At 66.0% G+C, this 55681-nt stretch carries 56 protein-coding genes (2 of these 56 only partly in view); 26 read left to right on the top strand and 30 right to left on the bottom strand.

Features of this window, described 5'->3' with window-relative positions:
- The 4 genes from NWF24_RS17070 to NWF24_RS17085 all read right to left on the bottom strand — a co-directional run.
- A protein-coding gene (locus NWF24_RS17070) for a DegQ family serine endoprotease (protein ID WP_258355199.1) crosses the window boundary here: on the bottom strand, positions 1–972 show its 5' portion. 516 nt of this gene lie to the left of the window's left edge; only the first 972 of its 1488 coding nucleotides appear in the window; its start codon is at positions 970–972; the stop codon falls past the left edge of the window.
- A gap of 102 nt (positions 973–1074) precedes the next feature.
- A complete protein-coding gene (locus NWF24_RS17075) occupies positions 1075–2403 on the bottom strand; it encodes an ATP-binding protein (RefSeq protein ID WP_258355200.1) in 1329 nt (442 codons plus the stop codon).
- A complete protein-coding gene (locus NWF24_RS17080) occupies positions 2400–3059 on the bottom strand; it encodes a response regulator (RefSeq protein WP_093054459.1) in 660 nt (219 codons plus the stop codon). Before NWF24_RS17080 ends, NWF24_RS17075 begins: the two co-directional genes overlap by 4 nt.
- 51 nt (positions 3060–3110) lie before the next feature.
- Positions 3111–3881 (bottom strand): IclR family transcriptional regulator domain-containing protein, encoded by a 771-nt coding sequence (locus NWF24_RS17085; RefSeq protein WP_093054457.1) that lies wholly within the window; start codon positions 3879–3881, stop codon positions 3111–3113.
- 141 nt (positions 3882–4022) lie between these two features.
- Here NWF24_RS17085 and pobA point away from each other — a divergent pair, with 141 nt between their 5' ends.
- Positions 4023–5204, top strand: coding sequence for a 4-hydroxybenzoate 3-monooxygenase (gene pobA, locus NWF24_RS17090; protein ID WP_258355201.1), 1182 nt, complete (start codon positions 4023–4025; stop codon positions 5202–5204).
- Here pobA and NWF24_RS17095 read toward each other — a convergent pair.
- The 4 genes from NWF24_RS17095 to NWF24_RS17110 are packed head-to-tail and all read right to left on the bottom strand — an operon-like array spanning position 5201 to position 9248.
- Positions 5201–5617, bottom strand: coding sequence for an SRPBCC family protein (locus tag NWF24_RS17095; RefSeq protein WP_258355202.1), 417 nt, complete (start codon positions 5615–5617; stop codon positions 5201–5203). The two genes, pobA and NWF24_RS17095, sit on opposite strands and share 4 nt — an antisense overlap.
- A gap of 13 nt (positions 5618–5630) precedes the next feature.
- Positions 5631–5990, bottom strand: coding sequence for a VOC family protein (locus tag NWF24_RS17100; protein ID WP_258355203.1), 360 nt, complete (start codon positions 5988–5990; stop codon positions 5631–5633).
- Positions 5969–6883: an AraC family transcriptional regulator gene (locus NWF24_RS17105; RefSeq protein ID WP_258355204.1), complete on the bottom strand. Its 915-nt coding sequence runs from the start codon at positions 6881–6883 to the stop codon at positions 5969–5971. The genes NWF24_RS17100 and NWF24_RS17105 overlap by 22 nt, the downstream gene beginning before the upstream one ends.
- A 34-nt stretch (positions 6884–6917) precedes the next feature.
- A complete protein-coding gene (locus tag NWF24_RS17110) occupies positions 6918–9248 on the bottom strand; it encodes a xanthine dehydrogenase family protein molybdopterin-binding subunit (RefSeq protein WP_258355205.1) in 2331 nt (776 codons plus the stop codon).
- Between the two features lie 207 nt (positions 9249–9455).
- Here NWF24_RS17110 and aat point away from each other — a divergent pair, with 207 nt between their 5' ends.
- Genes aat through NWF24_RS17125 form a run of 3 tightly spaced genes read left to right on the top strand, consistent with a single transcriptional unit; the run spans position 9456 to position 11815 of the window.
- On the top strand, positions 9456–10211 hold the full coding sequence (gene aat / locus NWF24_RS17115) for a leucyl/phenylalanyl-tRNA--protein transferase (RefSeq protein WP_258355206.1): 756 nt from the start codon (positions 9456–9458) through the stop codon (positions 10209–10211).
- On the top strand, positions 10208–10957 hold the full coding sequence (locus NWF24_RS17120) for an arginyltransferase (protein ID WP_258355207.1): 750 nt from the start codon (positions 10208–10210) through the stop codon (positions 10955–10957). The genes aat and NWF24_RS17120 overlap by 4 nt, the downstream gene beginning before the upstream one ends.
- Positions 10958–10987: 30 nt before the next feature.
- Positions 10988–11815: an IclR family transcriptional regulator gene (locus NWF24_RS17125; protein ID WP_093054436.1), complete on the top strand. Its 828-nt coding sequence runs from the start codon at positions 10988–10990 to the stop codon at positions 11813–11815.
- 72 nt (positions 11816–11887) lie between these two features.
- Here NWF24_RS17125 and NWF24_RS17130 read toward each other — a convergent pair whose 3' ends face one another.
- The 8 genes from NWF24_RS17130 to NWF24_RS17165 all read right to left on the bottom strand — a co-directional run bounded on the left by NWF24_RS17130 (position 11888) and on the right by NWF24_RS17165 (position 21491).
- On the bottom strand, positions 11888–13117 hold the full coding sequence (locus NWF24_RS17130) for a serine hydrolase (RefSeq protein ID WP_093054434.1): 1230 nt from the start codon (positions 13115–13117) through the stop codon (positions 11888–11890).
- 117 nt (positions 13118–13234) lie between these two features.
- Positions 13235–14773, bottom strand: coding sequence for a 2-isopropylmalate synthase (locus NWF24_RS17135; protein WP_258355208.1), 1539 nt, complete (start codon positions 14771–14773; stop codon positions 13235–13237).
- A 57-nt stretch (positions 14774–14830) separates the two neighbouring features.
- Positions 14831–16534, bottom strand: coding sequence for a 2-isopropylmalate synthase (gene leuA, locus NWF24_RS17140; RefSeq protein ID WP_258355209.1), 1704 nt, complete (start codon positions 16532–16534; stop codon positions 14831–14833).
- Positions 16535–16721: 187 nt separating this feature from the next.
- Positions 16722–17546, bottom strand: coding sequence for a CDP-diacylglycerol--serine O-phosphatidyltransferase (gene pssA, locus NWF24_RS17145; RefSeq protein ID WP_093054430.1), 825 nt, complete (start codon positions 17544–17546; stop codon positions 16722–16724).
- 183 nt (positions 17547–17729) lie between these two features.
- On the bottom strand, positions 17730–18746 hold the full coding sequence (ilvC, locus tag NWF24_RS17150) for a ketol-acid reductoisomerase (RefSeq protein ID WP_093054428.1): 1017 nt from the start codon (positions 18744–18746) through the stop codon (positions 17730–17732).
- 50 nt (positions 18747–18796) lie between these two features.
- Positions 18797–19057, bottom strand: a complete 261-nt coding sequence (locus NWF24_RS17155; RefSeq protein ID WP_093054426.1) for a DUF4282 domain-containing protein — start codon at positions 19055–19057, stop codon at positions 18797–18799.
- A 53-nt stretch (positions 19058–19110) separates the two neighbouring features.
- On the bottom strand, positions 19111–19602 hold the full coding sequence (gene ilvN, locus NWF24_RS17160) for an acetolactate synthase small subunit (protein ID WP_007834236.1): 492 nt from the start codon (positions 19600–19602) through the stop codon (positions 19111–19113).
- A 104-nt stretch (positions 19603–19706) separates the two neighbouring features.
- On the bottom strand, positions 19707–21491 hold the full coding sequence (locus NWF24_RS17165; RefSeq protein ID WP_258355210.1) for an acetolactate synthase 3 catalytic subunit: 1785 nt from the start codon (positions 21489–21491) through the stop codon (positions 19707–19709).
- 282 nt (positions 21492–21773) lie between these two features.
- Between NWF24_RS17165 and NWF24_RS17170 the strand changes: the two genes are divergently transcribed.
- The 6 genes from NWF24_RS17170 to NWF24_RS17195 are packed head-to-tail and all read left to right on the top strand — an operon-like array spanning position 21774 to position 25232.
- Positions 21774–22340 (top strand): RNA polymerase sigma factor, encoded by a 567-nt coding sequence (locus tag NWF24_RS17170; protein ID WP_258355211.1) that lies wholly within the window; start codon positions 21774–21776, stop codon positions 22338–22340.
- Positions 22337–22762: a DUF3619 family protein gene (locus tag NWF24_RS17175; RefSeq protein WP_258355212.1), complete on the top strand. Its 426-nt coding sequence runs from the start codon at positions 22337–22339 to the stop codon at positions 22760–22762. The genes NWF24_RS17170 and NWF24_RS17175 overlap by 4 nt, the downstream gene beginning before the upstream one ends.
- A 57-nt stretch (positions 22763–22819) precedes the next feature.
- Positions 22820–23626: a DUF3106 domain-containing protein gene (locus NWF24_RS17180; protein WP_258355213.1), complete on the top strand. Its 807-nt coding sequence runs from the start codon at positions 22820–22822 to the stop codon at positions 23624–23626.
- A gap of 13 nt (positions 23627–23639) precedes the next feature.
- Complete coding sequence (locus NWF24_RS17185) at positions 23640–24206, top strand: RDD family protein (protein ID WP_258355214.1); 567 nt, start codon at positions 23640–23642, stop codon at positions 24204–24206.
- Entirely contained in the window at positions 24203–24610 is a 408-nt protein-coding gene (locus tag NWF24_RS17190) for a diacylglycerol kinase (RefSeq protein ID WP_093054413.1), read from the top strand. The genes NWF24_RS17185 and NWF24_RS17190 overlap by 4 nt, the downstream gene beginning before the upstream one ends.
- Positions 24611–24641: 31 nt before the next feature.
- Complete coding sequence (locus NWF24_RS17195) at positions 24642–25232, top strand: LOG family protein (RefSeq protein ID WP_258355215.1); 591 nt, start codon at positions 24642–24644, stop codon at positions 25230–25232.
- A 39-nt stretch (positions 25233–25271) separates the two neighbouring features.
- Here NWF24_RS17195 and NWF24_RS17200 read toward each other — a convergent pair whose 3' ends face one another.
- Positions 25272–25610 (bottom strand): P-II family nitrogen regulator, encoded by a 339-nt coding sequence (locus tag NWF24_RS17200; RefSeq protein WP_258355216.1) that lies wholly within the window; start codon positions 25608–25610, stop codon positions 25272–25274.
- A complete protein-coding gene (locus NWF24_RS17205; protein ID WP_258355217.1) occupies positions 25607–27304 on the bottom strand; it encodes an NAD+ synthase in 1698 nt (565 codons plus the stop codon). Before NWF24_RS17205 ends, NWF24_RS17200 begins: the two co-directional genes overlap by 4 nt.
- 19 nt (positions 27305–27323) lie before the next feature.
- Between NWF24_RS17205 and NWF24_RS17210 the strand changes: the two genes are divergently transcribed.
- From NWF24_RS17210 to NWF24_RS17220, 3 genes are all read left to right on the top strand, one after another.
- Positions 27324–28478, top strand: a complete 1155-nt coding sequence (locus NWF24_RS17210) for a GNAT family N-acetyltransferase (RefSeq protein ID WP_258355218.1) — start codon at positions 27324–27326, stop codon at positions 28476–28478.
- Between the two features lie 69 nt (positions 28479–28547).
- Positions 28548–29300: a hypothetical protein gene (locus tag NWF24_RS17215; protein WP_258355219.1), complete on the top strand. Its 753-nt coding sequence runs from the start codon at positions 28548–28550 to the stop codon at positions 29298–29300.
- 99 nt (positions 29301–29399) lie between these two features.
- Positions 29400–30041: a lysozyme inhibitor LprI family protein gene (locus tag NWF24_RS17220; RefSeq protein WP_258355220.1), complete on the top strand. Its 642-nt coding sequence runs from the start codon at positions 29400–29402 to the stop codon at positions 30039–30041.
- 1 nt (position 30042) lies between these two features.
- Here NWF24_RS17220 and ppa read toward each other — a convergent pair whose 3' ends face one another.
- Positions 30043–30570 carry an inorganic diphosphatase gene (gene ppa / locus NWF24_RS17225; protein WP_093054399.1) on the bottom strand — a complete coding sequence of 176 codons (528 nt, stop codon included), beginning with the start codon at positions 30568–30570 and terminating at the stop codon, positions 30043–30045.
- 254 nt (positions 30571–30824) lie between these two features.
- On the opposite strand from ppa, the gene NWF24_RS17230 reads away from it, so the two are divergent.
- From NWF24_RS17230 to NWF24_RS17260, 7 genes are read left to right on the top strand one after another with little or no spacing between them, the layout of a single operon-like run.
- Positions 30825–33341, top strand: coding sequence for a sodium-translocating pyrophosphatase (locus NWF24_RS17230; RefSeq protein WP_258349586.1), 2517 nt, complete (start codon positions 30825–30827; stop codon positions 33339–33341).
- Position 33342: 1 nt separating this feature from the next.
- The gene (locus tag NWF24_RS17235; protein WP_093054397.1) at positions 33343–33711 is read left to right on the top strand and encodes a nuclear transport factor 2 family protein; all 369 of its coding nucleotides are present in this window, start codon (positions 33343–33345) and stop codon (positions 33709–33711) included.
- Positions 33712–33765: 54 nt separating this feature from the next.
- Positions 33766–35667 carry a YhgE/Pip family protein gene (locus NWF24_RS17240; protein WP_258349587.1) on the top strand — a complete coding sequence of 634 codons (1902 nt, stop codon included), beginning with the start codon at positions 33766–33768 and terminating at the stop codon, positions 35665–35667.
- A 16-nt stretch (positions 35668–35683) separates the two neighbouring features.
- Positions 35684–37120, top strand: coding sequence for a TolC family protein (locus NWF24_RS17245; protein ID WP_258349588.1), 1437 nt, complete (start codon positions 35684–35686; stop codon positions 37118–37120).
- Positions 37120–38106 (top strand): HlyD family secretion protein, encoded by a 987-nt coding sequence (locus NWF24_RS17250; protein ID WP_258349589.1) that lies wholly within the window; start codon positions 37120–37122, stop codon positions 38104–38106. The genes NWF24_RS17245 and NWF24_RS17250 overlap by 1 nt, the downstream gene beginning before the upstream one ends.
- Before the next feature lie 7 nt (positions 38107–38113).
- On the top strand, positions 38114–39298 hold the full coding sequence (locus NWF24_RS17255) for an ABC transporter permease (protein ID WP_258349590.1): 1185 nt from the start codon (positions 38114–38116) through the stop codon (positions 39296–39298).
- The gene (locus tag NWF24_RS17260; RefSeq protein ID WP_258349591.1) at positions 39298–40434 is read left to right on the top strand and encodes an ABC transporter permease; all 1137 of its coding nucleotides are present in this window, start codon (positions 39298–39300) and stop codon (positions 40432–40434) included. The genes NWF24_RS17255 and NWF24_RS17260 overlap by 1 nt, the downstream gene beginning before the upstream one ends.
- Here NWF24_RS17260 and NWF24_RS17265 read toward each other — a convergent pair.
- Positions 40431–41060, bottom strand: a complete 630-nt coding sequence (locus NWF24_RS17265) for a TetR/AcrR family transcriptional regulator (RefSeq protein ID WP_258349592.1) — start codon at positions 41058–41060, stop codon at positions 40431–40433. The genes NWF24_RS17260 and NWF24_RS17265 overlap by 4 nt on opposite strands.
- 127 nt (positions 41061–41187) lie before the next feature.
- On the opposite strand from NWF24_RS17265, the gene NWF24_RS17270 reads away from it, so the two are divergent.
- Positions 41188–42030, top strand: coding sequence for a metal-dependent hydrolase (locus NWF24_RS17270; RefSeq protein WP_258349593.1), 843 nt, complete (start codon positions 41188–41190; stop codon positions 42028–42030).
- 12 nt (positions 42031–42042) lie between these two features.
- Here the strand turns inward: NWF24_RS17270 and NWF24_RS17275 are convergent, their stop codons facing one another.
- The 8 genes from NWF24_RS17275 to NWF24_RS17310 all read right to left on the bottom strand — a co-directional run bounded on the left by NWF24_RS17275 (position 42043) and on the right by NWF24_RS17310 (position 49588).
- Positions 42043–42633 (bottom strand): hypothetical protein, encoded by a 591-nt coding sequence (locus tag NWF24_RS17275; protein WP_258349594.1) that lies wholly within the window; start codon positions 42631–42633, stop codon positions 42043–42045.
- Positions 42634–42884: 251 nt separating this feature from the next.
- Positions 42885–43115 (bottom strand): hypothetical protein, encoded by a 231-nt coding sequence (locus NWF24_RS17280; RefSeq protein WP_007836713.1) that lies wholly within the window; start codon positions 43113–43115, stop codon positions 42885–42887.
- 22 nt (positions 43116–43137) lie between these two features.
- Entirely contained in the window at positions 43138–43473 is a 336-nt protein-coding gene (locus NWF24_RS17285) for a hypothetical protein (RefSeq protein WP_258349595.1), read from the bottom strand.
- A 17-nt stretch (positions 43474–43490) separates the two neighbouring features.
- Positions 43491–44402: a DUF6999 family protein gene (locus NWF24_RS17290; protein WP_258349596.1), complete on the bottom strand. Its 912-nt coding sequence runs from the start codon at positions 44400–44402 to the stop codon at positions 43491–43493.
- Positions 44386–46302, bottom strand: coding sequence for an iron-containing redox enzyme family protein (locus tag NWF24_RS17295; RefSeq protein WP_258349597.1), 1917 nt, complete (start codon positions 46300–46302; stop codon positions 44386–44388). Before NWF24_RS17295 ends, NWF24_RS17290 begins: the two co-directional genes overlap by 17 nt.
- Before the next feature lie 3 nt (positions 46303–46305).
- Positions 46306–47250, bottom strand: coding sequence for a fatty acid desaturase (locus NWF24_RS17300; RefSeq protein ID WP_258349598.1), 945 nt, complete (start codon positions 47248–47250; stop codon positions 46306–46308).
- Complete coding sequence (locus NWF24_RS17305; RefSeq protein ID WP_258349599.1) at positions 47231–48004, bottom strand: sterol desaturase family protein; 774 nt, start codon at positions 48002–48004, stop codon at positions 47231–47233. Before NWF24_RS17305 ends, NWF24_RS17300 begins: the two co-directional genes overlap by 20 nt.
- Before the next feature lie 9 nt (positions 48005–48013).
- Positions 48014–49588, bottom strand: a complete 1575-nt coding sequence (locus NWF24_RS17310) for a phospholipase D family protein (RefSeq protein ID WP_258349600.1) — start codon at positions 49586–49588, stop codon at positions 48014–48016.
- Positions 49589–49731: 143 nt separating this feature from the next.
- Between NWF24_RS17310 and NWF24_RS17315 the strand changes: the two genes are divergently transcribed.
- Entirely contained in the window at positions 49732–50286 is a 555-nt protein-coding gene (locus tag NWF24_RS17315; protein WP_375338382.1) for a peroxiredoxin, read from the top strand.
- Positions 50287–50353: 67 nt separating this feature from the next.
- Positions 50354–51787 (top strand): aldehyde dehydrogenase family protein, encoded by a 1434-nt coding sequence (locus tag NWF24_RS17320; protein WP_258349601.1) that lies wholly within the window; start codon positions 50354–50356, stop codon positions 51785–51787.
- A 14-nt stretch (positions 51788–51801) separates the two neighbouring features.
- Here NWF24_RS17320 and NWF24_RS17325 read toward each other — a convergent pair whose 3' ends face one another.
- Positions 51802–52722, bottom strand: coding sequence for a ZIP family metal transporter (locus NWF24_RS17325; RefSeq protein ID WP_258349602.1), 921 nt, complete (start codon positions 52720–52722; stop codon positions 51802–51804).
- 11 nt (positions 52723–52733) lie between these two features.
- Complete coding sequence (locus NWF24_RS17330; RefSeq protein ID WP_258349603.1) at positions 52734–53369, bottom strand: superoxide dismutase; 636 nt, start codon at positions 53367–53369, stop codon at positions 52734–52736.
- 197 nt (positions 53370–53566) lie between these two features.
- On the opposite strand from NWF24_RS17330, the gene NWF24_RS17335 reads away from it, so the two are divergent.
- The 3 genes from NWF24_RS17335 to moaA all read left to right on the top strand — a co-directional run.
- Positions 53567–54256, top strand: a complete 690-nt coding sequence (locus NWF24_RS17335; protein WP_258349604.1) for a hypothetical protein — start codon at positions 53567–53569, stop codon at positions 54254–54256.
- A 62-nt stretch (positions 54257–54318) separates the two neighbouring features.
- Positions 54319–55596 carry a serine hydrolase domain-containing protein gene (locus tag NWF24_RS17340; RefSeq protein ID WP_258349605.1) on the top strand — a complete coding sequence of 426 codons (1278 nt, stop codon included), beginning with the start codon at positions 54319–54321 and terminating at the stop codon, positions 55594–55596.
- Between the two features lie 58 nt (positions 55597–55654).
- Positions 55655–55681: the 5' portion of a GTP 3',8-cyclase MoaA gene (gene moaA / locus NWF24_RS17345; RefSeq protein WP_309148834.1), read on the top strand. It continues 1125 nt past the right edge of the window; the window shows 27 of its 1152 coding nt (coding positions 1–27); the start codon lies at positions 55655–55657; its stop codon lies off the right edge, out of view.

Raw genomic sequence — 55681 nt, forward strand, 5'->3', positions numbered from 1 at the left:
GACCAGCGCGCCTTCGGGCTTGTCGAGCTTGAACGAATCGGCAAAGGCCTGGTTCACTTCCTGCACCGCCACGCCGAGCCGGCCGTGCGTGGCCTTGCCGGTCGCGACGATCTGGTCCTTCACCTGGATCGCCACGTCGATCGGAATGGCGAACGACACGCCCTGGTAGCCGCCGCTGCGGCTGTAGATCTGCGAGTTGATGCCGACCACCTCGCCGCGCGTGTTGAGCAGCGGGCCGCCGGAGTTGCCGGGGTTCACGGCCACGTCGGTCTGGATGAAAGGCACGTAGCTGTCGTCGGGCAGCGAGCGGCCCTTGGCGCTGACCACGCCGGCCGTCACGGTGTTCTCGAAGCCGAAGGGCGAGCCGATGGCCAGCACCCATTCGCCGACCTTCAGGTCCTTGGTGTTGCCGAGCGCGAGCACGGGCAGGTTCTTGGCGTCGATCTTGAGCACTGCGATGTCGGTCTTGGCGTCAGCGCCCAGCACCTTCGCTCGGAATTCGCGGCGGTCGGTCAGCTTGACGGTGACTTCCTTCGCATCCTTCACGACGTGGGCGTTGGTGATGATGATGCCGCTGGGGTCGACGATGAAGCCCGAGCCCTGCGCGCGCACCGGCACTTCGCGCTGCTGCTGTTGCTGGCCGCGCGGGTTGATCTGGCCCTGGAAGCGGCGGAAGAACTGGAACATCGGGTCATCGGGGTCGACGCCCTGGATCTCGGCGGCAGCCTCGTCGTCGGAAGCCTTCATGGTGCCGGTCACGCTGATGTTGACCACGGCCGGGCCATCGCGCGAGGTGATGGTCGAGAAGTCGGGCAGCGTGACCATGGCCGCGGGCGCCACGGCGGTGGCATTGGTGGTCGGCGTGCCCACGGCACGGGCGCTGGTGTAGGCACCGGCACCAACGGCACCGATCACACCCGCGCTCGCCAGGGCAATCACCAGGGCGCGGGGCGAAGTCAGACGGGAGTTCATTTGTCGGTTCCTTTCAGGGCGCTTGGGCGCCAAAACGATGAAAGGAATGTCGTCGGTCTGACTTAAGCGCCGCTTAAACGGCGCGGCCCCTGCAAAGGAAGCTCAGGCACGCGCCGGAAAGCGCACGAGCACGCGCAGGCCCCCGAGGCTGGGCGACTGGTCGAGCGCTACCGTCGCCCCGTGCAGGTCGGCAATCGACTTGACGATGGCCAGGCCCAGGCCGCTGCCGGGTGCCTGCGTTTCGCCCGAGCGATAGAAACGGTCGAGCACGCGCTCGCGTTCGTCGGGCGGCAGGCCCGGCCCGCTGTCGTCCACGGTGAGCTCGGCCGCGTCGCCCTGGCGGGCTATGCCGATGTCGACCCGGCCCTCGATGGGCGTGTACTTGATCGCGTTTTCGAGCAGGTTGCGCAGCAGCATGCGCAAGGCCTCTGACTGACCATCGACCACGGCCGCATCGGCATGCGCGATGCCGATGTCGATGCCACGCGCCTGCGCGGCCGCAACCGCATCGGACACCGCGAGCCGCGCAACCTCGGACAGGTCGACCGGCTCGGGCTTGGCGCCGGCCGCCATGCTGGCCTCGTGCCGGGCCAGCGCGAGCATCTGCTCGACCAGCCGGGTGGCGCGGTCGATGCCCGCCACCAGGCGGCTCACGGCGAGGTCGCGCGACGCATCGTCAGGCGCGCGCTGCAAGCCCTGCACCTGCAGCTTCAACGCGGCCAGCGGCGAGCGCAACTCGTGCGCGGCATCGGCGACGAAGTGCTTCTGCGCATCGAAGGCGTGGCGCACGCGGTCGAAGAGCAGGTTCAGCTCCTGCACCAGCGGGCGAACTTCCTCGGGCAGGTTTTCCTCGCTCACCGGCGACAGATCGTCGGCCTGGCGCGATGCCACCTGTTTGCGCACGCGCGCCACGGGGGCAAGCGACCGACTCACGACCCACCACACGACCAGCATCAGCAGCGGCGCCATCAGCGCCACCGGCGCAATGGTGCGCAAGGCCAGCGTGCCGGCCATGTGGCGCCGCGCCGCCATGTCTTGCGCTACCTGGATCACCAGCCCGCGCGTCTGCATCGAGAACACGCGGTAGGTGGTGCCGCGCGCGTGCACGTCGGCAAAGCCCAGCACCGCGAGTTGCGGCAGCGCGGCCTCTTCGGCGGATTCGAAGATGCGCACACCTTCAGCGGTCCACACCTGCACGACGAAATCGAAGTTCTGTTCCCCCGTGCCGATGCCGCCGACCGCCGCACTTGGCGGAAGGCCCGCACGCAACGAGAGCGCCATCTGCTGCATGTGGTAGTCGAAGATGTCGTCCGCCTCGGCGAGCACGGTGCGGTAGGCCACCAGCGCCTGCGCGCCCGCGGCGAGCACGATGGCCGCCAGCAGGAACCACAGCAGCCGCGCGCGCAGCGATCCGGTCAGCGCCCTCTTCATACCTTCGGCACCATGTAGCCGACGCCTCGCACATTGCGAATGAGTTCGGCGCCGAGCTTCTTGCGCAGGCCGTGCACATAGACCTCGACCGCATTGCTGCTGATCTCGTCCTTCCAGCTGTAGAGCTTTTCCTCGAGCTGGGCGCGCGACAGCACCATGCCGGGCCGCGCGAGCAAGGGCTCCAGCACGGCCCATTCGCGTGCCGACAGCACCACCGGCTGGCCGGCCACCGTGACCTCGCGCGTGGCCGGGTTGATGCTCACGCCCATGTGCTCGTACACCGGCTCGGCGCGCCCTGCCGCCCGGCGCAGCAAGGCGCGGATGCGGGCCAGCAGTTCGTCGAGGTCATAGGGCTTGAGCACGTAGTCGTCAGCGCCGGCATCGAGGCCTTCGATGCGTTGTTGCACCGAGTCGCGCGCGGTGGCAATCAGCACCGGCATGCGCTGCTTGCGTGCGCGCAGGTTGCGCAGCACTTCGAGGCCGTCGCGCCGCGGCACGCCAAGGTCGAGCATCACGAGGTCGTATTGCTGGGTGCGCAAGGCCGATTCGGCGGCTTCGCCGTCTTTTACCCAGTCCACTGCGTACTGCTCAGCGCGCAGCAGGTCGAGTACAGCCTCGCCGATCATCACGTCGTCTTCTAGAAGGAGGAGTCGCATGGTTGTGTCCGTTTCGGGGGTTCGAGGCGCGGGCCACGGCCAAAGTTCAGATCAGAGCAACGAACGCACTTCACGCGCGGCCTCGAAGAGCAGCGGCAGCATGTCCCGCTGCAGGGTCTCTTCCTGATAGCGCGTGCCCGACAGCACCACATTGAGCGCGGCCACCGTGTGGCCCTGCATGTCGCGCAGCGGCACCGCCAGCGCCTGCACGCCGAGCTCGTGTTCCTCGCTGGCAAAACAATAGTCGTCCTTGCGCGCGCGGGCAATCAGCTGCCGCAGGCCGCGTGCCTGCGTCACCGTGTTGGGCGTGAGCCGCGCGAGGTGACGGCCCTTGAGCCACTGCGTGAACTGGGTCGGCGCCAGCGCCGCCAGCAGAACACGGCCGGTGGAGGTGGCATGCGCAGGCAGCCGTGCACCGAGGTGCAGGCCATAGGCCAGCACGCGCGTCGGCGTGCCGTAACTGCCGCTGCGAGCGACGATGACCACCTCTTCTCCGTCGAGCACCACCGCCGAGAACGACTCGCCGGTCTGCGCCGCGAGCCGGTTCAGCGTAGGCTGCAGCGCGCGCGGCAGACGCGACGATGCGAGATAGCTACCCGAGAAGCGCAGCACCTTCGGCGCCATCCAGAAATAGCTGCCGTCGGTTTCCAGGTAGCCCAGGTGGGCCAGCGTCAGCAGATGCCGGCGAGCCGCGGCGCGCGTGAGGCCGGCGCGCTCGGCGGCCAGCGTGGCATTGAGGCGCTGGCGCTCGGTATCGAAGCTTTCGAGCACCGCCATTCCCTTGGCGATGCCCTCGATGAAGTCGGCTTTGGCGATGGTCATGCGTCGGTGGTTCGTCGTCCGGTCGAAGTGTTGCGCGATCATCGCGCACGCGTTCGCATGATCGCACAGAGCCTCGCGAGCGTCCGCCACAGACGCCCGCATGCGCCCTACGCTCCACGAAACCCTCTCGGAGACACGAACATGCGCACCCAGGTCGCGATCATCGGCGCCGGCCCCGCCGGCCTACTGCTCGGGCAGCTTCTGCACAAGGCTGGCATCGACAACGTCATCGTCGAACGCCAGAGCGGCGACTACGTGCTGGGCCGCATTCGCGCCGGCGTGCTGGAACAGGTCACGATGGACCTGCTGGCGCGCGCCGGCGTTGACGCCCGCGCCAAGGCCGAGGGGCTGCCGCACGAAGGCATCGAACTGCTGTTCAAAGGCGCACGCCATCGCATCGACATGCACGGCCTCACGGGCGGCAAGCAGGTGACGGTGTACGGCCAGACCGAGGTGACGCGCGACCTGATGGAAGCGCGCACGGCCGAGGGGCTCACCACCATCTACAGCGCGGCGAACGTCAGCCTGCACGACTTCGATTCGGGCAAGCCGCGCGTGCGCTACGAGAAGGACGGCCAGACGCACGAGATCGAATGCGACTTCATCGCCGGCTGCGACGGCTACCACGGCGTGAGTCGCGCGAGCGTGCCGGCCGATGCGATCCACACCTACGAGAAGGTCTACCCCTTCGGCTGGCTCGGTGTGCTGGCCGACGTGCCGCCGGTGTCGCACGAGCTGATCTACGCGAATACCGAACGCGGCTTCGCGCTGTGCAGCATGCGCAGTGCCACGCGCAGCCGCTACTACGTGCAAGTGCCAACTGAAGAGCGCGTGGAAAACTGGAGCGACGAGGCCTTCTGGAACGAACTGCGCGCGCGCCTCGACCCCGAAGCACGCGAACGGCTGGTGACGGGACCTTCGCTCGAAAAGAGCATTGCGCCACTGCGCAGCTTCGTCGCCGAGCCGATGCGCTTCGGCTCGCTGTTCCTGGCAGGTGACGCGGCGCACATCGTGCCGCCTACCGGTGCCAAGGGGCTGAATCTGGCGACTGCCGACGTAGGTTATCTCTCGCGCGCTTTCGAGATCTTCTACAGCGAGAAATCAGCCTCAGCGCTGGACCGCTACTCCGACCTGTGCCTGCGCCGCGTCTGGAAGGCCGAGCGCTTCTCGTGGTGGTTCACCTCGCTGATGCACCGCTTTCCGGAAACGGGCGCCTTCGGCCAGAAGATCCAGGAGGCCGAGCTCGACTACCTGGTGCATTCGACCGCTGCCTCCACCGCGCTGGCGGAGAACTACGTCGGCCTGCCGCTGGAAGACTTCTAGGCGGCCGCCGAAACGGTGCGCCCTTCGAGCGTGGCCTTCATGGCCGCCCCGCCCTGCTCCATCATCGGCCCGATATAGGCCGCCATGGCGTCGGGCAGCACGTCGGTGATCCAGACGAAGCGCGAACGGCCCGCGCCTTCCTCGAACACCTGCGCCGTTGCGTGGTGATGCGCGGCCTGCCCGCCGGTGACGGTATAGGCCAACCGGCGATGAGCATCGTCGATGCCTACCAGCACCTCGCGCGCGACAAGCCCGTTGGCGAAAGTGAGGTTGCGGGCACCCTCGGCATCGATCATGCAGCCGGTGAGAAAGCCCGGCGCCAGCCGCGTATGCACTGCGCTGAAGTCGCGCAACGCATCCCACACATGGGCTGCATCCGCCTCGACGATGAATTCCTTGTAAACCGTGGCCATGGCGAACCTCGCTTCAGGGGCAGACAGCTTCGACGTTGTTGCCGTCGGGGTCGATGAGAAAGGCCGCGTAGTAGGTCGGGCTGTAGTCGGGTCGCGGGCCTGCGCCGCCGTTGTCGGTGCCGCCCGCCTTCAGGCCGGCCTTGTGAAAGGCCGCCACGGCCTCGTGGTTCGACGCGCGGAAGGCGATATGGGTGCCGGGCCCTTTCGCTCCCTTGGCCGCATAGAGCCACAGCGCGGGCTCGTCGGCCGGGCCGATGCCGGCATAGCTGTCGTCGTGCGGGCCCGGCACGTGGCCGAGCGGTGCGAGCGCGGCTTCGTAGAAGCGGCGGCTCGCGGCGAGGTCTTTGACTTTCAGTCCGATGTGGTCGTACATGATGGCTTCCTGCTCGATGGATGGATCAGGCGGTCATCATGGAAGAGCGCGGCAATGCGGTCTTGGAAAATCTTGCGGTCGCCCTGGGCCGCCTTGCGGAAGCTGCCGGGCGACACGCCGGCTGCGCGGTGGAAGGTGCGCACGAAGTTGCTGAGGTCGGCAAAGCCCACGTCGAGCGCGACCTCGGTCACGGGCCGGCTGTCGTCGTCGGCCAGCAGGCGCGCGGCATGCCGAAGGCGCGAGCGCACGAGGTACTGGTGCGGCGTGACGCCCAGCACCTGCGAGAACAGCCGCAGGAAATGGAAGGAACTCAGGCCGGCCTCGGCAGCCGCGCCGTCGAGGCCGATGTCGTGCTGCGAGTGGGCGTCGATCCACATCGCGGCATCGACCGCGCGGCGGCGGTCGCGTGGCACAGCGACAGGTGCTGTCTTGGGCTTGGTCTGATCGGACACGACTTCAACGAAACGGCTCGCGAACCACATGCCCAGTTCGTCCAGGCCCACGTCGCTCTGCCCATCGGCCGCGGCCTGCGCGAGCTCGCCGATGACCACGAGCTCGGCCAGGGGCGGCAGGCCGCCGGTGCGCCAGGTCTTCCGGTCACCGCCGATCAGGTCGACGAAGCCCGGCGACAGGTGAAAAGCCAGGCACTCGTCGCCGCAGACATGGTGGTCGTGCGTGCAGACGTATTCGTCGCCCGGGCAACCGACCAACACCGAACCGGCGACCAACTCGTAGGCATGGCCCCGCGTGCGGTAGCCGAAGCTGCCCTTGCGCACGTACGAGACCGAATAGCCTTCGTGCAGCTCGGTGAAGGGCTGCGCGTCGGGACCCGCGTCGCAGCGGTAGCTGGAGACGCGGATCGGGTCGGTCTGCAGTTCGGTGGTGACGAGCATGGACGGCGCCTTTCTGTCCCACGGAAACGATTGCTCAATCGACCGTTTGCATGGCCTGCCACACGCGCGCAGGGCTCAGCGGCATGTGCAGGCGCGGTGCGCGCGTGGCGAGGCCGTTGCGCGCGAAGGCGTCGGCCACCGCATTCACGATGGCCGGCGTGGCGCCGATGGTGCCGAGCTCGCCCACGCCCTTCACGCCCAGCGGGTTGTTCTTGCAAGGCGTCGATTCGTCCATCTCCATGTTGAACATGGTGTCGACGATGTCGGCACGCGGGGCCGCGTAGTCCATCAGGCTGCCGGTGACGGGCTGGCCGGTTTCGTGGTCGTACACCACCTGCTCGTAAAGCGCCTGCCCGATGCCCTGCACCGCGCCGCCTTCGAGCTGGCCGCGCACGATCATCGGGTTGATGACGCGGCCCACGTCGTTGACCGAGCTGTAGGCCACCACACTGATTTCGCCGGTGGGCGGATCGATCTCGATCTCGCAGATGTGGCAGCCATTGGGCCAGGTCGGACCGGCCACGGTGCTGGTGGAGTCGACGAAGATTTCTCGCTCGGGCTGCTTGGCGGCGAGCGCGAAGAGGTCGAGTTCGAGGTCGGTGCCGGCCACGTTGAAGATGCCGCGGCTGTAGACGATGTCGTCGATGGAAGCTTCGAACTCCTGCGCGGCCAGTTCGCGCGCCTTGTCGATGGTGCGCTCGGCGCCGATGCGCACGGCCGAGCCGCCGGTGAACAGCGAGCGCGAACCGGCGCTGCCGAAGCCGTCGCCGCGGTCGGTGTCGCCGAGCACAACACGCACCTTCTCGATGGGCACGCCGAAGGCATCGACCGCCAACTGAGCCAGCGAGGTCGCAATGCCCTGCCCCATGGCATTGACGGCGGAGAACACCTCGATCACGCCATCTGCCTGCACCGAGACCGTGACGCGCTCTTCGAACACGTTGCCGCCGGTCCATTCGAGAAACGTGGCAATGCCCAGGCCGCGGTGCTTGCCCTTGCTGGCCGACTCGGCCGCGCGGGTCTCGAAGCCCTGCCAGTCGGCGAGCGTCAGCGCCTGGTCCATCACCGACTCGAAGTTGCCGGTGTCGTAGGTCTGCGCCATCGGGTTCTTGTACGGCATCTGCTCGGGGCGGATGAAGTTGCGGCGGCGCAGCACGATGCGGTCGATGCCGGTCTGGCGCGCGGCCTCGTCCATCAGCCGCTCGATGGTGAAGATGGCCTCGGGGCGGCCAGCGCCGCGGTAGGCGCCGGTGGGCGCGGTGTTGGTGAGCACCGCCTTGAAATGGAAGTCGATGGTCTGGATGTCGTAGACGCTGGTCTGCACCCAAGGGCCAATCAGCAGCTGGATCGCGACGCCGGTGCCGGTGGCGTACGCGCCGACGTTGGCGAGGGTCTTGATGCGCAGGGCCAGGATCTTGCCGCTGGCGTCGAGCGCCATTTCGGCGCGCGCCTCGATGTCGCGGCCGTGCGCACTCGAAAGAAATTCCTCGCTGCGGTCGGCCACCCACTTCACCGGTCGGCTGACTTGCAGCGCGGCGAAGGCGACGGCGATGTCTTCGGGATAGGCGCCGGTCTTCATGCCGAAGCCTCCACCGACGTCACCCACCACCACGCGCACCTTTTCCTTGGCAAGGCCGATGGCGGCGCAGACGGAATCGCGAACGCCGGAGGGCATCTGCGTGCTCATGCGGATCATGAGGCGGCCAGTTTCGCCGTCGCGCACCGCAAGCACGGAGCGCGGCTCGATCGTGAGAGCGACCACGCGCTGGTTGTTCACGTCGAGCGCAACGACGTGGCTGGCCTTGGCGAAGGCGGCGATCGCGGCCTCGCTGCTGCCGTGGCGCATTTCGGCGGCTACGTTGCCGGAGGCCTCTTCGCACAACTGCGGCGCGCCATCGGCGGTGGCGCTTGTGAGGTCGACGACCATGGGCAGATCTTCGTAGTCGACCACGATGGCTTCGGCCGCATCGCGTGCCTGCTGCACTGTGTCGGCCACCACGGCGGCCACCGCCTCGCCTACGAAGCGCGTGCGCTCGTGCGCGATGGCGTAGCGTGGCGGGCTGGCGCTGTCGCTGCCGTCCGCACGCTTGAAGCCCGCGGCGCCCGGCATGGGCTTGACGCCAGCCTCGGCCATTTCCGCGCCCGTGATCACACGCAGTACGCCGGGCATGGCGGCGGCGGCACTGGTGTCGATCGAGACGATGCGTGCGTGCGGGTAGGAGGATCGGAGGAAAACGAGATGCGCCTGATCGGGAAGCGTAACGTCGTCGGTGTAGCGGCCGGCGCCTGACAGCAGGCTTTCGTCTTCGAGGCGGCGTACCGCCTGGCCGCTGCCGAAGCGCGTGGGATTGGGTTCAGTGGTCAACGTACGTGGTCCTCTTGTGCTCATCCCCGGCGTATGTGCGGGCCTGCCTGATTTGCGTGGGTCTGCGAATGCAAGCTGCGCACTATAGGGTTTCCGGCGGGTTTTGTGGTGCCGTGGTGTGTGAGCCGAACCCTTGTGGCGGTGTCGGCAGTGTGCGATTTTCGCCCAACTGGATTGGAATTTGCGAAGCCGTGTATACCTACGCCCATGCGACAACTGCCCTGGCTCGAACCCGGAGATGCTCTGCCCGATCCTGCATCGGCCTGGGGCGTGACCGACCCCGTCCCCGGCTTGCTGGCGGCCGGCGGCGCACTCGATGTCGATACTTTGATGCAGGCCTACGGCAACTGCGTCTTCCCGTGGTTCAGTGAAGACCAGCCGATCCTCTGGTGGAGCCCGGACCCTCGCATGGTGCTGCAGGTGGCGCAGTTCAAGCTGCACCGCTCGCTTCGCAAGACCCTCACGCGCTTCGCGCAGACGCCGGGCTGCGAGGTGCGCATCGACCACGATTTCGCGGCCGTCATCAAGGCCTGTTCGGGCTCGCCGCGCGTGGGCCAGTCGGGCACGTGGATCGTGCCAGACATGGTGAAGGCCTATACGAATTTGCACCGCGCCGGCCACGCCCACAGCGTCGAAACCTGGATCGACGGCGAACTCGCGGGCGGGCTCTACTGCGTTTCGCTGGGCTGCGCGGTGTTCGGCGAGTCGATGTTCACCCGCCGGCCGGACGCTTCGAAGATTGCGCTGGCCGCGCTGGTGTCGCTGTGCCGGCATTCCGGCGTCCAGATGATCGACTGCCAGCAGAACACCGCCCACCTCGCGAGCCTCGGCGCCCACGAGATGGCGCGCAGGCGCTTCGTCGCGCACGTGGCCAGGGCGCGACAACAAGAGGGCCCACGGTGGCGATTCGACCCCGTATACTGGTCTGAACTCCTTTCCGCGCGACCTCTTTCCCCGACGTGACGCACCTCAAGGACCTCCCGCTTCACACGCTGCAGTTCTACGCGACGGCGCCCTACCCCTGCAGCTATCTGCCGGACCGGCAGGCCCGCTCGCAAGTGGCCACGCCCAGCCACCTGATCCACAACGACGCTTATTCCGACCTGGTGCTCAGCGGCTTCCGGCGCAGCGGCATGTTCACCTACCGGCCCTATTGCGACGGTTGCCGCGCATGCATCCCGCTGCGCGTGCTGGCCAACGACTTCCGTCCCACGCGAAGCCAGCGGCGTGCGGTGAAGCAGCATGCCGACCTGCAAGCCCGCGTGCTCAAGCTGTGCTTCATGCCCGAGCACTACCAGCTCTACCTGCGCTACCAGAACGGTCGCCATGCGGGCGGCGGCATGGATCACGACAGCATCGACCAGTACACGCAGTTCCTGCTGCAGAGCCGGGTCAACTCGCGGCTGGTGGAGTTTCGCGAAACGCTGCCCGACGGCAGCGCCGGTGCGCTCAAGATGGTGTCGATCCTCGATGTGCTGAACGACGGCATCTCGGCCGTCTACACCTTCTACGAACCCGAGACCAGCGCGGGCTACGGTACTTACAGCGTGCTCTGGCAGATCGAACAGGCCCGCAAGCTGGGGCTGCCGCACGTCTACCTCGGGTACTGGATCGAGCATAGCCCGAAGATGAACTACAAGGCGCGCTTCTCCCCGCACGAAGTGTTGGTGGATGGACATTGGCAGGCGCCGAGCAATTTCACAAGGTAAAATGGCGCCCGGTCATCACCGCAAAGCGCCATGAGAAAAAACCAATCCGACATTCCCGCCGTTCCCGTGATCCAGGTGATCGAGCGCATGTTCGCGCTGATCGATGTCCTGGCATCCCGCGAGGAGGCCATTTCGCTGAAGGAGATCAGCGAAAAAACCGGGCTGCACCCGTCGACCACGCACCGCATCCTCAACGACCTGGCGGTCGGCCGTTTCGTCGACCGGCCCGAAGCCGGCAGCTATCGGCTGGGCATGCGTTTGCTGGAACTGGGCAATCTGGTCAAGGGCCGGCTCAACGTGCGCGACGCCGCCCTGGGCCCGATGCGCGAGTTGCACAAGCTGACGCAGCAGCCCGTCAACCTGAGCATGCGCCAGGGCGACGAGATCGTGTACATCGAGCGCTCCTATAGCGAACGCTCAGGCATGCAGGTGGTGCGCGCCATCGGCGGCCGAGCTGCCCTTCACCTCACCTCGACCGGCAAGCTGTTCCTGGCGGCGGACGATCCGCAGCGCGTGCGCAGCTACGCCACGCGCACGGGCCTTGCCGGCCACACGCGCAACAGCATCACCCAACTGCCGGCACTGGAGCGCGAACTGTCGAAGGCGCGCCAGTACGGCATTGCCCGCGATAACGAGGAGCTGGAGCTGGGCGTGCGCTGCATGGCCGCCGGCATCTACGACGACCAGGGCAAGCTGGTAGCGGGCCTGTCGATCTCCGCACCGGCCGACCGGCTGGACGAGGGCTGGCTGCCCAAGCTGCAGGCCACGGCCAATGAAATCTCGGGCGCGCTGGGATTCAAGGACGGTACGGCTGCGACGCCGTCGCCTTCAGGCAGCACCCCGCCAGCGGGCGCCTGACCCGGGACCCACGCCCAAAAGCAAACAGGCCCTGTGAAGGGCCTGTTTTCGTTACAGCCTGCGGTTGACCAATCAGCCTGCGACCTGATAGGCAGCATTGCGCGACGAAGCCGCCGGCGAACCGACGGAATGCGTAGCCTCAACCCAGCGGCGAACCCGCTCGGCGTCTGCGATGCGGCTGAACTTGCCGGCCGAATCCAGGAACACCATGATCAGCTTGCGCCCGGCGACCTTCGCCTGCATCACAAGGCATTGGCCAGCTTCAGAGATGTAGCCCGTCTTCTGCACGCCGATTTCCCAATCGGGGCTCTTCACGAGGCGGTTGGTGGTGTTGAACTGCAGCACGCGGTTGCCGACTTCGACCTGGTATTCAGGCGATGTGGACAGCGAACGCACCGTGGCATCGGAATAGGCGGCATTGACCAGCAGCGCCAGGTCTTGCGCGCTCGACTGATTGCTGCTCGACAGGCCGGTGGGCTCCACGTAGCGCGTGTCCTTCATGCCAAGCATCTTGGCCTTGGCGTTCATGATGCTCACGAAGGTCGTCAGGCCACCTGGGTAGGTGCGGCCCAGCGCGTGCGCGGCGCGGTTTTCGCTCGACATCAGCGCCAGGTGCAGCAGTTCGCCGCGCGACAGCGTGGTGCCAACCGTCAGGCGCGAGCTGCTGCGCTTTTCGGTGTCGACGTCGTCCTGCGTGATGGTGATGAGCTCGTCGTTCGGCAGATGGGCTTCGCTGATGAGCAGGCCGGTCATGAGCTTGGTGAGCGACGCGATCGGCAGCACGGCATGGTCGTTCTTGCTGAACAGCACTTCGTGGGTGTCCTGGTCGATGACCAGCGCGACGCTCGACTTCAAGTCGAGCACGTCTTCCGTGCCATGCAGGCCGGCCATCTGGCCAAAGGACTGACGGGGGGGCGCCTCTACGACGCGAACCACCGAGCGGCGCTGCACGGCCACCACGGTCTTGCCATTTCTCTTGTGGATGGTGGCCACGACGTTGCGGCCACCGCGAACGACCTTCTCGGCGCGCTCACTCTTCTCGGCACGGCCACCACGCTTGGCGACAACAACGGGCACGGGGCCACGCGCGGTCTTGGACGAAGCGGCGTTGCGCTTTACCTCGACCGGCACCGGACCCTTCGCCTTCTTGGCTACGGTGGTCTTGGCTGCAGCGGGCTTTTCTTTCTTCGCAGCCTGGGCGCCAGGCAGCAAAAACGCCGTGGCGCACAGCGCGACGGCGATGAATTTGAACGCGGGTAGAAACCGCTGGCTGGAAACTCGGCGTAGACGGGCTTCGGGCATTAATAAATCTCCAGCGGCGACAAACGAGGACCGCAGTGTATCCAAATCAAAAAAAGCACGCAATATCAGTTACTTGCATCCTCTTCTTCAATCGAATACCAAGGATCGCCTGAAAACCTAACCTTGTGCTGCAACTCTCTCAGCTTGACTCTGTAACCTATTGAGCGCACTCAAATAAGCCTTTGCCGAAGCAACCACGATGTCCGGGTCTGCACCCACACCGTTGACCACCCGCCCTGCGTTTTGTAACCGGACTGTAACTTCTCCTTGGCTTTCCGTCGAGCCACTGATGGCATTTACAGAGTAAAGAACCATCTCGGCGCCGCTTTTTACATGCGACTCGATGGCCTTCAGGGAAGCATCAACCGGGCCATTCCCGTCGGATTCACCGGTGACTTCCTTGCCCTGGACGGTGAACACGACCTTCGCCTGGGGGCGCTCGCCGGTTTCGCTGTGCTGGGAGAGAGAGACGAAAGCAAACTGCTCACCAACGTTCGACACCTCTTCCGCGCTGACGAGCGCGAGGATGTCCTCGTCGAAAATTTCGGACTTGCGGTCGGCCAGCTCCTTGAAGCGCAGGAACGCGGCATTGATGTCGCCTTCGCTGGCCATGGTCACGCCCAGTTCCTGCAGGCGCTGCTTGAATGCATTGCGACCGCTGAGCTTGCCCAGCACGATCTTGTTGGCCGTCCAGCCCACATCCTCGGCACGCATGATCTCGTAGGTGTCGCGCGCCTTGAGCACGCCGTCCTGGTGAATGCCCGAGGCATGCGCGAAAGCATTGGCGCCCACCACTGCCTTGTTGGGCTGCACCACGAAACCGGTGGTCTGGCTGACCATGCGGCTCGCGGCCACGATGTGCTGCGTGTCGATCCTCAGGTCGAGCCCGAAGTAGTCCTTGCGGGTCTTCACCGCCATGACGACTTCTTCGAGCGAGCAGTTGCCCGCGCGCTCGCCCAGGCCATTGATGGTGCATTCGACCTGGCGCGCGCCGCCGATCTTCACGCCAGCCAGCGAGTTGGCCACGGCCATGCCGAGGTCGTTGTGGCAATGCACCGACCAGATCGCCTTGTCGCTGTTGGGAATGCGCTCGCGCAGCATCTTGATGAAGTTGCCGTAGAGCTCGGGAATGGCATAGCCGACGGTGTCGGGCACGTTGATGGTGGTGGCACCCTCGTTGATCACGGTTTCGAGCACGCGGCACAGGAAGTCCGGGTCGCTGCGGTAGCCGTCTTCGGGGCTGAACTCCACATCAGCCATCTGGTTGCGTGCGAAGCGCACGGCCAGCTTGGCCTGTTCGTGCACCTCGTCGGGCGACATGCGCAGCTTCTTTTCCATGTGAAGCGGCGAGGTGGCAATGAAGGTGTGGATGCGTCCGCGGGCCGCGCCCTTCAGGGCTTCGGCCGCGCGAGCGATGTCGCGGTCGTTGGCGCGCGAGAGGCCACACACCGTCGAGTCCTTGATGGCATTGGCAATCGCCTTCACAGCCTCGAAGTCGCCATTCGAGCTGGCGGGAAAGCCGGCCTCGATGACGTCGACCTTCAGCCGCTCCAGCAGCTTGGCAATGCGCAGCTTCTCGTCGCGCGTCATCGAGGCGCCGGGCGATTGCTCGCCGTCGCGCAGGGTGGTGTCGAAAATAATAAGTTGGTCGGTCATCGTGGGTCTCCGTTGTTCATCCCCCACGCGCACCCGACCAAGGTCGGCGCGGCAGCGTCAGGCGACTTCAACCGCCGATTGTGCTCCGTGCGCGCCCCGGGTCCGTGCACGCTGCACGCCCGAAACAATCGCTTTCAGCGACGCCGTGATCACGTTCGCATCAATACCCACGCCGAACAGCGTCTGGCTTTCATCGACGCGCAGCTCCAGGTAGGCCACCGACTTCGCGTCGGCACCGGCGCCAATGGCGTGCTGGTGGTAGTCCATCACGCGCACCGTGTGGCCGGTGGCCTTGCTCAGTGCCTGCGTGAAGGCATCGATGGGGCCATTGCCGCGGCCTTCGATGGTGTGGACTTCAGCATCCCACTGCAGATCGCCGCGCAGCACCACGGAGGCGTTGGCGCCCTCGCCTTCTTCCTCGATCACGCGGTTCTGCAAAGACTGCGCGGTTTCAATGCCGTACTCGCGCACGAACAGCTGCCAGAGGTCAGCGGCCGTGAGCTCCTTGCCAGCGACGTCCATCACACGTTGCACGGTCTGCATGAATTCCATCTGCAGCCGGCGCGGCATCTCGATGCCGTACTCGCTCTCGAGCAGGTAGGCCATGCCGCCCTTGCCGGACTGGCTGTTCACGCGGATCACGGCTTCGTAGCTGCGGCCCACGTCCTTCGGGTCGATGGGAAGGTAGGGCATGTCCCAGATGTCGCCTTCCTTGCGCGCGGCGAAGGCCTTCTTGATCGCGTCCTGGTGCGAGCCCGAGAACGAGGTGTAGACGAGGTCGCCCACATACGGATGGCGTGGATGTACCGGGATCTGGTTGCAATGCTCGACCGTGGCGCGGATCTCGTCGATGTTCGAGAAGTCGAGCTCAGGCGAGACGCCCTGCGTGTAGAGGTTGAGCGCGACGTTCACGAGGTCGAGGTTGCCGGTGCGCTCGCCATTGCCGAACAGACAGCCTTCGATGCGCTCGGCGCCAGCCATCAAGGCCAACTCGCCAGCGGCGGTGCCGGTGCCGCGGTCGTTGTGCGGGTGCACGCACAGCACGATGGAGTCGCGGCGCGCGAGGTTGCGATGCATCCACTCGATCATGTCCGCGAAGATGTTCGGCGTGGAGTGCTCGACCGTCGTGGGCAGGTTGACGATGCACTTGCGCTGCGGCGTCGGAGCCCAGACTTCGGTCACTGCATCGACCACGCGCTTCGAGAACACGACGTCGGTGCCCGAGAACATTTCGGGCGAGTACTGGAAGGTCCACTGCGTGTTCGGCTGCTTGGCGGCGAACTCGTTGAACATGCGCGCATGGCTGCTGGCGAGTTCGACGATCTGGTCTTCGTCCATGTTGAGCACCACGCGGCGCATCACGGGCGCGACGGCGTTGTAGAGGTGCACGATGGCGCGCGGAGCGCCCTGCAGCGATTCGAAAGTGCGCGCAATGAGGTGGTCGCGCGCCTGCGTCAGCACCTGGATCGTCACGTCGTCGGGGATGCGGTCTTCCTCGATGAGCTTGCGCACGAAGTCGAATTCGACCTGCGAAGCCGAGGGAAAGCCGACTTCGATTTCCTTGAAGCCGATGGCCACGAGGGTTTCGAACATGCGCATCTTGCGCGCGATGTCCATGGGCTCGACCAACGCCTGATTGCCATCGCGCAGGTCGGTCGACAGCCAGATCGGCGCCTTGGTCAGCACGGCATCGGGCCAGGTGCGGTCCTTGAGGCCGATCGGGGCGAATGCGCGGTATTTGCTTTGAGGTTGCTTGAGCATGTCGATTTCTCTGAGATGGTTGGTGATCAACCAGCAACCCCAAAAACAAACGGCCCGTTGCTGGTGCGAACGGGCCGTGGTGAGGGATTTGCGCGTGCGCTACCGTCTCCGCCCGTGAGGGAGGGCTAGTAGAGCCAGCAGCGAAATCTTGGTCATGAGGGTTGCGAATGTAGCACAAGCCACCGGGTCAGTTGTGCAAACCCCGTTCGTCGGGCTCTTCCGTCGAGGTGCTGATCACACTGACCGGCTGCCCCTTGGCCTTGCGCCATGCATAGACCACGTAGCCGCTCAGGCCGTAGATGACGAACAGGCTGAACAGCACGGTCGGCGGATGGATGTTGATGACGGCAATGCCCAGCGCGATCAGCACGATCACCGCGAAGGGCACGCTCTTCTTCATCTGAATGTCCTTGAAGCTGTAGAACGGCGCGTTGGTGACCATCGTCAGGCCCGCGTACAGCGTGAAGCCGAAAGTGACCCAGGTGATCTGCGTCCACGAGAGATACAGCACCTCGCCGCCGCGCTTGCCCCATTCGTTCACGAGCCAGATGAAACCCGCCACGAGCGCAGCGGCCGCGGGCGACGGCAGGCCCTGGAACCAGCGCTTGTCGACCACGCCGGTGTTGACGTTGAAGCGCGCGAGCCGCAGCGCCGCGCAGGCGCAGTACACGAAGGCCGCAATCCAGCCCCAGCGGCCCAGGCCCTTGAGCGACCATTCGTAGGCGATGAGCGCGGGCGCCGCACCGAACGACACCATGTCGGACAGCGAATCCATCTGCTCGCCGAACGCGCTCTGCGTATTCGTCATGCGGGCCACGCGCCCATCCAGGCTGTCGAGCACCATCGCGGCGAACACACCGAGCGCCGCGAGGTCGAAGCGCGCGTTCATGGCCATCACGACCGAATAGAACCCGCCGAACAACGCCGCCAGCGTGAACAGGTTCGGCAGGATGTAGATGCCTTTGCGGCGTTTGCGCGGCTGCACATCGTCGGGGAGCGTGTCGTCATGCATTGAATTTGCCTCCGTCCCTCATGGGCACTGCGCGAGCAGCTATCCATTCGATAGCATCTTGATCTTTGAATCGCATGGCTCGCAGTGTAGTTCAGGGGCTGCGTCGCCCCCGTCAAACAAAAGGGCCACCGCAACGGGTGGCCCTTGGGAAACGGGTGCCGAAGCACCCTCCTGGCTCGCAGATCAGTTGCGGGTCTGGTCGACCAGCTTGTTCTTCTTGATCCAGGGCATCATCGCGCGCAGCTTTTCGCCGACGACTTCGATCTGGTGCTCGGAGTTCAGGCGGCGGCGGCTGATCAGCGTGGGAGCGCCGGCAGCGTTTTCCAGCACGAAGCTCTTGGCGTATTCACCGGTCTGGATGTCCTTCAGCACTTGCTTCATGACCTTCTTGGTCTCTTCGGTCACGACGCGCGGGCCGGTGACGTACTCGCCGTATTCGGCGTTGTTCGAGATCGAGTAGTTCATGTTGGCGATGCCGCCTTCATAGATCAGGTCGACGATCAGCTTGAGCTCGTGCAGGCATTCGAAGTACGCCATTTCGGGCGCGTAGCCGGCTTCCACCAGCGTTTCGAAACCAGCCTTGATCAGCTCGACCGTGCCGCCGCACAGAACCGCTTGTTCGCCGAACAGGTCGGTCTCGGTTTCTTCGCGGAAGTTGGTCTCGATGATGCCGGCCTTGCCGCCGCCGTTAGCGGTGGCGTAGCTCAGCGCGAGGTCACGCGCCTTGCCGGTCTTGTCCTGGTGCACGGCCACGAGGTGGGGCACGCCGCCACCCTGGGTGTACGTGCTGCGCACGGTGTGGCCCGGGGCCTTGGGAGCGACCATCCACACGTCGAGGTCGGCGCGGGGCTGGACGAAGCCGTAGTGCACGTTGAAGCCGTGCGCGAAGACCAGCGAAGCGCCTTCCTTGATGTTCGGCGCGACGTCGTTCTTGTAGACGTTGGCGATCTGCTCGTCGGGCAGCAGGATCATCACGACGTCGGCGGCCTTCACGGCATCGGCGACTTCAGCGACCTTCAGGCCGGCCTTCTCGACCTTGGGCCACGAAGCGCCACCCTTGCGCAGGCCGACCACGACCTTGACGCCGCTGTCGTTCAGGTTCTGCGCGTGCGCATGACCTTGCGAGCCGTAACCGATGATTGCCACCGTCTTGCCCTTGATGAGGCTCAGGTCCGCGTCTTTGTCGTAGTAAACCTTCATGTGTATCTCTCCTAAAAAATCTCGAGCACCCGTAGCGGGATGCATTTCACTCAGAGGCCGGAGGAATTCCGGTCCTTCATTTGCTGGTTGATGGACACGAGGCTGTCGTGGATGCGGAACAGTACGATGAGCAATTCGCTGTAGATGCGAACGCCGATGGTGCCGAAGATCAGGACCGTGAAAGCCGGCAGGTACTGACGCTGGTACAGCGCCGCCACCGCAAGGACGATCACACCCAGCAGGCCGAGAAAGTAGAGCCCCCGGACGATCGCCGGAGTCACCATCTTGTCGAAACCGAGCAGACCTCGCATCACTCTTGCCTCATGTGTGGATGAACGTATGAACTGAGGGCGCTTTCACCCTCCTACACGCGCAGGATGCGCTCGCCGCGCCCGATGCCGCTGGCACCGGTGCGGACTGTCTCGAGGATAGCGCTACGTTCGATCGCTTCAAGAAAAGCGTCGTTCTTGCCGTGGTCGCCAGTGAGTTCAATGGTGTAGCTCTTGTCGGTCACGTCGATGATGCGGCCGCGGAAGATTTCCGCCATGCGCATCATCTCCTCGCGCTCCTTGCCGACCGCGCGCACCTTCACCATCATGAGCTCGCGCTCGGTATAGGCGCCTTCGGTCAGGTCGACGACCTTCACCACTTCGATCAGGCGGTTCAGATGCTTGGTGATCTGCTCGATCACGTCGTCTGAACCGGTGGTGACGATGGTCATGCGCGAGAGGCTTGCGTCCTCCGTGGGCGCCACCGTGAGCGATTCGATGTTGTAGCCACGGGCCGAGAACAGACCCACCACGCGGGAAAGAGCACCCGGCTCGTTTTCCAGCAGCACTGCAATGATGTGTTTCATGTTTGCGTGACTCCTCTTTTCGCCGCCCTCCCCCACGCACGGTAATGCGTGGGCTCGGCGGGCAATAGATTCGTCAGTAAAGAGTTGAGCGAATGTTCCGCGGATCAGAGATCTTCGGAACCCAACAGCATTTCGGTGATGCCCATGCCGGCCTTCACCATCGGGAACACGTTTTCGGTGGGGTCGGTGCGGAAGTCCATGAACACCGTGCGGTCCTTGAGCTTGCGTGCTTCGCGCAGCGCGGGCTCCACGTCTTGTGGACGCTCGATCAGCATACCGACGTGGCCATAGGCCTCGGCGAGCTTCACGAAGTTGGGCAGTGCATCCATGTAGCTATGGCTGTAGCGGCCGGAGTATTCGATCTCCTGCCACTGGCGCACCATGCCCAGGTAGCGGTTGTTGAGCGAGCAGATCTTGATCGGCGTGTTGTATTGCAGGCAGGTGGACAGTTCCTGGATGCACATCTGCACCGAGCCTTCGCCGGTGATGGTGAACACTTCCGAATCGGGCTTCGCGAGCTTGATGCCCATGGCGTAGGGAATGCCCACGCCCATGGTGCCCAGGCCGCCTGAATTGATCCAGCGACGCGGCTCGTCGAAGCGGTAGTACTGCGCAGCCCACATCTGGTGCTGACCCACGTCCGACGTGATGTACGCGTCAGCGTCCTTGGTCATGTTCCAGAGGGTCTCGACCACGTACTGCGGCTTGATCACGTCCTTGTTGCCGCGGTCGTACTTCAGGCAATCGCGCGAGCGCCAGGCCTCGATGGTCTTCCACCAGTCGGCCAGCGCGCCAGCGTCGGGCTTGGTGGTGCTCTCGCGGATCATCGAGATCAGTTCGGTGAGCACGTCCTTCACGTCGCCGACGATCGGAATGTCGACCTTCACACGCTTGGAGATGCTCGACGGATCGATATCGATGTGGATGATCTTGCGTTCGTTCTGCGCGAAGTGCTTGGGATTGCCGATCACGCGGTCGTCGAAGCGCGCACCCACGGCCAGCAGCACATCGCAGTTCTGCATCGCGTTGTTGGCTTCGATGGTGCCGTGCATGCCCAGCATGCCCAGGAACTTGCGGTCGCTCGCCGGATAGGCGCCCAGGCCCATCAGCGTGTTGGTGACCGGGTAGCCGAGCATGTCGACCAGCGTGCGCAGTTCGTTGCAGGCGTTGCCCAGCAGCACGCCGCCGCCGGTGTAGATGTAGGGGCGCTTAGCAGCCAGCAACAGTTGCAGCGCCTTGCGGATCTGGCCGCCGTGGCCCTTGCGCACCGGGTTGTACGAGCGCATCTCGACCTTGTCGGGATAGCCCGTGTAAGGGACTTTCTTGAACGAAACGTCCTTGGGCACGTCCACCACCACGGGGCCCGGCCGGCCGCTGCGTGCAATGTGGAAGGCCTTCTTCATCGTCATGGCCAGATCCTTCGGATCCTTGACGAGGAAGTTGTGCTTGACGATGGGGCGGGTGATGCCGACCGTGTCGCATTCCTGGAAGGCGTCGAGACCGATGGCAGCCGTTGGCACCTGGCCCGAGATGATCACCATCGGGATGGAGTCCATGTACGCCGTTGCGATGCCGGTGACCGCATTGGTCAGGCCTGGACCGGAAGTGACCAGTGCCACGCCGACTTCGCCGGTGGCGCGCGCATAGCCGTCGGCTGCGTGAACAGCGGCCTGCTCGTGACGCACCAGCACGTGCTGGATGGTGTCCTGCTTGTAGAACGCGTCGTAGATGTAGAGAACCGCGCCGCCGGGGTAGCCCCAGACGTACTGGACGCCTTCGGCCTGCAGTGCCTTGACCAGCACTTCAGCGCCCATGAGTTCTTGCGTCGGGTTGCCTGCGCCTGAGGACGCGGCTGCTGCGGAAATGATTTCCGCCTTGGAGATTTCCATGATCAACCTTTGTTTATTTCGGGAACGAAATACCTTGGGTGCCCCTTGCCAACCCTTGTGAGGTCGCGCCAGGACTTGAGGCCAAAGCCATGAGCGGACTGATGTTCCGCCGGACCGTGACCCGTTTGCCTTTTGACTTGCAGGGCGGATTATGACATTTCCGGGCGTTCAGATTCGCTTCAGCTGCCTTGTAAAGCTACAAAGGCATAATCCGCGGCGGTAAACATACGCGATCGCTAGACCCTCTTCCCCACGCGGCGCGCCCTGCGCGCCCCCTCTCGCTTGGCCACTGAACAAGAACTCTCCGACTTCCTGAAAAGCGTTGAACGACGCGCTTTCAAGCGCTCGGTCTACCACGTGCGGGATGAAGAAGCGGCCCTCGATATCGTGCAGGACAGCATGATGAAGCTGGCGCAGCACTACGGCGACAAGCCCGCGGCCGAGTTGCCGATGCTGTTTCAGCGCATCCTGTCGAACTGCACGCTCGACTGGTTCCGCCGCCAGAAGACCCGGCGCGCCCTTTTCTCCAACCTCAGCGATTTCGACTCGGTCGACGACGACGGAGATTTCGACTTGCTGGAGAACTTCGTCTCGCCGACCGACTCTAGGGAATCGGAGAGCGCCGAAGACACGACCCGCCGCGCCCAGATCTTCCACGAGATCGAGGAACAGATCGCAGCACTGCCGGGCCGTCAACGCGAGGCTTTCCTGATGCGTTACTGGGAGGAAATGGACGTCGCAGAGACGGCCGCTGCGATGGGCTGCTCCGAGGGCAGCGTCAAAACCCATTGCTCGCGAGCCGTTCACGCTCTGAGCAAGGCGCTCAAGGCCAAGGGAATATCGCTATGAACACTAAGGTTCCAACCTCAACATCCACCATCGCCGAAGACCAGTTCGGCCAGCGTCTGGTTGCCCGCCTTTCGGCTGGTAACCGAGAGCTGCCGCACGACATCGGCGAGCGGCTGCGCGTGGCGCGCGCGCAGGCCGTGGCCGCGCGCAAGCAGCCCCCGCAGCTGCGGACTGCGCCCGTGGTGGTGCAGTCGGGCCATGCGCTCACGCTGGGTGGAAGCTGGTGGACCCGCATCGGCTCCGTGGTGCCGTTGATTGCGCTCGTGGCTGGCCTGATCACCATCAGCGTGATGCAGGACGACGACCGCGCCAGCGAGTTGGCCGAAGTGGATTCCGCGCTGCTGACAGGCGACCTGCCGCCCGCCGCCTATACCGACCCCGGTTTTGCCCAATTCCTGAAGGCCGACAACGCCTCCGACTGATTTTTCATCGACCGAATGCGACGCCGCTCCACCTCCAGCGCAAACACCCCCCGCCCGTTGCGCCCGCTCCCGGCGGGCGCAGTCGTTTGGGCAGGTGCGCTTGCAGTCGCAGCCTTTAGCCTGACGCTCGCCTGCGCTCAGCCTCCTTCCGAAGCAGCGATCAAAGCCGCGGCAGGCCCGGCTTCGGCAAGCTCCGCTTCGGCCACCAGCCCCAAGGCCATCTCGACGACCAAGCCTCTCTGGAGCGAACTCACAGCCGAGCAGCAGCAAGCCCTGAAGCCGCTGAACGCTCACTGGAATACGCTGAACGTCGGGCAAAAGAAGAAATGGCTGGCCCTGTCGCGCAACTTCGCGAGCATGTCGGCGGACGAACAGGCCACCCTGCACAGTCGCATGATCGAATGGACCGCCCTGAGCAATCAGCAGCGCGCCCAGGCCCGCCTGAACTTTGCCGAGGTCAAGCGCATTCCGGCTGACGAGCGCAAGGTCAAATGGGAGCAGTACCAGGCCTTGAGCGAGGAAGAAAAGCGCAAGCTCGCGGAACGCGCCCCACCCAAGCCACGCGGCGCCGCCATTCCCGTGCGGCCAGTCTCGTCCCAGAAGCTCGTGCCGGTGCCGGCCGTCACCCCCGGCGTGCAGCACACGCCCAGAATTCTGCTGGCCCCGCCGCCCGCCCCCACTGCCACACCGGCCACGATCATGGTGGCGTCGCCGCCGGAGCGCATACCTGCAGCGGCGACACCGGCGGTTTCCATCCTCCCCGCCGCGCCTGCCCCGTCCAGCATCGCTTCTCCACCGGTCCCGGCCGAAGCCCAGGTGCCCGCGCCGTCGTCGGCAGCCGAGCCATCCTCCCCTGCCCCCTGATCCCAAGGCTTCGATGGTTTCCAGTTCTCCCGAGGCTTCGGGCCCAGATCAGCCCGCCTCGCCGATCCCTTCTGCATCCAGCGCTCCTGTTTCGATAGTGCCCGGCCTCTGGCGCCGTATGGCCTGCTGGCTCTACGAGGGCATGCTGCTGTTCGCGGTGGTGTTCGTTTCGGGCTGGCTCTTCAGCACGTTGGGCCAGATGCGCGACGCCATGGATTCGCGCCGCCATCTATTTCAGGCTTTTCTTTTCGTGGTGTTCGGCGTGTACTTCGTCTGGTTCTGGACCAAGGGTCAGACCCTCGCCATGAAAACTTGGAACATCCGCATCGTCGACGTGCACAACCAGCCCATCAGCCAACGCCGCGCGTTGGCGCGCTATCTGCTGAGCTGGGTCTGGTTCCTGCCGCCGCTGGCCGCCATTGCTCCCTTCAAGCTGTCGGGCGGCGAATCGACCGTCCTGATCTTCGGCTGGGTCGCAGTCTGGGCCCTGCTGGCTCGTTTTCACCCCGAGCGCCAGTTCTGGCACGACGCCTGGGCCGGTACACGGCTCATCACCTCCAAACCGATGAGTCGCCAATGAGTGCCTTGCCCAAGCTTCCCGATCCCGCTGTCAATCCGCAAAAAGCCCGCAAGGGCTTCGAACGCGTCTGGCATGCCACGCTGATCTCTCTGCACGGCCTGCACGCCGGCTGGAGCGAGCCCGCCTTCCGCCAGGAAGCCATCATGTCGATCGTGATGATTCCGGCCTCCTTCTGGCTCGGGCGCAGCTGGGTCGAGGTGGCGCTGCTCGCGGGCAGCGCCATCCTGGTGATGATCGTCGAGCTGCTCAACACAGCGGTGGAAGCCGCCATCGACCGCATCGGCCCCGAGTGGCACGACCTCTCCAAGCGCGCCAAGGACATGGGCAGCGCCGCGGTGCTGCTGTCGCTCACGCTGTGCGGCGGTATCTGGGCGGCGGCGTTGTGGCAACGCTTCGTGTCATGAGAAGGCCCGCGGGCTGCGGCATGATGGCAGGATGAATCCTGAATTTTCGATCTGTGTGTATTGCGGCTCGCGCCCCGGCGAGCGCCCCGAGTTTTCCCAAGCCGCGCAAGCCGTCGGCCAATGGATCGGCCAGCACGGCGGCCAACTTGTCTACGGCGGCGGTCGCACCGGCCTGATGGGCACGGTGGCCGAAGCCACCCGCCTCGCTGGCGGCCGCGTGGTCGGCATCATCCCTAAGGCATTGGTCGACAAGGAATTGGCCAACCCGCTGTGCGACGAGCTGCACGTGGTCGACACCATGCACGAGCGCAAGGCCATGATGGGCGAGCGCGCCGATGCCTTCGTCGCCCTTGCGGGCGGCATTGGCACCTTCGAGGAATTGTTCGAGATCTGGACCTGGCGCCAGCTCGGCTACCACGACAAGCCCACCGGCATCCTCAACACCGCCGGCTACTACGACGGCCTGCTCGGCTTCCTGGCGCACAGCGTGCGCGAGGGCTTCATGGGCGAATGGCAGATGAGCCTGATCCGCACCGGCACCAATGTGCCTGAGCTGCTCACGGCATTGCGCGCCGAAGTGCCGCTCCATCCACGCGAAGACAGGCTGTCGGAAAACCTCTGACGACCATGTCGAAAGCCCCGTCGCCGGGGCTTTCTTGCTTTAAACAGCGTTTTCGTTTTCCTCACCCGTACGGATGCGCACGATGCGCTCCACGCCGGTGACAAAAATCTTCCCGTCGCCGATCTTCCCGGTGCGCGCGGAGCTGACGATGGCTTCGATACAGCGCTCCACATCACCCTCGTTGACGACCACTTCGACCTTCATCTTGGGCAGGAAGTCGACCACGTATTCGGCGCCGCGGTAGAGCTCGGTGTGCCCCTTCTGGCGGCCGAAGCCCTTGACTTCGGTAACGGTCAGGCCGGTGACGCCCACTTCGGCCAAGGCCTCGCGCACGTCCTCGAGCTTGAAGGGTTTGACGATGGCGGTGATCTGCTTCATGGTTTTCGTGCTCCGGCGGTTTCGTTGAATTTGCTGGTGATAGGGTAACGCCAATCCTTGCCAAAGCTTCGATGGGTGACCCGGATGCCTACCGGCGCCTGGCGCCGCTTGTATTCGTTGATCCTGATGAGCCGCGCAACCCGCTCGACCACCGCGCGGTCGTAACCCGCGGCAATGATCTCGTCGATGCCTTCGTCGTCCTGCATGTAGCGTGCCAGGATTCCATCGAGGATGTCGTAGGGCGGGAGGCTGTCTTGATCGGTCTGATCGGGCCGAAGTTCGGCGCTGGGGGGGCGCGTGATGATCCGCTCGGGGATCGGCTCGGTGCCCGTGCCGTACGGATCGTGGGCATTTCGCCAGCGCGCCAGCGCGAACACCGTGGTCTTGAGCAGGTCCTTGATGACCGCGAAGCCGCCCGCCATGTCGCCGTACAGCGTGCAGTAGCCGGTGGCCATTTCGCTCTTGTTGCCCGTGGTGAGCACGATGGCGCCGAACTTGTTCGAAAGCCCCATCAGCAGCGTGCCGCGGATGCGGGCCTGGATGTTTTCCTCGGCCGTGTCCTCGGGCAGGCCCTTGAATTCTTCGGCCAGCGCGCCCTTGAAGGACTCGAAGGTGTGCTTGATGGAAATTTCGTCATAGCGCACGCCCAGGCGGCTGGCCATGTCGCGCGCATCGATCCAGCTGATGTCGGCGGTGTAAGGCGAAGGCATCATCACCGCACGGACCTTGTCCTTGCCCAGTGCATCGACCGCGATGGCAAGCACCAATGCGGAGTCGATGCCGCCCGAAAGCCCCAGGATGGCGCCCGGAAAACCGTTCTTACCGATGTAGTCGCGCACGCCGAGCACAAGGGCGTCCCAGAGCTGTGCCTCAGCGTCTCGCGGCGGTGCGATGGCCGCCGGCTCCGCCACGAAGCCCACCCCACCCTGCGGCGTACGCTCCAGCTGCGCAAAGACCAGCTTTTCCCGGAAGCTCTCGGCCTGCATGGCAGCCCCGCCATCGGCCTGCAATGCGAACGAAGCGCCGTCGAACACCACCTCGTCCTGCCCGCCGACCAGGTGTGCATACACGAGCGGCAGCCCCACGGCGCGCGCCCGGTCGGCCATGCGCGCGACGCGCTCGCCTTCCTTGCCCACGTGATATGGCGACGCATTGATCACCGCCAGCACCTCGGCGCCGCCTTCGCGCGCCAGTTCAGCTGGCTGGTCGAACCAGGCGTCTTCGCAGATCAGCAGGCCGACCGAGACACCGCCCGCCTCGAACACGCAGGTACCCTGCCCCGGCGTGAAGTAGCGGCGCTCGTCGAACACCTGGTAGTTGGGCAGTTCGCGCTTGGCATACGTTTCGAGGATGCGGCCTTCCTTGATGACGCTGGCCGCGTTGTGGCGCATCTGCACGGCCACCGAGCGGCTGCGCAGGCTGCCGCCGGTCGGATGCCCCACCACCACCACCATGTCTTTGAGATCGGCCAGAGCGGCGGCTATGCCTTTCACGGCATCATCACAGGCTTCGGTGAAGGCGGGACGGAGGAACAGGTCCTCTGCCGCGTAGCCGGCAATCGAGAGTTCGGGCGTCAACAAGAGGCGCGCGCCCTTCGCATGGGCATCGCGCGCGGCGTCGACGATCTTTTTCGCATTGCCGGCGAGGTCGCCCACCACAAAATTGAGTTGCGCGATGGCGAGCTTGAGCGTCATACAGAAGGAAGAAAAAGGCTTGAACGATTATGTCATTCGGGTTCTGTCGTCGCCGGCTGACGTGAGCCCGGACGCATGGAACGCGCTGCTGGCCGCCGAGGCCGAGCCATCGCCCTTCATGCGCCACGAATACCTCGCGGCGCTGAACGACAGCCGCAGCGCCACGCCCGAGAGCGGATGGATGCCGCAGTTCGTCACGCTGTGGCAAGGCGAGCAGTTGCAGGCCGCGTGCCCGTTCTACATCAAGGACCATTCCTACGGCGAGTACGTCTTCGACTGGGCCTGGGCCAACGCCTACGAGCAGCACGGGCTCGCGTACTACCCGAAGGCCGTGGTAGCGGTGCCCTTCACGCCCGTGCCCGGCACGCGGCTGCTGGCGCGCGACGCCCAAAGCCGCACATTGCTGGTGCAAGGACTCGTCGCGCTATGCAAGCAGGAGGAACTGTCGTCGCTGCACCTGCTGTTCGGCGCCGATGCCGACATCGCCGCCTGCACCGAAGCGGGCCTGATGCTGCGCAACACGGTGCAGTTCCACTGGACCAACGCCCAATACCCCGACTTCAACGCCTTCCTCGCCAGCCTCTCGCACGACAAGCGCAAGAAGATCCGCCAGGAGCGCCGCAAGGTCGCCGATGCCGATGTGAGCTTCCGGTGGTCGCGCGGCACCGACATCTCGAAGGCCGACTGGGACTTCTTCTACCGCTGCTACGAGCGCACCTACCGCGAGCACGGCAACCCGCCCTACCTCACGCGCGACTTCTTCCGGCGCATGGCCGACACGATGCCCGAGGCCTGGCTGCTGTTCGTCGCCGAGCGCAACGGCAAGCCCATGGCCACCAGCCTGATCGCCCTTTCGACGCAGCCCGATGCACCGCTCGTTGCCTACGGCCGCTACTGGGGCGCGCTGGAGCGCGTCGACTGCCTGCACTTCGAGGCTTGCTACTACCAGCCGCTGGCCTGGTGCATCGAACATGGCGCGCAGCGCTTCGAAGGCGGCGCCCAGGGCGAGCACAAGATGGCGCGCGCGCTGATGCCGGTGAAAACCACCAGCGCCCACTGGCTGGCGCATCCGGCGTTTGCCGATGCGGTCGAGCGCTTTCTGGAGCGCGAGGGCGCGGGCATCGAGAACTACATGGACCATCTGGGCGAGCGCAGCCCGTTCAAGGCCGCCTGACCAGCCTGTCTTGCCATGCGGGGCTGCTATAAAAGCGCCCGATATCCACAACAACTCAGAGAGAACTCGATGCCATTCGTCGGACTGGGGCTGCACGTCCTCATCGCGCTGTTCTTCGCCGTGCACGCGATGCGCCACGGCAAGCAGATGTACTGGCTCCTCATTCTTTTCAGCTTTCCGCTACTGGGCAGCATCGTGTACTTCGTGGTCGAGTACCTGCCCGCCTCGCGCATGCAGCGCACCGCCGGCAAGGTGGCCAGCGCGGCCATCGGCTTCATCGACCCCGAGCGCGAATACCGCGCGGCCACCGAGGCCTACGACCTCGCACCCACAGCCCAGAACAAGCTGCGCCTTGCCAAGGCCGCGCTCGACAAGGGCCAGGCGGCCGATGCCGTCGGCCACTACCGCGATGCACTGAAGGGCCCGCTGGCCTCCGATCCCGAACTGCAGTTCGGCCTGGCCAGCGCACTGCTCGCGGCAGGTGGACCGGCTTCCGGCCGCGAAGCATTGCAGGCACTCCAGGCCCTGCGTGCCACGCGCGACGACTACCGCAAGGACGAAGTCGCCGTGCTCACCGCCCGCGCCCTCGCCGCCGACGGACGACAGCCGGAAGCGCGTGAAGCCTTCGAGGCCGCGCTGAGCCAGTACAACACCGTAGAGGCCCGCGCCCGGTATATCGCGTGGCTCGCCCAGCAAGGCGACGCCGCCAGCGCACAGCGCCAGTGGGACGAACTCCAGCAGGCCGCGCGTCATTGGAACTCGCATGCGCATTCGGTCAATCGCGAATGGATGCGGCTGGCCAGCGACGCGGTCCGCGCCTGAAGCATCTCCTCTGTCCAAGGGCATAGTGCCCTTGACCATTCGGCACATCGACGGCGCGCGGCGCCTCTCCTAGCATCCGCTTCGAGGAGAAAGAACCGCATGCAGCCCTTCACACGCCCTGCCCTCGTGGCACTCTGCTTCGTGGCTGCCAGCCAGTTGGCGACGGCCGCCAGCTTCGACTGCGCCAAGGCCGGCAACGCCACCGAGAAAGCCATCTGCGCCGACCCCGGCCTGTCACGCCAGGACGAAGCCATGGCCGCGCTCTACAAGCGGCAAGTCGAAATGCCCGGCACGGGCCAGTGGGCGACGTTCCTGAAACGCGACCAGCGCGACTGGATCACCGTGCGCAACCGCGAGTGCCGCGGCAAGACCGAATGCCTGAAGCAGGACTACGAGCGGCGCATCACCTACCTGAGTCACCCGCTGCTGCATTGGATGGGACGCTATGTGGAAGGCCAATGCCCGAAGGACGGCCGCTTCCTCGACGTGACGCCCGAACTGGGCGGCACGCTGGACATCCAGATCTACGTTTGCCCTGACCCGCGCGGCAACATGCTGCTGCAGGGCAAGAACGTGCTCGACGGGCAGCGGCGCCTCGTGGTGCAGGAAGGCGGGCGTTGCACCCGCACACTCCAGTTCGACACCGACCGCATCACAGTCTCGGACACACCGGGCTGCGCACCATCGCTGGCCGGCAGCTTCACGCGCGACCCGCGCCGCTCGCCCTTCGAGAACGAATAAGTTACTTCTTGTAGCTGGCGATGCCGTCCAGGATTTCCTTCTTGGCCGCGTCGATGCCTTCCCAGCCCAGCACCTTGACCCACTTGCCTTCTTCCAGGTCCTTGTAGTGCTCGAAGAAGTGGCTGATGGCCTTCAGGCGCATCGGGTTCACGTCGTCGACCGACTTCCAGTGGCTGTAGATGGGCAGCACCTTGTCGGTGGGCACGGCCAGCACCTTGCCGTCGACGCCGGCTTCGTCTTCCATCATCAGGATGCCCAGGGGGCGGCACGGCACCACCACGCCCGGCAGCAGCGGATACGGCGCGATCACCAGCACGTCGACCGGGTCGCCGTCGCCCGACAGGGTCTGCGGCACGTAGCCGTAGTTGGCCGGGTAGTACATGGCCGTCGTCATGAAGCGGTCGACAAAAATCGCACCCGACTCCTTGTCGACTTCGTACTTGATCGGGTCGGCGTTCATCGGGATTTCGATCACGACGTTGAAGGAATCGGGGACGTTCTTGCCTGGGGAAACTTTGTCGAAGGACATGACGTTTTTCGAGTAGTGGAAAAGTATGAGAGAGATGGGGACAAACCCGGAGTTTACTTTCCGTGTCACCGACCGGTCGCACGCGCGCTCGTATTTGCCTGTAAATTGCAACCGTTGGCCAATCGGCTCCGCACCCCAGGTGCAGTGAGCTTCGAGGAAGCAACGCGACGGAAAACATGGTCCCGTACGCGTTGCACGCAGGGCCCATGCTGTCCGTCTCCACAAGTCGCAACGAACGAATGGAGAAGCAAAGCATGATCGGCAACACCCCCCTGATACTGGCTATCGTCTGCGGCCTCGTGGCCGTGGCCTACGGTTTCTGGGCTCGAAGTTGGATTCTCGCGAAGGACGCCGGCAATGCCCGCATGCAGGAAATTGCAGCGGCCATCCAGGCCGGCGCCTCCGCCTACCTCGCCAAGCAGTACAGCACCATCGCCGTTGTCGGCGTGGTGCTTGCCATCCTCATCGCCATCTTCCTGGACCTGACCACGGCAGTCGGCTTCATCGTGGGCGCGGTGCTCTCGGGCGCCTGCGGCTTCATCGGCATGAACGTGTCGGTGCGCGCCAATGTGCGCACGGCGCAGGCGGCCACCCAAGGCATCGGCCCGGCACTCGACGTCGCGTTTCGCGGCGGCGCCATCACCGGCATGCTGGTGGTGGGCCTGGGCCTGCTGGGCGTGTCGGCCTTCTACTGGGTCCTGATCGGCAGCAGCACGCCAGCGGCGGGCCACAGTCTCGCGGCCACCCTCAATCCGCTGATCGGCTTTGCCTTCGGCTCTTCGCTGATCTCGATCTTCGCGCGGCTGGGCGGCGGCATCTTCACCAAGGGCGCCGACGTCGGCGCCGACCTGGTGGGCAAGGTCGAGGCCGGCATCCCCGAAGACGATCCGCGCAACCCGGCCGTGATTGCCGACAACGTGGGCGACAACGTCGGCGACTGCGCCGGCATGGCGGCCGACCTGTTCGAAACCTACGCCGTGACGCTGATCGCCACCATGGTGCTGGGCGCGCTGATGGTTACCGCGGCGCCGACCAACGCCGTGCTGTACCCGCTGGCGCTGGGCGGCGTGTCGATCATCGCGTCGATCATCGGCTGCTTCTTCGTGAAGGCCTCGCCGGGCATGGTCAACGTGATGCCGGCGCTCTACAAGGGCCTGGCTGTGGCGGGCGTCCTCTCGTTGATCGCGTTCTGGTTCGTCACCAGCTGGCTGATTCCCGATAACGCGATCGCCCCGAGCGGCAGCCAGTTCAAGCTTTTCGGCGCCTGCTTCGTCGGCCTCGCACTGACGGCTGCGCTGGTGTGGATCACCGAGTACTACACCGGCACGCAGTACAAGCCCGTGCAGCACATCGCACAGGCCTCGACCACGGGCCACGGCACCAACATCATCGCGGGCCTGGGCGTGTCGATGCGCTCCACGGCCTGGCCGGTGATCTTCGTGTGCATCGCGATCCTGGCCTCCTACTCGCTGGCGGGTCTCTTCGGCATTGCGGTGGCTGCCACGTCGATGCTGAGCATGGCCGGCATCGTGGTGGCGCTGGACGCCTACGGCCCCATCACCGACAACGCCGGCGGCATTGCCGAGATGAGCGATCTGCCCGCCAGCGTGCGCGCTGTGACCGACCCGCTCGACGCGGTCGGCAACACCACCAAGGCCGTGACCAAGGGCTACGCCATCGGCTCCGCGGGCCTGGCCTCACTGGTGCTCTTCGCCGACTACACGCACAAGCTGGAGAGCTTCGGGCTGAACATCAGCTTCAACCTGAGCGACCCGATGGTGATCGTCGGCCTCTTCATCGGCGGGTTGATTCCCTACCTGTTCGGCGCAATGGCCATGGAGGCCGTGGGGCGCGCGGCCGGCGCGGTGGTGGAAGAAGTGCGCAGGCAGTTCCGCGACATCCCCGGCATCATGGAAGGCACCGGCAAGCCCGAGTACGGCAAGGCCGTGAGCATGCTGACCGGCGCGGCCATCAAGGAAATGATGATCCCCTCGCTGCTGCCTGTGCTGGTGCCGATCGTCGTCGGCCTGGTGCTGGGGCCGAAGGCACTGGGCGGGCTGCTGATGGGCACCATCATCACGGGCCTGTTCGTCGCCATCAGCATGTGTACCGGCGGTGGCGCCTGGGACAACGCCAAGAAGTACATCGAGGACGGCCACTTCGGCGGCAAGGGCAGCGAGACGCACAAGGCAGCCGTCACCGGTGACACCGTGGGCGACCCCTACAAGGACACCGCCGGCCCGGCCGTGAACCCGCTGATCAAGATCATCAACATCGTGGCGCTGCTCATCGTGCCGCTGGTGGTGAAGTTCCATGGTGGCGATGCGGCGGCGGCCGTGCCGGCGAAGGTCGAGATGCCGCCGGCTGTGACCGCGCCCGCCGCGATGGCTCCGGCGACACCTGCTGCGGTGGTTGCTTCGGGCGCCGTGTCGGCCGCAGAAGCCGCGGCGGTGAAGGTCGAGAACGGCGTCGTGAAGTTCTACTTCGCGAGCGCCAGTTCCGAGGTAGCGCCCAACGCCAAGGAAGCCCTGGCCGACGTCATCAAGGCTGTGCAGAGCGGCAGCACCGTGCTCGTGAGCGGCTACCACGATGCCAGCGGCGACCCGGCCAAGAACGCCGAACTCGCCAAGCAGCGCGCGATGGCCGTGAGCGATGCGCTCAAGGCCGCCGGCGCGCCCGAAGACAAGATCGAGCTGGCCAAGCCCGAGCAATCGCAGGCCGACGGGCCGCCCGCCGAGGCGCGCCGCGTAGAAGTCAAAGTAAAGTCCTGAGATGCCCACACCCGAACGACTCGAATCATTCATCGCCGCTGTCGAAGGCGGCGCGCATGCCAAGGCCATCGAGGACTACTACACCGAAGATGCCACCATGCGCGAGAACCAGGCCGAGCCGCGGCGCGGCCGCAGCACGCTGGTGGCGCAGGAAAGCGCCGTGCTCGACCGCACCGAGTCGGTAGTCTCCACCTGCGTGCGGCCGGTGCTGGTGAACGGCGACCACGTGGCCATCCACTGGATCTTCGAGTTCACGTTCAAGGGCGGCAGCAAAATGCGCATGGAAGAGATCGCCTGGCAGCGCTGGGAAGGCGAGCGCATCGCGGAAGAGCAATTCTTCTACGACCCCGCGCAGAAAAAGCCGGGCTGACCGCTTCTGCGAGCGAACCCACCGCCATGGCGCTGCCGCAGACCTCCTAGCCCCATGCGATACCTTCATGCACTGTTCGCCGGCACCTGGGCCATCGCCCGGGCCGAGCTGGCGATCGTGCGACGCTTTCCGCGCATCCTGCTGGCCGTGGTGGCGGTTGGCGTGGTGCCGGCGCTCTATGCACTGATCTATCTCACGAGCGTGTGGGACCCGGCCGGCCACACGGCCGACCTGCCCGCCGCCATCGTCAACCAGGACCAGGGCGTGACCTACATGTCGCGCACGGTCAACGTCGGCGACGAACTCACGCACACCCTGCTCGACAAGCGCGCCTTCGGCTTCCGCGCGATGACCGATGCCGAAGCCGCGCGCGCCGAGGTCCGGCGCGGCACGCTGGCCTTCGCGCTGCTGATTCCGGCCGACTTCAGCGCCAACGCGGTACCGGGTGCGCAGCGCGGCGCGGGGCAACTGGTGGTCTACACATCCGAAGGCAACAACTACAGCTCGGCCGGCCTGGCGCGGCGCTTCGCGGGCGAGCTGGGGCACCAGGTCAACGAGATGCTCAACGAGCAGCGCTGGGGGCTGGTGCTGAATGCGGCCTCTGGCTCGCAGCAGCGGCTCGACAAGCTCAAGCAGGCCCTGCTGGAGCTGCGCGACGGCAGCCAGACGCTGGCCAACGGCGCGGCCCAATACAGTGCCGCGGCGCAGCAAGTGGGCAGCGGGTTCAAGCAGGTCAACGGCGGTATCCGCACCATCGAATCGAAGCTGCCGGCCGACGCGGACCTGCGTGCGCTGAAAGCCGGCTCGCAGCAACTCGCGGCGGGTCAACGAGAACTCGGCAGCGGGCTCGCGCAGATCGGCGACGGGTTCGGCCAGCTCGAAGCCGGTGCCGGCCAGCTCGGCGACGGTGCGCGCAAGATGCAGAAGGATTCCGCCGACATCCCCTTCGTGGGCGAGCGCATCGCCAAGGGCGCAGGCGAACTCGCAGCCGGCGCTGACAAGCTGCGCGGCGGCATCGATCAGGCGCAGGGGGCCATGGCCAAGGCACAGGACGGCAACCATAAGCTCGCGGCCGGCGCCACTGCGCTCGACGGCGGCGTGGGCAAGCTCACCGACGGCATGGGGGCGCTGTCTGGCGGCATCCGCACCATGGCTGGCAAGCTGCCCGCGGACAAGAAGCTCGACGAGTTCGTGCAGGGTGGCGCTCAACTTGCGCAGGGCGCGCAGCGCCTGCTGACCGGCGTGCGCACCATCGAAGCCGCCCTGCCCGCCTCGATCACCCGCATCCAGGGCAGCGCCTCGGGGCTGGCCGATTCGGTCGAGCCCAAGGTCGAGGTGGTGGCACCGGTGGACAACAACGGCAGCGCCTTCGTGCCGAACATGGTGTCGGTGGCGCTGTGGATCGGCGCCGTGATGGCGGGCTACCTGTTCAACATCCGCATCGTGCTGGCGGACCACACCCACTACCCGAAGCTCGCCAAGACGCTCGGCAAGATCACCATGCCGGCGCTGATCGTGCTGCTGCAGGTGGCGCTGGTGCTGGCCACGCTGCTGGGCGTGCTGCAGGTGCAGGCGCCGCACGTGGCGGCGCTGGCGCTCACGATGGCGCTGGCCTCGCTGGTCTTCCTGGTGGTGCTGTTCGCGATCCTGCATGTGTTCGGCGACTTCGGCCGCATCCTTACCGTGCTGCTGCTTACGCTGCAGTTGTCGGCCGGCGGCGGGGTGCTGCCGGTGGAGCTTTCGGCCGGCTTCTTCCGCACGGTGCACAGCTGGCTGCCGTTCAGCTGGGTGGTGCAGGCCTTTCGCGCTGTGATGTTCGGAGCCTTCGACGACGGGTGGGCGCATGCCTGCTGGGTGGTGCTGCTGTCGGGCGCAGTGGCCGTCGGGCTGATGGCCCTGTTCGGCAAGTGGAAGGAAGTGCTGCTGGCGGACTACCGGCCAACGGTGCAGATCTGAACAGCCCCTTGAAACGATGACACGCTGCCGCCAAGCTCTTTCTTCTTCCCTCCGCTTGCTGCCGGCACTGCTGGTGCTGGGCGCCGCGGCTTTCGCGCAGGCCCAGACCCGCAACGACGACACCCTGTCGCTGAGCTTCGAAGCGGCCCGCGCCCGCATGATCGATCGCTCCGACAAGCTGGCTGCGGCCCGCGCGGCCGTCGAGTCGAAAGAACTGCAGGGCCAGGGCCTGAAGGGGCTCGGCGGCCCGACGGTCAGTGTCTCGGGGCTGGCCTATGCCTACAACGCGAACCTGAACCTCGACCTCGATCCGCTCAACCAGAAACTCGGGCAGATCGGCTCGGCGCTGCCGTCGTCCATCCAGAGCGTGATCGCGCGCGTGCCGATTCCGCAGCTGCCCAACAGCTACACGCTCAACCGCCACGACACCGGCGCCAACGCATCGATCTCGGCCGTGTGGCCGCTCTACGTCGGCGGCGCGACCGATGCGGTGCGCGGCTTTGTCTCGGCCCAGGCGCGCGAGGCGCAGGCCGATGCCGAGCAGGCCGGCCACGAGGTCGACACGCTGCTGGTGCAGCGCTATTTCGGCGCCCAGCTCGCGCAGCGCGCGGCCACGCTGCGCCTGCAGGCCGAGCGCACGATCGCGCAGCACGATTCGGCGGCGCAGAAGATGCTCGCGGCCGGCGTGATCTCGCGCGTCGAACGGCTGCAGGCCAGCGCCGCCTACGAAGAAGCGCGGCGCAATGCGCGCAAGGCCGAGAACGACGCGGCGCTCGCTGCCGTGGCCCTGGCCCGCACGGTGCGCGCCGACGGCGGCGTGACACCGCAAACGCCGCTCTTTCTCATCAGCACGCCGATCGAACCGCTCGGCTATTTCATCGACTCGGCGCTCACGCGGCACCCGGGCCTGGGCAAGGTCGCGGCCAAGAAGTCGCAGGCCGAGCAATTGCACGAAGGCGAAGAGGCGCTGCGCCGCCCGCAGGTCATTGCCTTCGGCACGCGCGAACTCAAAGGCGGCAATGCCGACTGGGTGGCCGGCCTCGGCGTGCGCTGGACGCTGTACGACTCGGTCGACCGCGACGCCCTGTCGGCCGCTTCGCTCAAGCAGGTCGAGCAGGCCGAACGCACCGACGCGCAGGCGCGCAGCGACATCTCGCTGCTGGTCGAACGCAACTGGCGCGCACTGGAGAACGCGCGCCGCCAATACCTCGAGATGAAGGCTTCGGTGGAGCTGGCGCAAGAGGTCGTGAAGCTGCGCACCTCGGGCCTGCGCGAAGGCACGAGCACCACGCTCGACCTGATCGACGCCGAAACCAACCAGGCCAAGGTGCTGACCGAACGCGCGCAAGCCGCCAACGACTACGTGCAGACGCTTGCGCAACTGCTCGAAAGCGCGGGCCTTTCCGAAAGGTTTTCCGACTACATCGCGCGTGCCGACGTGAAGGTGAATTGATGATGAGTGCCAAGACCCGAAAACTGATCGCGATATTCGCCGCCCTGCTCGTGCTGGCGGTGCTCGTCTGGGGTTTCTGGCGCGCGTCGCAGCCCGCCCCCGAGGTGTTCCAGGGCCAGATGGAAGCGCGCGAGACCGACGTCGCAGGCAAGGTAACGGCGCGCATCGCCGAAGTGCCGGTGAAGGAAGGTGACCGCATCCAGGCCGGCGCGGTTCTGGTGCGCATGGACAGCCCCGAAGTGCGCGCCAAGCTCGCACAGGCCACCGCCGCCGAACAGGCTGCGCAGGCCGTGGCTGACAAGGCGCAGAACGGCGCCCGCCCGCAGGAGGTCGAGATGGCGCGCATGCAGTGGCAGCGCGCCGAAACCGCGGCCCAGCTGGCGCAAACCTCGTACCGCCGTGTGGACGGACTGGCACGCGAGGGCCTGGTGGCCGACCAGAAACGCGACGAAGCCGAAGCCAACTGGAAGGCCTCGCGCGACGCTGCCATTGCCGCCAAGGCGCAGTACGACATGGCGCGCATCGGCGCCCGCCCCGAGGACAAGACCGCCGCCAGCGCACAGGCGCGCCAGGTCGCCGGCGTGGTGGCCGAGGCCGAAGCCGCCAAGGCCGAGACCGAGCTGCGCAGCCCCGTCGGAGGCGAAGTGGCCAAGGTGCTGGCCAAGGTCGGCGAGCTGTCGCCGCAGGGCGTGGCCGTGGTCACGGTGGTCGACCTGAGCGACCAGTGGGTGGTGCTCAACGTGCGCGAAGACCGGCTCGCCCGCTTCGCGCTCGGCAACGAGTTCGACGCGCGCCTGCCTGCGCTGGCCGAAGACAGGCGTGTGGCCCGCTTCAAGGTCTACTACAGCGCCGTGCTGCCCGACTTCGCGACGTGGCGCGCCACCCGCGGCGGCACCGGCTTCGACGTTCGCACCTTCGAGGTCCGCGCGCGACCGCTCAAGCCCATCGATGGCGCGCGCCCCGGCATGAGCGTCTTGGTCGACTGAGTTCGCAATGAGCCTGCGCGGCTTCTCCACGGCCAGCGCACGGCGCGAGTTCGCGCTGCTGCGCACGCGCCCCTGGGAGCTGGCGATGGTTTCGTGGGTGCCGCTGCTCGCGGTGTTCCTGATCTGGTGGATCTTCTCGGCCGGCCTGCCCGAGCGGCTACCGATCGGCGTGCTCGACCAGGACCACTCGTCGCTCTCGCGCCAGCTGGTGCGCTTTCTGGACGCTACGCCTGGCCTGCGCGTGGTGCAGCGGTACAGCGACGAAGGCGAGATGGCGCGAGCCTTGACCAGCGGCGCGGTCGACGCGGCGGTGCAGTTGCCGCGCGACCTGAGCCGCGACGTCAAGCAGGGTCGCGTCGGCCAGGTCGTGCTGCTGCACAACGCGCAGCTCGGCACTCACTCGAGCCTGATCCAGCGCGACGTGCGCACCGCCGTGGCCACAGTTTCGGGCGGGGTCGAGCTCACGGTGCGCAACAAGCGCGGCGAGTCGATGACGGCGGCGCGCGTGAGCATGGAGCCGATCAAGGCGAGCATGGTGGCGCTGTTCAACACCTCGACCGACTACGAGCAGTTTCTCGGTGCGGCGCTGATTCCGGCGCTTCTGCACATTCTTGCGATGACGGCCGGCGCCTGGGCCGTGGGGCGCGAGTTGCGCGACCGCAGCATCGGCGAGTGGCTGGGCGCCGCGCCACGATGGCACGAGGCGCTGGCAGCGCTGGCGGGCAAGCTGGTGCTGCCGTTCGCAAGCCTTTCCGCGGTAGCCATCGCGGCGATGCTGTGGATCACCGCGGGCCGCGGGTGGCATCCGGTCGGTTCGCTCGGGTGGACGCTGTTTGCGCTTGTGGTGTTCCTGGCGCTGTCGATCGCGCTCGGGGCTTTCGCGGCGGCGCTCACGCGTTCGCTGCGCACCGCGCTGTCGGCCACGGGCTTCATCACTGCGCCGGCCTTCGCGTTCGGTGGCGTGGGCTTTCCGCTGGTCGCGATGCCGTTCTTCGCGCAGATATGGGCCGGCCTGCTGCCCTACACGCACTACATCCGCGTGCAGATGGAGCAGTTGCAGATGGGCGCGCCGGTGGCGTATTCGGTCGCCACGCCGCTGTGGATGGTGCTGGGCACGGGCGTGCTGCTTGCCGTGTCTGCCGGTGCGCTGGTGCGCGCGGCCGGAACGCCCGACAGCTGGGGTGGACGCTGATGACTGACGAACGGCTCCACCTCGGCGCCGCATGGCGCGACACCGCGCTAGCCGTGCTGCGCGACAAGGGCGTGCTGCTGATCATGCTTCTCGCGCCCATCATCTACGGCTTCTTCTACCCGTGGCCCTATGGCACGCAGGCCGTGACGCGCGTGCCGGTGGCAGTGGTCGACCAGGACCACACCGCGCTGTCGCGGCAGATCGCGCGCTTCGCGCTGGCCAATCCGCGGCTCGACGTGCGCATGGTCACGGGCGATGTGCACGAGGCGCAGCAGGCGCTGTGGCGCGGCGACATCGAAGGCTATGCGCTGCTGCCGGCCGACCTCAAGCGCGACGTGCTGCGCGGCACCTCGGCTGTCGTCACCATCGAAGGCAACGGCGCCTATGCGCTGCTGAACAAGGCGGTGCTGTATGGCTTCTCGGAGGCTGTGGGCACGGTGTCGGCGGGGGTCGAGATCCGCAAGCTGCAGGCCGGCGGCCAGAGCGCGATTCAAGCCGCGCGTAGCCGCAGTCCGCTCAACACGCAGCTGGTCGCTCTGTTCAACCCGACCGAGGGCTATGGCAGCTACGTGGTGCCGGCGGTGGCACTGCTGATCCTGCAGCAGACGCTGCTGATGGGCGTGGCGATGCTGGCTGGCACCTGGGCCGAGGCGGGGCGGCTGCGGGCCTCGATGGGAGCCTGGCTGGGGCGGCTGGGGGCTCTCTCGGCGTTCGGCTTTCTGAGCGGGCTCTTCTACTTCGGCTGGGTTTTCTTCTTGCAGGATTACCCGCGCGGAGGGAATCCGCTCGGTGCGCTGGTGCTGCTCGCGTTCTACGTGCCGGCGATCTGTACGCTGGGCCTGTTGCTGGGCTGCTGGTTCCGCGACCGCGAGCGGGCTTTGCAGGTGCTGCTGTTCACCGCCCTGCCAATGGCCTTTCTCTCGGGCTTCTCGTGGCCCGTGGAGGCCTTGCCGGGGCCGCTGCAGGCGCTGCGCTGGCTCTTCCCGAGCACGGCTGGCATCCAGGCATCGCTGCGGCTCAACCAGATGGGCGCGCCACTGCATGACGTGCTGCCCTACCTCGGCGTGCTGCTGTCGCTGACTCTCGCGGGGCTGTTGACGCTCTGGCTCGCGGCAACCCCGCCGAAGCGCGTCTAGCGCTGGCTCTCGGCCGCCACGGCGCGCACCAGCCGCGTCGCGGGCACTACCAGCTCGCGCAGGTCGCCCGCACGGTCCTGCTCGATGGCCTGCAGCACCAATTCGTTGATGCCGCCGACCACGGTCATTGCCATCTCGCTCGTCAGGTGCACGGCGGGGCCATCCGCGCCGTCGCTGCTGTTGATCGCCACCTGGATGAAGTTGGCGATCTCGTCGTTCACCCGGCGCCGCACCACCAGGCCCGGCATGCCGAGCCCCAGGATCTCGACGAAGAGCGTGCGCAGCAGCACCGGGTCTTGCGCGAGGTAATCGAAGTACGCAGTCATGGCCTGCTCGACCTGCGCATGCCAGGGCTGCACCGGGTCGAAGGCCTCGCTCACCGCCTGCAGCGCGAGCCGGCTGGCGGTTTCGTAGAGCGCGATCAGGCACTCGGTCTTGGTGCTGAAGTGCTCGTAGAAGGTACGACGCGACACTGCAGCCTCGCGCACGATGTCGGCAATGGTTGTCTCGGCGTAGCCCTTGGCTGCCACGGCATGCGCCATGCCCTGCAGCAGACGCTTGTAGTGCTCGCTCCCTGGGCCCTCGGCGGACTTGGAAGGGGCTGCTTTTTCGATGGTTTCGCTCATGAACGGCACATTTCCCTACGTCTCGGTACTTGACAGTACCAATTCACAATTGCAACATGGCGGCATGCGGTACTGATTTGTACCAACCATCCATCCAAGCAGCCCTGCTTTTCCCGAGGCTTGCTTCATGACCGATCTCGTTGTCCGCCGCCTTCTGATCGACCTGCAACCGCCCTTTGCCCGCAACTGGTGTGGCGGCGATGCATTCTCGACCGCTTTCTTCAATGCCCTGTCGATGAGTTTCCCTTTCGGCGAGCAGTTCTTCATCGACGCGGTGCGCGACGCCGTCGCCACGCTACCCCCCGAGGTGCAGAAAAAGCACAAGGCCGACGTGCGCGGCTTCATCGGACAGGAAGCCACGCACCGGCGTATTCATTCGCTCTTCAACAACCATCTGGAAAGCCAGGGCCTGGTCGACGGCTGGACGGCGCGCGCCAGCAAGCGCATGGCCCTGATGGAAGAAGCCGACCCGCGCCACGCGCTGGCTGTGACGGCGGCCACCGAGCATTTCACGGCGATGTTCGCCGAGTGGCTGCTGGCGCACCCGCAGATCCTTGACGGCGCTGAGCCTCGGCTGCGCACCATGTGGCTGTGGCACAGCGCCGAGGAACTGGAACACAAGAGCGTGGCCTTCGACGTCTACCGGGCCGCGGGTGGCTCTGACGAATGGCGCACGCGCTGGTTCCGCCGCGTGACGATGATGTTCCTGGGCGACCTGATGCACCAGACCATCGACAACCTGCGCCACGAAAAGCAACTGTGGAAATGGTCGACCTGGAAGAGCGCCGCGCGCATCCTGCTGAGCCGCGACGGCCTGCTGCGCGGCAACCTGGCCGGCTGGCGCAGCTACCTGCGGGCGGACTTCCACCCGATGCAGCAGGACAGCAGCCTGTCGGAGCGCTGGCTGGCGGACAACCGCGCGCAGTACACGCCGGTGGGCGCGGCGCCTGAAGCGGCCGCTGCCGGCTGACCGGCAAAAAACTCAGTAGAAATTGGCGCGGTGCGGCGCGCCGCTGCCGGCCTGCTGTTGCTGCTCGGGGCGCAGCGCCAGGTCGTGCAGGGTGTCGAAGTCGGAGGGAGCATCCGGCACGCGCATCACCACTTCGAGTTCGTGCATCGACGCGACCCAGCGGCCTGCCGGCGATTCGGCCGGCTCGTCATTGGCGAATACGCCGTCGCGGATGTAGAAGGTCTCGCCCTCCGGGCGCTCGGCATGCAGCTCGATCAGGCGCGCGATCGAGAAGTTGTACGTCACGAGCTTCTCGCGTGTCTTGCGGTCCTTGCCACCGCAGTTGAACGAGCCTTCGGCGGCGATGACGATGCAGGAGCCGTCCACGCCCCCGTCCATCTCGATCTCGTTGCCCGAGCGCCAGATGGCGTTGGGCAGGCGCACGCGCACCTTGTCGATCACGAGGTCGCGCTGCTTGTTGAGGCTGCCCAGGGGCGGCACCAGCGAACGCAACTGCCGCAGGCGCTCGGCGAAGTTGTCGTCCATCAGGAATTCGACATGATGGGTTGCGCTGCCGGATGAGCGCTTGACCACCTGCATGACCACGTGGCGCGACTTAGCCATGGCAGGACCCCTTTGCAAGCGTTGAATTCCATGACCCGCGAGGGGCGTCGACGGTGTGGCTGCAATTCATTGGAAATCGGCTACTAGTAGAACTTTAGATTACATGCAATTACATGCATCATTTGTGTCCAACTGTATAACGATTGCCGGCAATGCGGAAGGCCATTCCGTGACTTATGCACGAGGAAATGTCTCCAAAATGCCTCCCCAATGTGCTAGCAGGCGCCCTGCCAGCAGCCGGGGTCAACCCCCTATTCGAGGGATTCGTCGAGCGCCTTGCAGGAAGGCGCGCACACGGTCTGGGACTTGCCCAGCACCTGGCGGGTACGCAGCTGCGAGCGTACGCGGTGCTTGCCGCACATGAAGCACGACATGGTCGCGCCGCTGAACGACGCCGAGGCGCGGAACGGCGAACCCGGCGTCTTGGACTTGTAACGCAGCCCATCCGCCACCACTGCCGTCTTCACTTCACCCTTCGCCATGCGTCTTGTCCTTGCTGTTCAGTTATGCACTGCGCATTGCGCGTGCAATGGCTTCCCGTGCGCTGATTTCAGCGGCCAGGGAAACGTCCAACGCCGAGCGGCAAAGCCCGGCATGCTTGTAATTGAGGTTCTCGTAAACCTCGGCCGCGGCCGGATAGGCATCGAGCAGGCGGCCTAGTTCGGCGCCCTGCTCGACGTCCTCGAACTCATGCACGAGGTGCTCGACCACGGAGCGGTACTGCTCTGCGCCTACTGGCACAGGGCTGTGCTCAAGCTTTTCCAGCAGTTGTGCCAGCACGTGGGTCACTGCCAGATCGGTCTTGGGAGACGGATTATCGGTCGTGTTCATGGTTTCCATCTGGGGGCAGCATACGCCTATGCAAGTGGCTGCTCGTATAGGGATGTCTCCGGCTCCCCCGCCTTTTGCGCCGCCTGCATCCGCTGGAGGAGGCTGTGCAGCATCTCGGTGGACAGCCCGTGGATCACCAGCCGGTGCCCCGCCCGCAGGGTCGACAGGGGCACCAGCGGGTGCTTGTTGTTGACCAGGATCAGGTGCTCGGGCGCATTCAGGAGCGTCGCCGTGTAGATGCCGATGGTTTCGTCCAGCTGCAAAGAATTGGCCGCGCGCCAGAAGTCGTTGTCCGTAAGCATCAGTTGATAGAGCGGCGTGAACAGCTCGATGGCGCTCTGCAGGTCGAGAAAATTGAGCCTGCCCTGGGGCATGTCTTCCAGCCGCAGCCCCGGCTCCCGGATCATCGAAAAATCGACCTTCTCCGCCTTGCACAGCGCCACGCCCTTGTCGCGCAGTGCCTTGTTCAACCGGATCACGAAGTTGAAGAGGTTCAGGTCATGCTTCAGGAACATCTCGTCCCTCAGGGCGTCGATGTCGGCCGGCTCCAGCGGGTTGGTGGCCACCGGAGCCGGCGAATTCCGCCCGATGAAAGCCAGCACCTGCGAGCCCAGGTGAAAGTGCCGCAGGATCAGCCAGTTGGCCTCCGGCGACACAAAGCGCTTCAGCCCCCAGGCCAGAAACCGGTGCAGCAGCATCGAATGCGACCAGTTGCGCGGCACGAACACCTTCACGATCTGGATCAGGATGATCGTCAGCCGCGCGATCGGCCGCAGAAACGGCAGCAGGTATTGCCGCGAACCCGAACTCGAATCGGCCAGCCACGCCGCCTTGACGTTGTCGGGCAGCGGCGTGCTCTGGTCGAGGTACAGCGCGAGCCAGGGGCTGGGGTCGCGCTCGTCGTGCGCCTGCGTCAGGAAATCAGGTGTTCGATCCATGGGGCATACGCTCCGTGATGTGCTGGAACTGCATCAGGTACAAGGCCGCAGTGTGGCGCGCGGTGTCTGTGATCTGGCGGGCGGCGCGCGCCTGCCCTTCCACGGCCATCACCATCTCGACCGCCGTGAGCCAGCGGCTCAGGTGGTGCTCGTCGTTGTGGCCGTGGTACTCGAGAAAACGGAAGGCATCGGGTGGCAGCTTCAGGCTGGCTTTGAGCAGCGGCAACAGCGCCGGCACGATGCGCTGGCCCGTGCCCTCGATGATGTAGATCGCACCCAGCAGGCCGATCGGGTCGCGCGTGGCGGCCAGGCCGTGCAGATAGGCGTTGAGCGCCTCGCCGCCGGGGTTGCGGCGCAGGTCTTCGATGCGCTCCACCGTACCGCCCGCCTTGCGGTAATCACTGAAAAGGATGTTGAAGTCGTTCTGCTCCTCGCCCGCGTGCACGCCGATCAGCGAGGCCAGCACCTGGTACGGCTCGCTCAGCGAGGCCGCGCCTTCGCGCATCCACAGGCTGCCCTCTCGCACCTGCGGCACCCATTGCTCCATCCAGTTCAGGTAGTCGGGCACGGCAAAGCGGCGCTCGCGGATCTGGCGGATCAGCGGCGTGCGCCAGACGCGCGAGCGGTAGTCGTGCCAGATGGCGGCCAGTTCGGTGAGCAAGGCGCCGAGTCCTTCGGGCGCGGCAGTCGGGTCATGCGGGGGCGCAATGACGAAATCGTCGTCAGGCACAGCCGCCGCACGGGGCGCCACGACCACCGGCGCCGCATCGACCGCCTCGACTTCGAGCAGCATGTAGGCCGCCATGAAGCGCCCCGACTCCGGCACGTAGCAGAAGATCTGCTCGCCGGGCTTCAGCGTCTTGGTGTGCAAAAACTCAGCCAGCATCACCAGGATCGACGCCGCCCCGGTGTTGCCGCGCCACGCGAGGTTGCTCCACCAGCGCTCGCGCGGAATCGACAGGTCGGCCTTCGCCATCAGGTCCTCGACCACCGGGATGAATTTCTCCGACGAGTAATGGCACAGGAAGTGATCGACCCGCTTCGGATCGACCCAGCCGTCACGCACCAGCCCCGCGTACTCGTGGATGCCGATGTCGAACAGATGCGGCAGCAGGCGGATGTCCTGCCGCAGCGACAAGGCACCCGCCGCTTCGGCCTCGGCCCAGGAGCCGAAGTCGAGGTGGCCGCGCGCGCGGTCTTCGGTCAGGCCCAGTTGCATGCAGACCGGGTAGTCGCCCGAGAACGCGCGTTGATGCACCCACTTCAGCTTCAGGCGCAGCCCCGGCGCACCAGCCAGCGCGGGCGTGCCATCGGACAGCAGCAGGGCACCCGCGCCATCCGACAGCATCCAGCGCAGGAAGTGCGAGTCGAAGTCGGTTTCATAGCCGCGCGCCGCGAAGCGCGAACGTTTGAAGAGGCGCGACGGCATCTCGCTCGCCACCGCCATCGCCGAGCGGTGGGCGCCCAGCTCGATGCCCTGCGCGGCAGTCTGGATCGCCGACACGCCCGCCGCGCAGATGCCGTGCACCGAATGCGTTTCCATCGGCTGAGCCGCCAGCTCGCCCTGGATCATGTTGGCGAAGCCCGGCATCAGCGTGTCGCCGCCTGAGGAGCCGCTGGCCAGCAGCGACACGCGCGACAGCTCCGCCCCACCCCGCCGCAGGCAATCGCGGATCGCGCCGGCCGCCAGTTGCGCGTTGGTGTGCTGCGTCACGCCTTCCGCGTCGATGGCGTAGTGCCGCGTGAGGATGCCGTTCTCCGCCAGGATGCGCCGCTTGATGCGCTCCGACATGCGGTTGAGCGGCGCGATGTACGCGTCCATGCGATCGTTGGGAATGGGCTCGCCCGGCATGAAGTAGCCGGCGCTTTCGAGGTAGACGCGTTGGAATGAGACAGGCATGGTTCAGGTGATGGATGAATCGGGAGGCATCAGCGAGCGGCTGCGAAAACGCGGCCACACGGTCCCCAGCACGAACACGCGCACCATGTACGGCACCAGCCCGCCCTCGTTGAGCGCAGGATCCACCCGCGCGCGGTAACGCGTGCGATGCAGATGCGTGAGCTCGGACCAATGGGCATGCGGGTTCTCGTGGTGTGCGGTGTGCAGGCCGATGTTGAACAGCAAGGGGTTCACCAGCCCCTCGAAATTGCGGGCGTAGTTCAGCTGGCTACCCGAGGTATCGCCCGGCGCCTCCTTGCGCACGGGTTTCCGGCCGTCGGCATGCGCGTGCTGAAGGTAGTTGGTCGCCAGCAACCAGTGCAAGCCATGCAGCTGCGGCACGATCACGAACAGCAGGGCCTTGCGCCAATCGAGCACCAGCAGAGCCGTCCAGCTCACCAGCCACAGCACGTACTGCGCCATGCAGTAGCGCCACGCGCCGCGCCGGTGCTGCCGCAGCCGCGCGAGCCACGCGAAGAACACTGGCATCAGCACCCACACGGCCTGGAACGGATGCAGCAGATAGCCCCGCAGATGGTTGGTGTCGCCGCCGAAGCGGTAGGTGCGCGCCACGTCCTTCGGCCCGTGCCGGTGGCGATGGTGGTTGGCCACGTGCGCGGGCCAGAACACGAAAGTCGGGTGCCCCTGCAGCAGCGTGATCCAGAAATCAGTCAGCCGGTTCATGCGCCGTCCGCGCCACATGCGCAGGTGCACGTGGTTGTGATGGATCACGCCGACACCGAGCGTCAGGAACAGCATCAGCCCGTACAGCAGCGCGTTGAAGCCGTGTAGCCATTGCCACGCCGCCAGCGCAGGCAAGGCGGCGAGATAGGCAAGGCTCTGCCAGTCGCGCCAGTGGCGCAGCCCCGGCAGGCGACGGCTTGCGTCATCAGGCCGCGGTCGCGCCATGCTTCTTTCGGAAAGCCTGAAGCACCGGCTCGGCCGCATCGGCCGCGATGCGCGTCCTGAAGAGCCGGTCCATGAACGTGAACTGGAAGCCGTAGTTGCCGTTGTGCACGGCGTGGTGCAAATGGTGGCGTCGACTCGCCGCGAACCAATGGCTGTACGACACGCCCGTGAAGAAGTCGTAGTTCGAATGCCCGATGCAGTTGAAGAACAGGCTGAACACCGGCACCGCCGCCAGCGCCCAGAAGCTGAAGTCGTGCACCACCATCGGCAGCAGGATCACGTTGCCGAGCATCAGCGCCTCGACGGGATGAAAGCTGTAGGTCGCCCAAGGCGTGGTCACGAACGAGCGGTGATGCGGCCCGTGAAAGCGCCGCAGCCAGCGCGTGTGCAGCAGCCGGTGGTTGATCCAGAAATGCACGTCGTTCCAGAACGCGAGCACGAGGATCTCGACCGCGATCTGCCGCCACCCCGCATCGCCGTCGAGCCGCGCCCAGCCCAGCTGCAGCAGCCCCCACGGAAACACCATGCCCAGCCCGAAGATCAGCACCGACACTCCCGATTGCCCCAGCTCGCGCCGCAGTTGCCCCGGCTGCAGCGGCCGCGGATCGAGTTCGCGCCCAATGCCCAGCGCCGGCAGCACCCGCTTCGTCAGCAGCCACGTGATGCAGCCGAAGCCGAGATAGATGCCGCCGAAAAAAAGCACGCCCCACAGCATGACCTGCAGGGCGGACAACGAGGTGAAGGTCTGCGCCATCCCCCGAGGCTACAACAGCATCTCGGGAACGATCGGCGCTATGAGCATGTTGTAGAAGCGCTGGAAGAAGCTCGACTCCGGCTCCGAGGTCAGGATCACTTCTTTCTCGCCGTCGTTCGTCAGCCATTGCAGCGTGCCGGTGTCCTTGGCCAGCCGCAGCCGGTAAGAGTTCTGCAGCTTGCTGATGTTGATGACGCGCATCATCTCGCGCGCCAGCTGCGGGCTGTCGACCACCAGCCCCATCTCGGTGTTCTGGCTGGCCGAGCGCGGGTCGAGGTTCATCGAGCCGATGAAGATGCGTGTCTTGTCGATGGCCGCAGTCTTGGCATGCAGCCGCCCGAGCGACTTGCCGAACATGCCGAAGCGCTCGCCCGCGCTGGTGCGCTGCGGGCTCAGTTCGTACAGGTCGGCGCCGCCTTGCAGCAACCGCTCGCGGTAGCGCGCGTAGCCGGTGTGCACCAGCGGCTCGTCGTTGGCGGCCAGCGAATTGGTCAGCAGCGTGAGCTTGACCTTGCGCCGGGTCAGGTCCTCGAAGGCTTCCATGCCGCGCTCGCCCGGCACCAGGTACGGCGAGGTCATGTCGACCTCGGTCTTGGCGTCGAGCAGCAGCGCCCAGACCTTCATCGTCACGCTGGTGGCGATGGCCTCGTCGGCGGTCATGGTCGCGGGCTTGGTGGGCGGATCGGCGATGGCGCGGGCCTCTCCCCACAGCAGGCCCATGCGGCCGCCGTCGAGCTCCTCGGCAATGGGGCCGTAGCCGAGGATGTCCGACGGCGGCAGCACGATCTTCGGCGGCGGCGCGGCCATGCCCACCCAGCTGTCGAAATCGGCGCCGGTCGGCTTGCGGCCGCCATCGCCCGTCACGATGTCGGCAATAGGCCAGACCTGCTCGCTGTTCCAGTAGGCGTCGAAGATCGATTCGAGCTGCGGCACCACCTTGCCGACCACCAGCGCGTCCATGTCGATGAAGTTCTGCGCCTCGCTCAGCACGAAATACTCGTCGGCGATGTTGCGCCCGCCCACCACAGCCATGGCACCGTCGGCAATGAAGAGCTTGTTGTGCATGCGGTGGTTGAGCCGCGGAATCTCCCACGGCGACGCCGCAAAGCGCGACAGGAAGCCGTTGCGCCCGCAGCAGAACGGGTTGAACAGGCGCACGTCGACGTTGGGCGTCTCGGACAGCGCCAGCAGCAACTGCTGGCTCTTCACGGTGTACAGGTCGTCCACCAGCACCCGCACCTTCACGCCTCGGCCCGCGGCCTCGCGCAGCGTGCGCAGCAGCAGGCGGCCGACGGCGTCGTTCTCGAGCTGGTAGTACTGCACCACCAGCGAGCGCTGGGCCCGCTGGGCCAGCTGTATGCGCGCATCGAGCGAGTACACGCCCAGCGGCATCAGCCGGAAGCCCGAGTGCTCGTCCGGCGGTGTGGAGGCGGCGACGATCTTCGCCAGCGTGGTCGACGGGTCGGCCGAAGCGGCGAATTCGGCGGGCCGCTCCCGCGCCGGCGGCAGCGAGCCGCAGGCGCCGAGTGTCGCTATCAGGACGCTCGCGAACGCGATGCGCAGAAACGAGAGCCAAGTGTTCATGATGCTTCGCCCATTGCTGGTGCTTCCCGCCGTTTTTTCAGTTGTTGTGTTCAATACGCCGGCCAGCCCGCACCGGTTTCAGGACGGCCCATTCCGGGGATGCTCAAGCCTAGAATTCGCTCCACATCGCTCGGAGTTACATCATGGCTCGTTCGCACCTCCATCGCATCGCATGGATGACGATTTTTGCAGCCCTTGCCCACCCCGCCTGGGCGGCCCTGGACATCGGCGACCCCGTGCCCAAGTTCACCGCCAACGCCGCCCTGGGCGGCAAGACCTTCCGCTACTCGCTGGCCGACGCGCTCGCCAAGGGACCGGTGGTGTTGTACTTCTTTCCTGCGGCAGATTCCAACGACTGCTCCATAGAGGCTCACGCCTTCGCCGAGGCCGTCGACCAGTTCGCCGCGCTGGGCGCCACCGTGATCGGTGTCTCGGCGGACGACATAGGTACCCTGTCGAAGTTCTCGGTCAAGTCCTGCCAGAGCCGCTTTCCGGTGGCGTCGGACGAGAACAAGACCGTGATCCAAGGTTTCGACGCGCTGATGCAGACGCGGCCGGACTTCGCCAACCGCCTGTCTTACGTAATCTCACCGGACGGCAAGGTCGCCTACTACTACCAGAACCTGAATCCGGACAAGCACGTGGAGCGCATGTTGAATGCCGTGAAGGCGCTGCCGAAAACCACCGCCGCCAAGTAGACACGAGCAGAGGGGCGCCGGCCCGCCCGGCCACGGATTGCGCGTGCTTCGCGCAAAATCCAGCCCCATGCAGCTCAACTACATCGCCAACGCGGACGTTCCGTCCTCCTCCGGCCGCACCCTGCCGGTCATCGATCCTTCCGACGGCCAGGCCTTCGACGAAATCCAGCGCAGCAATGCCGCCGACATCGACTCCGCCGTGCGCGCCGCGCGCGACTGCTTCGAGGGTGTCTGGCACAAGGTCAGCGCCGCCGACCGCAGCCGCCTGCTCTACAAGCTCTCGCAAAAGATCGCCGAACACGTCGACGAACTGGCGCTCATCGAGCAGCGCGACTGCGGCAAGCCCGTCAAGCAGGCGCGTGCCGACGCGGTGGCGCTGGTGCGCTACTTCGAGTTCTATGCCGGCGCCTGCGACAAGCTGCACGGCGAGACCATCCCTTACCAGGACGGCTACAGCGTCTTCACCTGGCGCGAGCCGCACGGCGTGACCGGCCACATCATTCCGTGGAACTACCCGATGCAGATCTTCGGACGCAGCGTGGGCGGCGCCCTGGCGGCGGGCAACGTGTGCGTGGTGAAGCCGGCCGAAGACGCCTGCCTCTCGCTGATCCGCGTGGCGCAGCTGGCGGCCGAAGTCGGCTTTCCGGCGGGCGCGCTCAACATCGTGACGGGCTACGGCCATGAAGTGGGCGACGCGCTCGCGCGGCACGAAGGCATCGACCACATCAGCTTCACCGGCAGCCCGAAGATCGGCACGCTGATCCAGCAGGTGGCGGCCGAGCGGCATTGCCCGGTCACGCTGGAGCTGGGCGGCAAGAGCCCGCAGATCATCTTTGCCGACGCTGATCTCGACGCGGCCATTCCCGTGGTCATCAACGCGATCGTGCAGAACGCCGGCCAGACTTGCTCGGCCGGCTCGCGCGTGCTGATCCAGCGCGACATCTACGAGCCGCTGCTCGAACGCCTGGGCCATGCCTTCGAAGCCCTGCGCGTCGGCCCCGCTGCCATGGATCTCGACGTGGGCCCGCTGATCCGCCAGACGCAGCAGCAGCGCGTGTGGGACTTTTTGAGCGACGCGCAGCATGCCGGCATCCCGATGGTGGCGCAGGGCATCGTGGTCGAGGAAGCGCCCGAGACCGGCTTCTACCAGGCACCCACCCTGCTGCGCGACGTGCCGGTCGGGCATCGACTGGCGCAGGAAGAAGTGTTCGGCCCGGTGCTGGCCGCGATGTCCTTCACCGACGAAGACGAAGCGGTCGCGCTCGCCAATGCCACGCAGTTCGGCCTGGTGGCGGGCGTGTGGACCGCCGACGGTTCTCGCCAGTTCCGCATGGCCAAGCGCGTGCGCAGCGGCCAGGTGTTCATCAACAACTACGGCGCGGGCGGAGGCGTCGAGCTGCCCTTCGGTGGTGTGAAGTCGTCGGGCTACGGGCGCGAGAAGGGCTTCGAGGCGCTGTACGGCTTCACCACACTGAAGACCGTGGCCGTCAAGCACGGCTGACCGCGCGGGGCTGGTCAGCCCAGCGCGGTGTCCAAGAGCATCATCAGCACGAAGCCGATCATCAGCCCGCTCGTGGCAAAGGCTTCATGCCCCTTGCGGTGCGACTCCGGAATGATCTCGTGGCTGATCACGAACAGCATCGCGCCCGCCGCAAAGCCGAGCCCCCAAGGCAGCAGCATCGCCGAATGGCCGACCACGGCCGCGCCCAGCACCGCACCCAGCGGCTCCACCAGCCCCGAGGCCATGCCGATCAGCACCGCGAACATGCGGCTGTAGCCGGCGGCCAACAGCGCCACCGCGACCACCAGGCCCTCGGGCACGTCCTGGATCGCGATGCCGGTGGCCAGTGCGTCAGCGCGCAGCCCGTTGTTGGCCGCATAGCCCACGCCGATGGCCAGGCCCTCGGGCACGTTGTGCAGCGCGATCGCGAACACGAAGAGCCAGGTGCGGCGCAGCTGCTTGGCGGCCTGGCCCTCGCGGCCCTTGATGAAGTGTTCGTGCGGCAGCACGCGGTCCATCAGCATCAGCACGATGCCGCCAAGCAGGATGGCGGAGCCGATCACGCCGCCCGCCGCCCAGTTGCCGCCTCCGAACACGCCCACGTTCTTTGCAGCCTCCAGGCCCGGAATGATCAGCGAGAAGGCGCTGGCCGCCAGCATCACGCCGGCGCCGAAGCCGAACAGCGTGTCCTGCAGCCGCTCCGGGAGCTTCTGCGAGAACAGCACCGGCAGCGTGCCGAGTGCGGTCGCCAGCGCGGCGACCGAGCCGCCTAGCAGGGCATTCCACACCAGCGGATCGCCACGCACGAACTGCCAGAACTGCATCACGCCCACCAGCACGCCGGCCCCGACGATGGCGAAGCCGACCCACTCGCGCATCGGGCGGGCCTGCCTGGGTTGCCGTCCGGCCATCGTGCCCTGCTGCGGCTCGTTCATGGGCCTGCTCCTCAGCCGCCGGTCGCGGCGGCGTGGCGCCGGGCCACCTCGACCCAGTTCACGACGTTGTAGAAGGCCGCGATGTATTCGGGGCGGCGGTTCTGGTACTTGAGGTAGTAGGCGTGCTCCCACACGTCGAGCCCGAGGATCGGCGTGTTGCCCGAGCCGATGCCGCGCATTAGCGGGCTGTCCTGGTTGCCGCTGCTCTCCACGGCGAGCTTGCCGCCGGAGCCTACCGACAGCCACGCCCAGCCGCTGCCGAAGCGCGTGAGGGCGGCCTTGGTGAAGGCCTCCTTGAAGGCGTCGAAGCCGCCCAGGTCGGTGTCGATGGCTTTCGCGAGCGCCCCCGTGGGCGTGCCGCCGCCACCTTGGCCGACGGGAGCCATCACGGTCCAGAACAGGCTGTGGTTGGCGTGCCCGCCGCCGTTGTTGCGCACCGGCGCGCGCAGCGCCTCGGGCAGTTGCTCGACGCCGACGATCAGCTCTTCGACTTCCGTTCCCTCGTGCGGCGTGTCTTTCAGGGCCGCATTGAGGTTGTTCACATAGGTCTGGTGGTGCTTGCCATGGTGGATTTCCATCGTCTGCGCGTCGATGTGCGGTTCGAGCGCATCGAAGGCATAGGGCAAGGCTGGCAGGGTGTACGGCACGGTCGAAAAGCTCCTTGGTTGGAAGAAGCCCTTTGCGTTGTCGACGTGTTGCGTACTCAGGCGTCCAAATGATAGGAATTCTCATTGTCCATGTCAAGACATCTGCGGCAGAGATGGCGCAAATCGGCCATCCCAGGAAGCGTTCGGCAACGATAGATACACTGCCCTGCGGCACGTTTCCCGGGAGATTTCCAACGATGAAGCTCGAACGCCTCCTTCCCCTCGCCCTGCTCGCCTGCGCCGGCCTCGCTGCCGCGCAGACCGCCACGCCGCCGGCCGGCGACTACATCTACGAACGGGGCAGCGGCTCGCTGCGCGTCAAGCCCGACGGGCACTTCGACATCACCACCATCGGCGCCAATGCCCACACCTGCGCACTCGACGGCGCCATCGTGCGCGGCAAGGCCAAGCTCGACGACTCGGCGTGCGTGGTGAACTTCGCGGTCAATGCCGACAAGGTGCAGGTCACGACCAACGGCGCGGATCAATGCCGCGACAACTGCGGCGCACGCGCCGGCTTCGAAGGCACCTACACCCGCCCCACCCCCGCCTGCACCGACAAGGCCGTCGCCAACTCGCGCAAGACCTTCAAGCGCCAGTACGACGCGAAGGACTACGCAGCCGCGCAAACCACCCTCGCGCCCGTGCTGTCGGACTGCGACAAGACCCTCGACTGGATCACCAAGGCCTGGCTGCGCAACGACCTCGCGCTCACGCAGTTCAAGCTCAACGACCGTGCCGCCTGCCTCAAGACCTTGCAGCCGCTGGCCGAGGACGCCGACCGCACCGACGACGGCATCAAGGACAACTACCCGCCGGCCGACGCCGAGATCTTCCTGCCCGTGGTCCGTGCCACCCGCACGAACCTGAAGCTCTGCCGCGGATAGCCCCCAGCCGCCCACGAGAGGCGGCACAGGTTTTCCATTCACAACAAGACGGAGACAACACCATGAGATTTCTGAAGCGCAGCCTGCGCGCGGCCGTGCTCGGCCTGGCCCTTCCCCTGCTGGCGGCGGCGCAATCGCTGCCTACAGCCAGGCCCGAGCAGATCGGCCTCTCGACCGGGCGCCTGCAGATGCTCACCGACGTGCTCAAGGCTGACGTGGCCGCCGGCAAGATCCCGGGCGCGGTGCTGCTGGTGGCGCGCCAGGGTAAGGTCGCGTGGTTCGAGCCGGTCGGCAAGCTCGACCCTGCGGCCGGCACTCCAATGCCACGCGACGGCATCTTCCGCATCTACTCGATGAGCAAGCCCATCACCACGGTGGCCGCAATGATGCTGGTGGAAGACGGCCGGCTGAAGCTCGACGACCCGATCGCGACCTACCTGCCCGAGTTCGCCACCATGACGGTGGGCGTGGAAAAGCCCGGCGCCGACGGCAAACCGGTGCTCGACACCGTGCCCGCGCGCCGCCCCATCACCGTGCAGGACCTGATGCGCCACACCTCGGGCCTGACCTACGGCTTCTTCGGCCCGGGCCTCGTGAAGCAGGCTTACAACGCCGCCGACCTGGGCGCCGGCGACCCGACGCTGGCCGAGTTCTCCCAGCGCCTCGCCAAGCTGCCGCTGGCCTACCAGCCCGGCACGACCTGGGAGTACAGCCAGTCGACCGACATCCTCGGCCGCGTGGTCGAGGTGGTGTCGGGCCAGTCGCTCTACCAGTTCGAGAAAACCCGGCTGCTCGACCCGCTGGGCATGAAGGACACCAGCTACTACGTGCCCGAGCCGGCGCGCCAGCCGCGCATTGCCGAGCCGCTGCCCAGCGACCGCAGCTTCGGCGTGGGCGCCGAGTTCAACGACCCGCGCATCGTGCGCAAGTACGAATCGGGCGGCGGCGGGCTGGTGTCGACCGCGAACGACTACGCGCGCTTCCTGCAGATGCTGCTCAACGGCGGCTCGCTCGACGGCAAGCGCTACCTCGGCCCGCGCACCATCGCGCTGATGACCGCCGACCATTCCAATGCGGGCGCCGGCATCGTGCCCGGCCCGCTCTACCTGCCGGGCCCGGGCTACGGCTTCGGCCTGGGCTTTGCGGTGCGCCGCAATGACGGCGAGGCGCCCTACCCGTCGGCCGGCGGCGAATACAACTGGGGAGGTGCGGGCGGCACCTACATGTGGGTCGACCCGAAAAACGAAATGTTCGTCGTGCTCATGCTGCAGTCGCCAAAGTACAGAACACATTACAGAACATTGACCCGGGACATGATTTATGCGGCGGTGATCAAGTAGCCTCCGTTTCACAGGCTCTTGGGGCCTGGCGCAAAATCGGAGCCCCCTCCACGAAGCCATGAAGAACAGCAGCAGCACCGTCATC

This window comes from Variovorax paradoxus, from assembly GCF_024734665.1.
Lineage (GTDB): Bacteria > Pseudomonadota > Gammaproteobacteria > Burkholderiales > Burkholderiaceae_C > Variovorax.

Coding starts and splice junctions, on each gene's coding strand:
- NWF24_RS17320 (WP_258349601.1), top strand. CDS start 50,354: ATGCAGCTCAACTACATCGCCAACGCGGACGTTCCGTCCTCCTCCGGC.
- ppa (WP_093054399.1), bottom strand. CDS start 30,570: ATGTCCTTCGACAAAGTTTCCCCAGGCAAGAACGTCCCCGATTCCTTC.
- NWF24_RS17315 (WP_375338382.1), top strand. CDS start 49,732: ATGGCTCGTTCGCACCTCCATCGCATCGCATGGATGACGATTTTTGCA.
- NWF24_RS17335 (WP_258349604.1), top strand. CDS start 53,567: ATGAAGCTCGAACGCCTCCTTCCCCTCGCCCTGCTCGCCTGCGCCGGC.
- NWF24_RS17085 (WP_093054457.1), bottom strand. CDS start 3,881: ATGACCATCGCCAAAGCCGACTTCATCGAGGGCATCGCCAAGGGAATG.
- NWF24_RS17255 (WP_258349590.1), top strand. CDS start 38,114: ATGAGCCTGCGCGGCTTCTCCACGGCCAGCGCACGGCGCGAGTTCGCG.
- leuA (WP_258355209.1), bottom strand. CDS start 16,534: ATGCTCAAGCAACCTCAAAGCAAATACCGCGCATTCGCCCCGATCGGC.
- NWF24_RS17205 (WP_258355217.1), bottom strand. CDS start 27,304: ATGACGCTCAAGCTCGCCATCGCGCAACTCAATTTTGTGGTGGGCGAC.
- NWF24_RS17165 (WP_258355210.1), bottom strand. CDS start 21,491: ATGGAAATCTCCAAGGCGGAAATCATTTCCGCAGCAGCCGCGTCCTCA.
- NWF24_RS17100 (WP_258355203.1), bottom strand. CDS start 5,990: ATGTACGACCACATCGGACTGAAAGTCAAAGACCTCGCCGCGAGCCGC.
- NWF24_RS17200 (WP_258355216.1), bottom strand. CDS start 25,610: ATGAAGCAGATCACCGCCATCGTCAAACCCTTCAAGCTCGAGGACGTG.
- NWF24_RS17230 (WP_258349586.1), top strand. CDS start 30,825: ATGATCGGCAACACCCCCCTGATACTGGCTATCGTCTGCGGCCTCGTG.
- NWF24_RS17265 (WP_258349592.1), bottom strand. CDS start 41,060: ATGAGCGAAACCATCGAAAAAGCAGCCCCTTCCAAGTCCGCCGAGGGC.
- ilvC (WP_093054428.1), bottom strand. CDS start 18,746: ATGAAGGTTTACTACGACAAAGACGCGGACCTGAGCCTCATCAAGGGC.
- NWF24_RS17295 (WP_258349597.1), bottom strand. CDS start 46,302: ATGCCTGTCTCATTCCAACGCGTCTACCTCGAAAGCGCCGGCTACTTC.
- NWF24_RS17325 (WP_258349602.1), bottom strand. CDS start 52,722: ATGAACGAGCCGCAGCAGGGCACGATGGCCGGACGGCAACCCAGGCAG.
- NWF24_RS17220 (WP_258355220.1), top strand. CDS start 29,400: ATGCAGCCCTTCACACGCCCTGCCCTCGTGGCACTCTGCTTCGTGGCT.
- NWF24_RS17185 (WP_258355214.1), top strand. CDS start 23,640: ATGGTTTCCAGTTCTCCCGAGGCTTCGGGCCCAGATCAGCCCGCCTCG.
- NWF24_RS17135 (WP_258355208.1), bottom strand. CDS start 14,773: ATGACCGACCAACTTATTATTTTCGACACCACCCTGCGCGACGGCGAG.
- pobA (WP_258355201.1), top strand. CDS start 4,023: ATGCGCACCCAGGTCGCGATCATCGGCGCCGGCCCCGCCGGCCTACTG.
- NWF24_RS17155 (WP_093054426.1), bottom strand. CDS start 19,057: ATGCGAGGTCTGCTCGGTTTCGACAAGATGGTGACTCCGGCGATCGTC.
- NWF24_RS17175 (WP_258355212.1), top strand. CDS start 22,337: ATGAACACTAAGGTTCCAACCTCAACATCCACCATCGCCGAAGACCAG.
- NWF24_RS17125 (WP_093054436.1), top strand. CDS start 10,988: ATGAGAAAAAACCAATCCGACATTCCCGCCGTTCCCGTGATCCAGGTG.
- NWF24_RS17270 (WP_258349593.1), top strand. CDS start 41,188: ATGACCGATCTCGTTGTCCGCCGCCTTCTGATCGACCTGCAACCGCCC.
- NWF24_RS17285 (WP_258349595.1), bottom strand. CDS start 43,473: ATGGAAACCATGAACACGACCGATAATCCGTCTCCCAAGACCGATCTG.
- NWF24_RS17275 (WP_258349594.1), bottom strand. CDS start 42,633: ATGGCTAAGTCGCGCCACGTGGTCATGCAGGTGGTCAAGCGCTCATCC.
- NWF24_RS17245 (WP_258349588.1), top strand. CDS start 35,684: ATGACACGCTGCCGCCAAGCTCTTTCTTCTTCCCTCCGCTTGCTGCCG.
- NWF24_RS17305 (WP_258349599.1), bottom strand. CDS start 48,004: ATGGCGCAGACCTTCACCTCGTTGTCCGCCCTGCAGGTCATGCTGTGG.
- NWF24_RS17340 (WP_258349605.1), top strand. CDS start 54,319: ATGAGATTTCTGAAGCGCAGCCTGCGCGCGGCCGTGCTCGGCCTGGCC.
- NWF24_RS17130 (WP_093054434.1), bottom strand. CDS start 13,117: ATGCCCGAAGCCCGTCTACGCCGAGTTTCCAGCCAGCGGTTTCTACCC.
- NWF24_RS17075 (WP_258355200.1), bottom strand. CDS start 2,403: ATGAAGAGGGCGCTGACCGGATCGCTGCGCGCGCGGCTGCTGTGGTTC.
- NWF24_RS17240 (WP_258349587.1), top strand. CDS start 33,766: ATGCGATACCTTCATGCACTGTTCGCCGGCACCTGGGCCATCGCCCGG.
- NWF24_RS17260 (WP_258349591.1), top strand. CDS start 39,298: ATGACTGACGAACGGCTCCACCTCGGCGCCGCATGGCGCGACACCGCG.
- NWF24_RS17250 (WP_258349589.1), top strand. CDS start 37,120: ATGATGAGTGCCAAGACCCGAAAACTGATCGCGATATTCGCCGCCCTG.
- pssA (WP_093054430.1), bottom strand. CDS start 17,546: ATGCATGACGACACGCTCCCCGACGATGTGCAGCCGCGCAAACGCCGC.
- NWF24_RS17095 (WP_258355202.1), bottom strand. CDS start 5,617: ATGGCCACGGTTTACAAGGAATTCATCGTCGAGGCGGATGCAGCCCAT.
- aat (WP_258355206.1), top strand. CDS start 9,456: ATGCGACAACTGCCCTGGCTCGAACCCGGAGATGCTCTGCCCGATCCT.
- NWF24_RS17310 (WP_258349600.1), bottom strand. CDS start 49,588: ATGAACACTTGGCTCTCGTTTCTGCGCATCGCGTTCGCGAGCGTCCTG.
- NWF24_RS17300 (WP_258349598.1), bottom strand. CDS start 47,250: ATGGCGCGACCGCGGCCTGATGACGCAAGCCGTCGCCTGCCGGGGCTG.
- NWF24_RS17215 (WP_258355219.1), top strand. CDS start 28,548: ATGCCATTCGTCGGACTGGGGCTGCACGTCCTCATCGCGCTGTTCTTC.
- NWF24_RS17190 (WP_093054413.1), top strand. CDS start 24,203: ATGAGTGCCTTGCCCAAGCTTCCCGATCCCGCTGTCAATCCGCAAAAA.
- NWF24_RS17280 (WP_007836713.1), bottom strand. CDS start 43,115: ATGGCGAAGGGTGAAGTGAAGACGGCAGTGGTGGCGGATGGGCTGCGT.
- NWF24_RS17195 (WP_258355215.1), top strand. CDS start 24,642: ATGAATCCTGAATTTTCGATCTGTGTGTATTGCGGCTCGCGCCCCGGC.
- ilvN (WP_007834236.1), bottom strand. CDS start 19,602: ATGAAACACATCATTGCAGTGCTGCTGGAAAACGAGCCGGGTGCTCTT.
- NWF24_RS17080 (WP_093054459.1), bottom strand. CDS start 3,059: ATGCGACTCCTCCTTCTAGAAGACGACGTGATGATCGGCGAGGCTGTA.
- NWF24_RS17290 (WP_258349596.1), bottom strand. CDS start 44,402: ATGGATCGAACACCTGATTTCCTGACGCAGGCGCACGACGAGCGCGAC.
- NWF24_RS17235 (WP_093054397.1), top strand. CDS start 33,343: ATGCCCACACCCGAACGACTCGAATCATTCATCGCCGCTGTCGAAGGC.
- NWF24_RS17105 (WP_258355204.1), bottom strand. CDS start 6,883: ATGCTCGTCACCACCGAACTGCAGACCGACCCGATCCGCGTCTCCAGC.